Raw genomic sequence first — 57,671 nt, 5'->3', positions numbered from 1 at the left:
ATTTACACAAATATCTGATTATCATAATGTTTCCTTTTTGAGAAATGCAAAAAACGAAACTATTGACGATCAAATGGTGTTTGTCACGGTAGAGTTGGATAAGTTTTCCAAAGAAAAAAATCAAGTACAAACCGATTTAGATAAACTGGTTTATACAATGAAAAATTTACACACAGTGACCGAAACTTCTCAATTCCCTGAATTTTGGAGTGAAGAATGGCTTAAAAAAGCTATTGCAGAAGTTGACTTGCGTAATATGACGGCGGAGCAAAAACTGGCTTACGAAATGGTACTGTCAGCTAATGCTTTAGCAGTAAAAAACGAAAATAAGAAAATTAAAGAAGCGCGTTTAGAAGAGAAGAAAAATGCAGTTATAAAAGCCTTGAAGGCAGGAAAACTGAGCAACGAAGAAATTGCGGATTACAATGACACAACAATTGAATTTGTATTTGCTGTCCAACAAGATTTGGTAAATGTAAAGTAGATATTTTGCTAGAGAACGCATAAAAAAGGGGGCTTTCAAGCCCCTTTTTTATGAATTAGTATGTTTATCTGGATTAGAAACGTGTCCTTCCGCGAGTGGAGTTTCTGAAGTAGGCTGAACTTCTTCAGCTGGCTCAGAAGGAGTCTCTTGAGTGGGATTTTCGTTTTCGGTTAAATTGCTACTTTCAGGCTCTGAGCCTTCGCTGACCTCTGTAAGTTGTTCAGTGGCAATGGCATCGGTAGTCGCTACGACTGCTTCGTTCGTGGGATTTTCCATTGCGATAGCTTCCGTGGTTTCGTCGCTTTCTACTTCATCTTGCGGTTCGTCCAAACGTGGAAAGAAGGTGCCTTGGAAAATAAGGATGATACACACGCCAACGAAAATACAAGCATCGGCGAAGTTAAAAATAGGCGTTGTATAATATTGACCACCCCACACAGGTACCCACTCTGGTACAAAACCTTCCCAGAAATCGACAAAAACCATGTCAATTACTTGTCCGTGAAACCAAGGAGTAGGAGAACCGTAAGGCGCATTGCCGATAAGCACGCCGTAAAAAATACTATCAATCAGGTTGCCGATGGCTCCTGCTAAAATCATGGCCATAGCCCACAATAAACCACTCGCAGCACCGCGTACTGAGAGCCGAACAATGTACCAAGCAATAAACACCATTGCCCCCAAACGGAAAGTGGTTAAAAATAACTTGCCGTATTCGTGGTCGATTTGCATTCCAAAAGCCATGCCTGGATTGGTGACGTAATAAAGCTTAAACCAATCGCCAATGAGACGGACTTGACCTGCAAAACCAGGTGCCATGTAATGATGGACGAGCAACTTAGACGCTTGATCTACCGCAATCAGTAGAAGGGCAAACAAAAAAAACTTTAGTGGGTTTCTGGCGGTATGACTCGTCATTCAGCTATCAATTATCTAGTGTAACCTGTGTTGGGCAAATGGGTTGCGCTTGCAATTTACTGAGAAATTCGTTGTTGATGACGTCTTTCTACTTCGCGCTTTACTAATAAATACTCACGACTACTTTGGCCAGCTATTGATTTATTTTCTTCGGCACGGCGGAACAAGTAAGGCATGACGGTTTCTACAGGGCCATAAGGTACGTATTTGGCGACATTATACCCTGCATTGGCCAAATTGTAAGAAATATTGTCGCTCATGCCTAGGAGTTGCGCAAACCAAACGTGTGGGTCATTGTGCGGAATATGGAGTTTTTCCATTGATTCGATGCAAAGTTGGCAGCTATGTTCGTTGTGCGTTCCCAAACAAATTGAAATAACGTCACGGTTTTCAAGACAAAATTCGAGCGCTTTGTTGTAGTCGCGGTCGGTGTCTTCTTTGGTGGCGTGGATAGGATCTTGGTACTCATTTTCGTATGCACGCAGACGTTCTTTCTCAAAGTACGCACCTCTTACGAGTTTTACCCCCAACAAATAGCCCGCTGCTTTGGCTTCACGCGTGGCTTTTTTGAGGTTTTCAAGCATATCGTGGCGGTACATCTGAAACGTATTGTAAACGATGGGGGTCTGGGTGTTGTATTTTTTCATGCCATCGTAAGCTAGTTGGTCAATGACATTTTGAATCCAACTTTCTTCCGCATCCACAAAAATCTTAACGTTCAAGTCGGCTGCTTTCTTGCACAAGACATCAACGCGTTGCTTAATGCGTTCAAAAGCCTGTTGTTCTGAGGAATGAAGCTCTTCGCCCGCCTGAATTTTTTCCATAAGTGGGGTTGAACCAACGCCAGTTACCTTGAAAACCGAGAACGGAATGGCTTTGTTATTTGACGCTTTTTCGATAGTTAGCGAAATTTCGTTAGCAGTTTTGTCAAAACTCTTTTCATCGTCTTCTCCCTCGATAGAGTAGTCTAAAATTGTGCCTACGTTCGATTTTGCCAAATATTGTATTGTTTTTTCGCATTCTTTAATATCTTCTCCACCACAAAATTGGTTGAATAAAGTAGTTTTTATGAGACCCTTCACGGGCAATCTCAACAAAAGAGAGAGTTTTATAAAAAAAGTTCCTAATTTTACAAGCCAAACCTGATTCATCATCGAGAATAACCAATAGGTTTTCTTGAGTTGGCCGTTGGACTTGGACGAAAATGCGACCGAAGTGTCATCAAATGAAACACCCGTTTTGGGTGATACAACACTTAAAGGCATAGTTGTAGTGTTTTGTTGATAAATGAAATTGTACGTTCCGAATCGTCGGATTTTCAGGGGATTATCCCCATGACGCGGCGGACTGTCAAAACGGTTGCAAAATTACGAAGATTTAATCGCTTTCAAATTGTTACTATAGATTGTTGTACTAATTAATTTTTTTCTCAGTTATGGGTGCCACCTTAGACATTTTACCAATGAGCTCGTGGGTTGATACGGGAGGAAAGCCGCTCGTTATCGCAGGACCATGTAGTGCCGAAACAGAAGACCAAGTACGTGATACCGTTCGTCAAATCAAAGCAGAAGGATATGCCAACGTAATCAGAGCGGGGGTTTGGAAACCTCGTACTCGTCCGGGCAGCTTTGAAGGAATGGGCGAAGCCGCGTTGCCTTGGTTGGTAGATGCTAAACAAGAAACTGGATTGCCTATTGCCGTTGAAGTAGCAACGCCTCAGCACATTGAGCTTGCACTTAAATACGGCGTCGATATTTTGTGGGTAGGTGCTCGTACCACCGTTAACCCATTCAACGTTCAAGACTTGGCCGATGCGCTTCAAGGAGTGGATGTACCTGTGCTTATCAAAAACCCAGTAAACCCTGACCTAGCGTTGTGGATTGGTGCGTTTGAGCGTATCAACCGTGCTGGTATCAAAAAATTGGGTGCTATTCACCGTGGTTTCTCAAATGCGCAAGAAACGAAATACCGTAACTCGCCTATGTGGAACATCGCCATCGAACTCAAAACTATGTTCCCTGAGCTTCCGATGATTGGTGACCCAAGCCACATGGCAGGTAAGCGTGCGTATTTGTTTGAGTTGGCACAACGTGCCTTAGACTTGAACTACGATGGTTTGATTATCGAGTCTCACCGTGATCCAGACAAAGCGTGGTCGGATGCTTCTCAGCAATTGACGCCACATGCGTTGGGCGAAATGTTGCACGAATTGCACGTTCGTAAAGCGGAGTACGGCACAGATTATCAAAACCAATTGGATACGTTGCGTAGCAAATTGGATAACCTTGACCGCGAATTGCTCGAAGCGTTGGGCACGCGTATGTCATTGGTAGAGCAACTTGGCGAATACAAGCGTGATAACAACGTAGCCGTTCTTCAAATGGATCGTTGGAGACAGCTTCGCAAAAACCGCGCTGATTTGGGTAAACAACTTAACTTGTACCCAGATTTCGTAGAAGAGTTGTTTGAGTTGATTCACATGGCTTCTATCCGTAAGCAAACTGAAGTAATGAACAACGAACCAGCTGCTTAATACAGCTAGGTAAATCGTATATTTAGAAGCCTCTTCCCAAACAGGAAGGGGCTTTTTTATGCCAAAATAAAATGATTCATCGGCAAATCTGTGTGTTAAGTAGCATTATCTTCGTCAAATTAGCCCCTTTTTTGTATTTTTGAATGAAAACCAATTTTACTTTCTCATGAGAAAAATTTCCTTCATCATCTCACTATTTTATGCGGGACTGACGTGGGCACAAGCACCCACCATGCCCAACTACCACGCCAACGACCGTTTTGAACAATTGGGCACGGCGCTGCCTACGCCCAATACCTACCGAACTGCTTCGGGAGCGCCTGGAAAAGATTATTGGCAACAACGCGCCGATTATGACATTAAGGTGGAATTGGACGAGGCCAATAACAAAATCATTGGTACCGAAACCATTACGTATTTTAATCAGTCGCCCGATGCGCTTCCTTACGTGTGGATTCAGCTCGACCAAAATTTGTTTGCCAAAAATTCTCCTGGGCCAATAACTAGAACTGGAGACTTAGGAAATCAAACAACAATGACGAGTCTTTCGACTATTACCGATATGAATTACTCAAATGCGGATTATGGGTATAATATTCAGTCGGTGAAAGATGCAAAAACGGGGAAACCGCTTCGCTATACCATCAATCAAACGATGATGCGGATTGATTTGCCGCAGCCGCTTTTGCCTAAACAAAGCTATTCATTTTCCATTGATTGGAATTACCGCATCGTTGAGGTTGCCAAAGGTGGACGACGAACAGGTTTTGAGGTTTTCAAAGATGGTAATAACGTCTATGAAATTGCGCAGTTTTATCCTCGCCTTTGTGTGTATGACGATGTAACGGGCTGGCAACACAAGCAATATTACAGTCAGGGAGAGTTTGCATTGTCGTTCGGAAATTTCAAATTGGCCATTACTGTACCCGACGACCACGTTTTGGGAGCAACGGGCGAGTTGCAAAACGCCCCACAAGTATTGACGCCAACGCAACTGAAAAACTACGAAAAAGCGAAGACTTCCGACAAAGTAGTGGTGATTGCGTCGCAAGAAGAGCGCGAGAAAGCCGAAAAAGGAAAACCTTCGGGTAAAAAAACCTGGATTTTCAAAGCCGATAACGTGCGTGACGTAGCCTTTGCGACGTCCAGAAAGTACATTTGGGATGGTAAAATGCAGGAAGTAGCGGGCAAAAAAGTGTTGTGCATGTCGTTTTATCCAAAAGAAGGAAATCCGCTTTGGGGTAAATATTCGACCGAAGTCGTGGCTCATACTGTTAAAACGTATTCAAAGTTCTCGGTAGATTACCCGTACCCCGTAGCGATTTCTTGTCATGGCCCCATCGGAGGGATGGAATACCCTATGCTTTCTTTCAATGGCGGTCGCCCTGAAGCAGATGGTACGTATTCGGAAGCGACCAAATACGGCATGATTGGGGTGATTATCCACGAAGTAGGTCACAATTTCTTCCCGATGATTGTCAACAACGACGAACGTCAATGGATGTGGATGGATGAAGGTTTGAATACCTTTGTGCAATATTTGACCGAAAAAGAGTGGGACAAAGACTACCCAACGCGCCGTGGCGAGCCTCAAATGATTGTGGATTACATGAAGCAAGATCCCAAAAATTTGGTACCTATCATGACCATGTCTGACAACCTCATCAATGCAGGGGCAAGTGCGTACGCAAAGCCAGCTACAGCCCTCAATATTTTGCGCGAAACGGTCATGGGGCGCGAGTTGTTTGATTATGCCTTCAAAGAATATAGCCGTCGTTGGGCGTTTAAGTCGCCTACACCTGCCGACTTGTTCCGTACCTTGGAGGATGCTTCGGGCGTGGATTTGGATTGGTTCTGGAAAGGTTGGTTCTACGGCGTAGAGCCCGTTGACCAAGATTTGGTAGAAGTTGAATGGTTTGCCCTTGATACCCAAAATCCTGAAATTACGAAGGCCGAACAGCGGGCAGCAGCTAGCAGTAAGCGAGAAACAGTTGCTCGTCAGCGCGATAAAGACTTCATCAAAGAGTCGGTGGTAGAGAAAAATCCTGACATGAAGGATTTCTACAACTCGTATGATCCCTACAAAGTAACCGATGCCGACAAGAAAAAATACGAAACGTATTTGGCAAGTTTGACCCCCGATGAGCGTAAATTGGTCGAATCGGGGTTGAATTTCTACACCTTGAAAGTGAAAAATAAAGGAGGTTTGCCAATGCCCGTGATTGTAAAGATGCAATTTGAAGATGGTACTGATTCAGTGGCGCGCTTCCCCGCAGAAATCTGGCGTTTGAACGACCAACAAGTGTCAAAAGTTATCACAACCAAGAAAAAAGTGGTGCAGTGGACACTGGATCCATTCCGTGAGATTGCCGACATCGACGAAGAGAGCAACAGCTTCCCACGTCAGCCGACGAAACCAACGCGCTTCCAATTGTTCAAAGGCGGAGGTTTCCAACGTGGCAGCAACCCAATGCGCGAAGCCCAGCAAAGCCAACAGCCAAAAGCAGGGCAACAGGGCGGGGCTAAGAATTAGTGTTTTTTACCACTAAGGTACTAAGGGTATTCTTTTCTTAGTGCCCCTTAGTGCCTTAGTGGTTCAATAATAAACGTACATGACTTCCAAAGTAGCTTACCGTTTTTATCCTTCGTTGCTCAACACCTACTCACGGTTTTTGCAGGGGAAAATCAGTGAGCAGGAAGTGCTAGACCGCATTAATCGAGTGCCTATCCCACAAACCGAAGCCCAGTTTAGGGGAGTATCGTTTGAAGATGCGGTATTGAAAAAAATCGGCGAAGAGCAATTTGACCCTCAAATTATTGCAACCGTTCGCCAAAAACTCCCTTCTCCCATTGTAAAAACCCAAGCCTACTGCCAATACCAAGTAGGCGATGTGATTATTTATGGCTTTGTGGATGTATTGGGACGTAAAGAAGCCGTTGACATCAAAACTACATCACACTACGAAACCCAACGGTTTCTACAAGACCACCAAAACTTCTATTTACCAGCTCTTTACGGCCGTGGAGTTCGTCAAATGCGCTATTTGATAACCGATTTTGTCGGCGTTTATGAAGAAATCTATCCCGCTTCTGCCGATTTTGAAGGGCAGTTGGAGGAATTGTATTCGTTTAAAATGTTTCTGGAAGAACACCGCGAGCAAATAACGGATGCAAAGATTTTTGCCAAAAAGAAGTAATTTTGACCCTTCTGAAAAATAAAACCACTAAGGCACTAAGAAGCACTAAGTGATGATGACTAAAAAAGAGGTCAATCAATTAGCATACGAAATTGTGGGATGCGCAATTGAGGTTCATAGACAGATTGGGCCAGGGCTGTTGGAGTCTGTTTATGAGACTTGCCTAGTTTATGAATTACAACTCAAAGGTTTTAAGGTAATTAGACAACTTACCGTGCCTGTTGTCTATAAAGAGGTGCGCTTAGAGGCAGATTTACGGTTGGATTTACTGGTGAATGATTGTGTTGTAGTAGAACTAAAAGCGGTAGAAAACCTCATTCCCCTTTTTGAAGCACAGTTATTGACGTACATGAAATTGTTGCAAAAACCTAAGGGGTTACTTATAAATTTTCATACAGAAAACATCACAAAAAGCATTAAGCCAATGGTAAATGAGCATTTTGCGGCATTGCCTTAGTGAAACTTAGTGCCTTAGTGGTTAAATATAATTCTCTCACAGAAAACATCACAAAAAGCATTAAGCCGACGGGAAACGAGTAGTTTGAGTCATTACCTTAGTGAAACTTAGTGTCTTAGTGGTAAAAAAAATGAAACTCTGGCAAAAAGAAACGACTTCCATCTCCGAAAAAATTGAGAAATTCACCGTCGGGCGTGACCGTGAAATGGACTTGTATTTGGCTCCTTACGATGTGCAAGGAAACATCGCACACGCTACCATGCTCGAAAGCGTAGGACTTCTGACGAATGATGAATTACGAATGTTGAATGACGAACTACGAATTATTTACCAAGAGATTCAACAGGGTAAATTTGAGATTGAGGAGGGGGTAGAGGATGTACACTCGCAAGTAGAGCTAATGCTTACGCGTAAATTGGGCGATGTCGGCAAAAAAATCCACAGCGGCCGTTCACGCAACGACCAAGTATTGGTGGACATGAAGCTCTTCACGCGCAGTCGGTTAGAAGAAGTAGCGCTAGCTTCTAAAAAACTGTTTGATTTGCTCATCAAACGCTCAAATCAGCACAAAAACGACCTTTTGCCAGGTTATACGCACCTCCAAATCGCGATGCCATCGTCGTTTGGCCTTTGGTTTGGTGCTTACGGCGAAGCATTGGTGGACGACATGAGCATGATTCAAACGGCTTATAAGTTAGCCAATAAAAATCCGCTTGGTTCGGGAGCTGGTTATGGTTCTTCATTTCCACTGAACCGCACGATGACCACCGAATTATTAGGTTTTGAAACCTTGCATTACAACGTGGTTTACGCCCAAATGTCACGCGGGAAAACCGAACAAACGGCTCTGACGGCCATTGCGGCGTTGTCGGCGACGTTGTCGCGATTGGCGATGGACGTGTGCCTGTACAATAGCCAAAACTTTGCCTTTGTCACCCTGCCTGACGATTTAACAACGGGAAGCAGTATCATGCCGCACAAAAAGAACCCCGACGTAGCAGAGTTATTACGGGCAAAAACGAACCGTTTGAAGGCGCTGCCAACCGAACTCACGATGGTCATGAGCAACTTACCATCGGGTTATCACCGCGATATGCAGTTGTTAAAAGAATTGCTGATGCCTGCTTTTGAAGAAATTTTGGATTGTTTGGACATCACGCATTTTATGTTGGAACACTTGCAAGTAAAACCCAATTTGTTGGTCGATGCCAAATACGATTTGTTGTTTAGTGTAGAACGGGTCAACGAATTAGTGGTACAAGGAGTGCCTTTCCGCGATGCGTACCGTCAAGTGGGCAAAGAAATCAATGAAAATACCTACCACGCTTCCCGCGACCTCAAACACACCCACGAAGGAAGTATCGGAAATTTGTGTAATGATCAAATTGTAGGATTGATGGAAAATGAAATGCACCGATTTGGATTTGAAAAAGTGCACGGAGCCGTGGAGAAGTTGTTGAAATAAAAACCTGCCGAAGTAACTTCAAAACTCTTCAGGTTTTTGACGGGTATTGCGAATTGTGATGATTTCGATGCTTGTATCAAGCACACGATAGTAAAATACGACGTGCTTGTTCATCACACATTCGCGTATGTTAGCTTGTTTTTGAGAAACTTTATAGAGGTAGGGCATTTTGCTGATAAGTTTCATCTGATCGGTTAACGTCAACAAAAATTCTATTTTGCTGCGTTCTGACCAGGTTTTGGCTAAATAACCAGCAATTTGTTCTATGTCTCGGCGGGCGCGTTCTGAAAGTTCAACGGTTAATTCCATACTGCGACTTCATAAAATCAAAGAAATCGGTTTTACGCCCAGCGTTCAAGTCTTGAAGCCCTTCTTGGATTGCCGCTTGAGTAGGAGTATCCAGATTATCCCAAAAATCAGGCACTCCTTCAGCTTCGCGTGATAACAAAACAACATACGCCTGTAAGATGGCGTCATCATTAATCCGTTCGATGAGCGTATGAAGGGTAGATTTTAACTCTGTTGTATTCATTTTAAGTGAAGGCTTAATCTTTATGCACTTACATAAAAGTTATTCTACAAGTTTACTGTGTAAATTTTGTAAAATCAAGAATCGGTATTTATCATTTTCAATAATTCCCACACAATATCACTTTCAAAACCTCTACTGAGGGCAAAACGCACCAATTTTTGTTTGGTCGCCGTTGGCTCGCCTTTGAGGGTACGCGCCTTTTTGATAAGTAAATCTTGTAAAACAGCTTCGTACTCGTCGCCATCTATTTCGGTAAGCCCCTTTTGAATCAAGTCATTCGACAAGCCACGAAGTTTCATTTCTTGACGAATTTTCAAGCGTCCCCATTTTTTTACCCTAAATTTTCCCCTGGCAAATGCCCGCGCAAACCGTTCTTCGTTGAGGTAATTTTGGGCAATCAATTCGTGAAGAATGGGTTCCATCTCATCGTCAGTGATTTCGAGTTCGTGCAGCCGTTGTTTTACTTCTTTGGTACCACGTTCTTGGTAAGCACAAAAGGCCGCGGCTTTGACGAGGGCTTGTTTTTGGCGTTCAGTCATTTATGAATTGTTTTGGCAAAAATAACAATAGAACTTTTAGAACATAGTCCGTAAATTGCAGCGTTTTTCCAAACCCCTCTAACACCTTTTAAAATGCCTCCCCATAACTTCCGTTGGCGGATAGTGTTTCTTCTTTTCTTGATTACGACAATCAACTACGTTGACCGAAACGTTTTGTCGTTTTCGATGCTCGACGATGCGTTTCGGAAAGAGATGTTGGGGGTGCCGCTTTCATATACCCTCACCCAAGCTGATTTAGATGCGTTTAAGATTCAATATGGTTGGGTTGACACGGCCTTCAAATTGGCTTATGCGTTGGGTTTTATTATGATTGGTTGGCTCATCGACCGTCTCGGAACCCGCAAAGGTTTGTCGTTTGCCATTGGTTTGTGGAGCTTGGCGGGCGTAGCCACTGCTTACGTAGGCAGTTTTCGGGGTTTGTTGGGAGCGCGTTTTGCGCTTGGGATTGGAGAAGCGGGAAATTTTCCTTCGAGCATCAAGTCGATTGCCGAGTGGTTTCCCAAAAAAGAACGGGCGTTTGCCACTGGCTTGTTTAATGCAGGAACCAACGTTGGGATTATTCTAACAGCCGCCCTAATTCCATGGATGACCCTCAAGTACGGGTGGAGAATGTCGTTCATGACAACAGGGGTTTTGGGTTTTGTGGTGTTGGTATTTTGGTGGCTCAACTATCAAAAACCCGAAGACCATCCCAAGGTATCGACGCGAGAATTGCGGTACATCAAACAAGATAACCAGCCCGAAGAAATAGAAGGCCGAGTCACTTGGTGGCGATTGTTGCGCTTTCGTCAAACGTGGGCGTTGATTGTCGGGAAGTTGATGGCAGACCCCATTTGGTGGTTTTATCTGACGTGGTTACCCGACTTTTTCAATTCTAGCGAAGCACTCACCCAGCGCCTTGACTTACAAAACATTGGTTTCCCTTTCATGGTTATTTATATTATTTCGGACGGCGGGAGCATATTTTTTGGGTGGCTTTCGTCACGATTAATGAAAATGGGCTGGTCGCTGAACCGCGCGCGTAAAACGACGATGCTTTTGTGCGCGCTTTGTGTTGTTCCGATTTTCTTTGCTGCCCAAACCCAAAATGTCTATATCGCAACGGTCTTGATAGCGATTGCCGCAGCGGGGCATTTAGGGTGGTCGGCCAATGTCTATACAATTGCCTCAGACCTCTACCCTAAAAGTGCGGTGGCGATGGTAACGGGGATTGGGGGATTTTCGGGGGCGGTAGGCGGCGCACTTTTAGCGGCTGTAATCGGGCCAATACGCGTTCAATGGGGCTATTTGCCATTATTTTTATTGGCGAGTTCCACTTATTTGATAGCGTTGCTCTTTATCCATTTGTTGATTCCTAAAATGAAACCCGTTGAGATGTAAAAAATAATCTTTTGTCTTTTTAACACAATTTCTTTATCAAAACGTTATAGCTTTGCATTTGCGTAAGATTCCTTTATTTTTCATTTTAAAAGTCCAACCTAGGCATGAAACGATTCACAAAAATGTTAGTAGCAGCGGGAGCTTTCTTGGCAGTATCGACTGCGGCAAACGCGCAAGTTAAAATTCCTGCAGACATTGAAGCTTTATTGACTAAAAATACGTGTTTGGCTTGCCACAAAGCCGATCAGAGATTGGTAGGCCCAGGCTACAAAGAAGTAATGGCGAAGAAAAAATATAAGCCAGAGCAAATCGTAGAGTTGATTGCTAACCCAAAACCAGCTAACTGGCCAGGGTATCCTCCAATGGCGCCACTTAATGTACCAAAGGACGAAGCTATGAAAATTGCTAAGTGGATTGTGTCTTTGGGTAAGAAATAATCCTGAGTAAAATACCACTCCCTAAAAGCCGATGTACTTGCATCGGCTTTTTTTGTAATTCTGTTGGCTTTTTTGCAACTTGGCCAAGCGTTATTCGTTTGTTTTCTATGTTTCTAAAAAGACTTTGTTTTGTTCTGTTGTTTTTGGGGCTTGGTTTGTTGGCAAATGCCCAAGAAGAGGGCAAATCCACGCCAAAAGACACGGTTAGCTTACCTGCGGCGCTGGACAATGCCACGATGACGCCTCGTTTGCCTTCTGACAAGCGCCTCGACGATTACCGTGCTAGTCGCGATTATAATTACGAACGCGACGCCCCTCCGCCCGATAATCCGCTCGCCCGTATTTGGAATTGGTTGAGCCAAAAAATCAATGATTTTTTGAGTAGTAGTGCTTACGAAAACTTTTGGCAGTACGTATTTTTGGTGGGTATTGCAGGGGTAGTGATATGGCTCTTGTACAAAGCTGAATTTATTGGTGGAATGTTTGCTAAAAAATCGGAGGAAGAGCTGGTCTATAATCGTATCACTGAAAATATTCATGAATTAGATTTTGCCAATTTGATTGAAGAAGCAATCGCTGCCCGAAACTATCGTCTCGCAACTCGGCTCTATTACCTCAATACACTCAAGCAATTGACCGATAAAAAGTTCATACATTGGCAGCCAACCAAAACCAACCGTAGTTACGTAGAAGAATTGCAAGAAACGAAATTTAAAAAGGATTTTGAGCAACTTACGTACCAGTTTGAGTACGTTTGGTACGGCGAATTTGGCGTGACCGAATCTCAATTTTTACGCTTGAAAGAAGAATTTCAAGCATTTTCAACCCGACTTTAATACAACACAATAACGAAGGTGAATTGGCGTAGTTACTACTTTTGGTTTTTATTGTTGACAGTCGTAGCCTACGGCCTGTTTGAATACTACCGTCCTAAACCCATTGATTGGACGCCGACCTATTCCAACAAAGACAAAATCCCTTTTGGCACAAAAGCTACCTATGAACTCTTGCCTGATGTCTTCAAAAATGAAAAAGTGACGCAGCTACGGGTGCCGATTTATAATTATCTTTCAGAAAACCCAACCCTGCCCAAAAGCAATTACATTTTTGTTTGTCGAGAGTTTACTATTGACAGAAACGACCAAAAACAGCTACTCAATTACGCAAAGCGAGGAAATAATGTCTTTATTTCGGCCTATTATTTTCCAGATACGTTGGTAAAAACGTTGGGAATAATAGCGACGCTCAAAGACCCAATGTTACGAGATACGGCCTTGGTGATGAATTTTGTGAACCCCGCTTTGTCCAAAAAAGGAGGGTATGTGTTCGCACAAGACGATGGTCGCAATTATTTTTTGATAAAAAAGCCTGAAAACGTGACAATTTTGGCTAAAAACGCCCGAAATGAGCCTATTTTCCTAAAGATAAAGTACGGGAAAGGGGCTTTTTATCTGCATAACCTGCCGCTGGCTTTGACCAATTATTACGCTTTACCTTCCAAAACGTCTGATTTTGCGTTTAAATCGCTGTCTTATTTACCCGTCTTGCCTGTTTACTGGGATGAATACCTAAAACAAGGCCGTTTTGGGGATGATGAGCAGTCGATTTTTAGGTATATTATGACGCAGCCGCCACTGACATGGGCATACTACTTGATTTTGTTTGGCCTATTGCTGTATGCTATTTTTGCGGGAAAGCGCACTCAACGTGTCATTCCTGTGTTGCCTGTACCGAAGAATACGTCGCTAGAGTTTGTGCAAACGATTGGTAAAATGTACTTTCAGCAGGGTGACCACGATAACATTGCTGAAAAGAAAATTCAACATTTGCTGCTCTACATCCGCGAGCGATTTGGGCTGCGTACCCACGAAATTGACAAAGAATTTATAGATGACCTTATCCAAAAAACGGGGCTTCCTCGGATGGATATTGAGTTGCTGTTCAGCGAAATAGCCCATGCCAAGCGCACTACGTCCTTGTCTGAATTTGCGCTCCTGAGTTTACATCACCGTATCGAAGATTTTTACGAACGCGTTAAATAACTGCCATTTTCTCTTATGGATTTTGAATCACGAATCGACTTACAAGACCTCAACGACGCGATAACAGCCATCAAAGCCGAAATCGGGAAAATTATAGTGGGGCAACAGCAAACGATTGAGTTGTTGTTGACGGCAATTTTAGCCGATGGGCACGTACTTATCGAAGGAGTGCCTGGGGTGGCAAAAACGCTGACGGCTAAACTATTAGCGCGTACTGTTGCTACTGAATTTAGCCGTATTCAATTCACGCCCGACTTGATGCCTTCGGATGTGTTGGGAACGTCGGTTTTTAACCCAAAACACACGGATTTTGAGTTTAGGAAAGGACCGATTTTTTCAAATATTGTTTTGGTCGATGAAATCAACCGCGCTCCTGCCAAAACCCAAGCGGCTTTGTTTGAAGTGATGGAAGAACGGCAAGCAACCGTTGACGGAACTACCTATCCCATGGGCAGCCCGTTTATTGTGATTGCGACCCAAAACCCAGTAGAACACGAAGGCACCTATCGCCTTCCCGAAGCGCAGTTAGACCGCTTTTTGTTTAAAATTGTGGTAAAATATCCTTCCCAAGAGCAAGAAGTAGAAGTGCTGCGTGGGCATCACTTACGGTTAAATATGGCCGAAGCGATTGCAAACGTACAGGCCATATTAACGCCTGAACAACTAGCAGAGCTGCGCCGTAAAACGCACCAAGTTCACGTGGAAGACAAACTGTTAGAATACATTGCGCAAGTGGTTGTGCAAACACGGAATAACAAATCGTTGTTTTTGGGGGCTTCGCCTAGGGCGTCGGTGGCATTGCTCAATAGCTCCAAAGCTTTGGCTGCCATTCGTGGAAGGGATTTTGTGACGCCAGAGGAAATTCAGCAATTGGCGCCGTCTGTGTTGCGTCACCGTATTGTTCTAACGCCCGAACGAGAAATGGAAGGAGCAACACCTGACGACATTGTCGCTCAAATTTTACAAAAAATAGAAGTACCTCGATAGTCGATAGTCCATGGTCGATAGTCCATAGTCCACGGTAATTAAAACCATCGACTGTGGACTATCGACCATGGACTATAAAACTATAAAACCTTCTTCACTCTTTCTTGAACACTTTCCAAATCGGCCTTGATTTTTTCGATGTTCGTTTTTATTTCTTTCTGAATTTCAATCATTTGTTCGCCCGAAACCTCAGGGGCTGGTTTGTGGTCGTGGTGGTGATGCTCTTCGCCTTCGTGGTGGTGGTGTTCGTGAGGAAGTCCTGGCACTTCAACCAGATTTTCTTCCCATTCCTCAAACGATTTGGCCACGGCATCTAACTGTGCCACTGTCGAATCAATGCTCGCAATGGCTGCGGCATCAGTTAGGGATTTCTTTTTATCGTTCAAAACTACTTTCAACGAATCAATCCCCTCAATTTGTTCGTGCAGTGCTTCTTCAATTTCCATCGAAGCCAAGTGAATTTTACCTGCTTCTTCCATTTTTGGGTCTTTGTCTGGCCCACACGCCACAAACACGAAGCTACACGAGGCAAGTACACAGCCGTAAACAAACGTACGGTGGATGAATGTTTTCATTTTGAGGTTGGGAGTTATTGGTTAGTCAATTGTTGTCACTTCGTATCCTTGTTGACGAAGTGCAGCCAAGATAGTTTGTTCTGAGGTTTTTCCCAAATAATACCTGACCGACACCACTTCATCGTTAAGTTTTATTTGTGAAGGTACTACACCTTCTACCGACTGCAAGGTTGTGCTTAATTTTTCAACCGATTTTGGTGGTTTTTGTAACTCAAATTGCGCTACCCGTGTGCTACGAATACGCTCAAACTGTGCTTGCGCCAAGCGGCTATCTTCGGCTTGAAAATAACGGTGAGGAATGATGTTAAGCACCACAGTAAGAGCCACCGCAGTCCAAAAAACACGTTTTTCAAAAAGAGAAGCCACGTGAGAAGATCTTAAATAAAGATCGTAGAAAGACCAAGCCAACACGCTTAATTGGAGAACCATCAATGGGGCACGGTACTCGGCCAGCCATGCAATTGAAGCTCCGTTAAAAAGGACGACCACCAAAGGCAACCAGCAACACAGCAAGTGCACCAGCCCCGTTAAACCTACATTTAATGTAACAGAAATAATTCTCGACATATCTATTTGCAACTGTATTGCAAAAGTACTAACAAAAACTCATCATTAAAAAGTTTACTACAAATGCTTTTTTCTAAAACTTGTTTCTAATTATCAACAAATCAGATTGTATGCAAAAGATAGCCATGCTCGGTTCGGGGTTTATTGGGCGTTTTTATGCCGATTCTATTCATGGTCAGCGCAGCCGCGACCGTGTGGTAGCGATTTATGCGCGGAGTGAAGCCAACGCTAAAAAATTTGCGGAAGACTACCGCTGTTCTTTTTGGGCGACTGACATGGAAGAGGTTATTGCCCATCCTGAGGTGACAATGGTGTGCGTAGCATTGCCCAACAATCTCCATGAAGCTGCTGTCATGTTGTGTGTAAAACACAAAAAAGCAGTAGTATGTACTAAACCACTCGGGCGGACGGCCGAAGAAGCGCTACGGATGATGCAAGCAGTAGAAGAGGCGGGTGTATTTGGCGGGTATCTGGAAGACCTTTGCTATACCCCCAAATTTCTAAAAGCGTTGGCCAGCGTAAAAGAAGGAGCATTGGGGCGAATTCTATGGGCAAAATCCCGCGAGACGCACCCTGGCCCCCACAGCAATTGGTTTTGGGACAAAGAACAAGCGGGGGGAGGTTGTATCTTAGATTTGGGATGCCACTGCATCGAAATCGCGCGAAACTTTATTGGTAAAGACGTCAAGCCCGTCGAAGTGATGTGCTGGGCAGCTACGCAAGTGAAGCCGATTGATGCCGAAGACCATGCAATCGCCCTTGTCAAATACGAAAACGGAGCCATAGGGCAGTTGGAAGTGAGTTGGACGTTTCGGGGAGGGATGGACTTACGGGACGAAGTGATGGGTACAGAAGGTACCATTTGGATTAATAATTTTTTGAGGACAGGATTTGAAATGTACACAAGCGGCTCAGGAGGAGAGTACGTAGCTGAAAAGGCAGAAAGTAATACTGGTTGGTTGTTTCCAGTAGGAGATGAAGTGAACGATTTAGGATATAACCACATGTTTACGGACATGTTTAATGCGTATGAAGAAGGGGCTGTACCTGCCGAGACATTTTATGATGGCTATGTCGTCAATGCGGTCATAGACGCCGCCTACCGGTCGGCACAAACAAAGCAGTGGGAACCCGTCGTTTTGCCAGTTTGGCGTGGGCAAGAAGGGGTGTCCCAAAAAACTACGTTAGTAGAGTACGACGAGCACTATTACCTCATCAAAGAGGAAGTAACCCACGACGGGCGCCACAAAATCATTTTGAAGGACAAGCAGAGCCAACAAATTATTGAACGCGACCTCTGATACTTTGATTTATTTTTCCAAAAATTGAAGAGAGCCATAGAGTAAAATAACCCTCCGCTTTTCTTTGGTTTTAGCTTTTGTCTATTTATTGGCAGAGGTATAGTTATAGAAGTGATAAAATAGGGTAATGCTCTTTTTTTGAGCCTCTTAGGGGGTAAAAATAGCCCTTTTAAGCTACTCAAAAGAGAAGGAGGGGAGATTAAAATATCCACTCAAAAATCCCAAAAGGTGATATTTTTATGTATTTTTGGGAATCGTTCACCGCATTTTTTGTAACTATTTCAGAGAATCGCCAATAAAAATTTTCTTGGCGAACGCATTACCCATTTAATATTTTCGTTTTCTTTACAGCGCAAACACTTAAACTATTTTTTCAATTAAACCCTAAAAGTAAGTCTGATGGAAAAGAAGGCTACATCTCCAGCACCGGCCAAGGCGGCCGCTCCAAAAAAATCAGCAGGTGGTCTAAACCCAATTTTGGTTATCCCTGTGTTGCTAGTCATTGGTATTTTATCGTATCAGTACATTTGTGGTGATCCTAGCCACTTTGTTGACGGCGACCACGAGAAAGGTCCAAAGTCGGGAGACTACTTCGGTATCGTTTATGAAGGAGGCCCAATCGTACCGTTGTTGTTTACCTGTTTCCTAACCGTATTGGTTTTCTCAATTGAGCGTTTCTTCATCCTTGGCCGTGCAAATGGTTCAGGTTCAATCGATGAGTTCGTTCGCAAAGTAAAATCCCTACTTGACAAAAACGAAGTTGAAAGCGCTATCAAAGAGTGCGACAAACAAAAAGGTTCAGTAGGTAATGTTGTTAAAACAGCTCTTCACAAGTTCGTATCACTTCGTACAGAGACTGAATTGACAAAAGACCAAAAATTAGCTGCTCTTCAAAAAGAAGTTGAAGAAGCAACAAGCCTTGAGCTTCCTATGCTTGAGAAAAACCTTACTATCATCGCTACCTTGGCATCAGTTTCTACCTTGACGGCTCTTTTGGGTACGGTATTGGGTATGATTCGTGCGTTCGCGGCGATGGGTAACGCTGGTGCTCCTGATACAGGTGCTCTTGCAACTGGTATCTCGGAAGCCCTTGTAAACACGGCCCTTGGTATCGGTACAGCTGCGATTGCAACCATCATGTATAGCTATTTCACTAGCCGTATTGATACGTTGACGTACAAGATTGACGAAATCGGGTTGAGCATTCAACAAAACTTCTCTGCTCATAACTAATTATGGGCGAAACAAGGTAAATACTATATATAAAAAAATTATATATAAATATTTGCTTTGTATTTGTTAATGTTCTACATTTGTATAGTCAATCAAACCATAACGTATTATGCCTGCTTTAAAACCCAAGCGGAATTATCCGATGATGGACATGACGGCGATGTGCGACGTGGCATTCCTTCTACTGACCTTCTTTATCTTGACGGCTCAGTTCAAATCTCAGGATGCTGCAACCATCGAAACTCCTTCGTCTATCTCGGCGATTAAAGTTCCCGATAAGGATCTTATGATTATTAGCATCGGTAAAGACGGTAAAGTTTACTTTGGTGTTGACAATCCAACGACTCGTATTGCCATGCTTGAGAATATTTCTCAAACAGAAGGTGTACAGTTTTCGGATAAGCAGAAAAAAATCTTCTCACTTCAAGCAAACTTTGGTGTACCCATCCGTGGATTATCTCAATGGTTGCAAGTTGGAGCTACTACTCCAGATAAGTTGAAGGAGATTAATCAACCAGGTATCCCTGTCGATTCAACCGCGCAAAACGAGTTAGCAAAATGGATTTATCAAGCCCGTCGCGCTAACAGTGGGCTTCGTATCGCCATCAAAGGTGATAACGTAGCTAAGTTCCCAGTATTTAAAGATGTAATGGGCTCATTGCAAGCACAAAACATCAACAAGTTTAACTTGATTACGGGAACGGAGGCACCTCCTCAAGGCTGGAAGGCTGACTAATTTGTACCACTTTTAAAATTCGTATAAGAAAATGGCAGAAATAGCACAAGGTGGTGGCGGACATGGTGATAAGAAAGTCCGCAGTAAAAAAGCCTCAACCCGTGTAGATATGACCCCGATGGTGGACTTAGGCTTCTTGCTTATTACGTTCTTCATCTTGGCCACTACCCTTAGCAAGCCTTCATCAATGTCGGTGGCAGTGCCTGACAAACAAACGGATGTTAAAAACCAAGAAACTGAGCCATTAAAAGCTTCTAAGGTATTGACCTTGTTTCTAGGTAAGGATAACACTGTGTGGGCATTAGATCGCCTAGCAGCGGATGATGATAAGGCAAAAGCAGAGCTTAAAAAAGTGTCTTATGGTCAAGATTTGCGTGGATTGATTTTTCAATCGCAGGCTCAAGTTGATCGTGAACACGGTAAAGATGACAAAGGGCTGAGTCAATTCGTCTGCGTTATCAAACCGTTGAAGAGTAGCACTTACAAAAATATGGTGGATGCCCTTGATGAAATGGCCGTCACTAAAAGTAAGCGTTATGCCCTTGTAGATGCTCTTACTGATAGTGAGAAGACACTCCTGGGCGACAAAGCGGATTAATTGTAACTTAAAAACTAACCAAACGCAATGGCTGAAAATAAATCAACCGCGATGACTCTCGATGATATAGTATTCGAGAATCGGAATAAAGCGTATGGTGCGTATGACCTCAGAAAAGTCTATCGTCCAACCCTCACTAAATCAGTATTGATTGGTGGTGCCATCTTTGTGTTGGCGATGCTTTCTCCTGCGTTGATTAGCTTGATTCCCAAGGAAGAAGAGGAACAATTCATGCAGGAAATTGACTTGATGAAAATACCACCTCCGCCAATTGACCCGAACGAACCGCCGCCGCCGCCACCTCCACCAATCGAGGTGCCAAAAGTGGCTACGATTAAGTTCCTTCCTCCTGAAGTAAAAAAGGATGAGGAGGTTCCCGAGGAAACACCACCACCAGTAGTGGAAGAATTGGAAAAAGCAGTTGTTGCTGATAAAACCCAAGAAGGAGATGAAAACGCTCAAGAAGCGATTGTAGCTCCCGAAGAAACAGCTCCTGTAAAGGAAGAGGTTAAGGTTGTTGAAGCAGCCCCTGTGGAAGAACAAATTTTCCAAGTGGTAGAGCAAAACCCAGAATTCCCAGGTGGGATGGCAGCATTAGGCCAGTATTTAGGTAAAAACCTTAAATACCCAGCCGCTGCTTCTCGCGCTAACGTGTCGGGAAGGGTATTCTTGACATTCGTTGTTAACACCGACGGTAGTATCCAAGATATCCAAGTGCTTAAAGGTCTAGGCTTTGGCTGCGACGAAGAAGCACAGCGCGTAGTAAAGGGTATGCCTAAGTGGAAACCAGGTAAACAATCGGGTCGTAACGTACGGGTAAAATATAACTTACCAATTAGCTTCGTCTTGGAATAATAGCACGTATGAAGCGTAAACCACTTCACCAGCAGCTGTCGTCATCACTCTCGATGGTTATAGGGCTGGCATATTTAGGAGGAGGCCTCTATTTAGTGGCCTCCTCCGCTACTTTTGGCGTACTCCCTTCTGGAGCACTGAGGTATCTTTTTGGCGCAATGTTGATTGTGTATGGAGGGTATCGGTTCTATCGTGGATATAGTCTTTATAAAAGTGAAAATGAATAGAGTTCTTATTGCTTTTTTGAGTGTGGTAGTGTGTATCATCACCACCTACTCGTGCAAACAAGCCAACGACTCCGCCTTTCATGGCACTGTAACGATTACATCGGATGAATCACTTCAACCAATGGTAGAACAACTGTGTCAAGGATATGTGGGAACCCACGCGGACACTAAGTTTAACGTGAACTACCTTCCCGAACATTTGGCAATTGCGAAAGTACTGGAAGACAGTAGCCGCTTGGCCTTTGTAACGCGTGAACTGACCACTTCCGAACAGAATGTCTTCAAAACCCGTGGGATTCGGTATAGCCCCCAATTTATTGCCATAGATGGCCTAGCATTGCTCACCAGTAGGGCCAATGAAGACAGCCTCATTACCTTGAAAGAAGTAGAAGGTATCTTCAAAGGACAGATTAAAAACTGGTCGCAGCTCGAAGGAAGTCAACAAACAAAAGACATTGTATTGGTATTTGATAATGCCAACTCCAGCAACCTTAACTTTGTGATGAACAAGTTTGGGTTGACTGATTTGAAAGGCTTGCAGATTTTTTCGGCAGGCTCGAATAAAAAAGTCATTGATTACGTGCGCCAAAATCCCAATGCTTTAGGGTTTATTGGAGTTAACTGGATTAGCGACGGTGAAGTCCCCCTGACCGCCGAGCTGTCAAAAGGGTTGAGGGTATTGGCGGTGTCGGATAAAGAAAAGCCCACAAGGCAGGACTATTATCAACCATTCCAGCAAAATCTACGCTTTGGAAATTACCCATTGGCTCGCAAGGTATATATTATTAGTCGTGAGATGCACGCAGGATTAGGGAGCGGATTGCTGAACTACATCATGCGAGATGTCGGAAGTTTAATTATCGAAAAATGTGGTCTTTGGCCTGCAAAACCGTTTAATCGGGAAGTAATATTAAAGAAAGAGATATAATATTTTTCCGTTAAAGGACAATTTCATAGTTTTGTTTCCCGTTTAAAAGTCAAATTTTTCTAATCACCCCACATTACAACCTACTGAAAGATGAACATTAGATCCAAATCGTGGTTGGTAGCGTTTGCCGCAAGTGCGTTCGTTTACAGTCAGGCACTTGCCCAAGACATTGCCACTGGTTTAAAACAATTAGATGGAAACCAAGCGTGCTTGGCAAAAGAAACTTTTGAAAAGTTAGCAACATCTACACCATCAGCAGAAAATCAGTTCTACCTTGGTTACTATCATTTACGTACCAAACAACCTGATCTTGCCAAAGAAGCTTTTGACAAAGGATTAACGGCTGATCCTAAAAACCCACTTAACAAAGTAGGAATTGGCGCTGTTGCGCTTGCAAAAGGTGACCGTACCGCTGCTCAAACTACTTTTGCCGAAGTATTGAAATCGACAAAGAACAAAAATGTAGAAGTATTGCAGCGCATCAGCGAGGCTTATACTGGTTACATCGTTATTGATTCTTTGAAGCCTATTTACAAAACGACGGATCCTGCTGAATCTATCAGATTGGCTGATTTGGCGGTTGCCCTTATGTTGAAGAGCGGCGCTAAAAACCAAGAGGTTTATATGTCGAAAGGGGATGCTTTTTACCTCAAAGGGGAAGCAGGTCCTGCGGTATCGGCTTATGAAGATGCCATCAATGCCAACCCTAGCTTAGGAAAAGCATTTGCAAAAATTGCCAAAATCTATTGGGGAGGACGTAACTTGGAATTGGCTCAAACGAACTTTAAAAAGGCGATTGAAGTGGATCCTGAATACGGCCCAGCAAACAAAGAGTATGCTGAATTGTATTTCTACGTTCGTCAGTACAAACCAGCATCACGCTACATGGATGCGTACGTAGAGAAACTTGGCGTTTGTGCTACCGATGATGAATTGCTCCGCAGTGCGCAGTTTAACTTCGTGGCAGAAGAATTTGCCAAAGTAAATACAAAAATTGCCAAGGTAATGAGCAGTGGTCGTACAAGCGATGTGCTTTACCGTATGCAAGGATGGGCAGCGTACAAAGAAAATCAGTACGACAAAGCGATTCAAAACTTGAAGAAGTTTATCCAACAAGCTCCGCAAAAAGCGATTGACAATGACTATCGCTATTTGGGTAATGCCATGCTACGTATTTCACCAGCAGATACAGCAGCTGCGGTTGCTTACTTGGAAAAAGCGGCTGAAATAGATACTGTTGACAATGGCTACAAAGAAATTGCAGCAATGTACAACGGTGCCAAAAACTACGAGAAAGCAATTGAGTACTACGAAAAAGTAATTAAGAGAGAAAAAAATCCATCTCTTCAGGATATTGTTAACCTTTCGTTGCCACTTTACAACGTTGCTAACCGTATCTTCCCAACGGGGGCTGATTCATCAGCATTGCGTCAGAAGAAGCGTGACTATTTCATGAAAGCAGACGAGCTTTACAAGCAAATGCTTGAGCGTAAGCCTGACTACTTGTATGCCCACGCACAGCGTGCCAAAGCAAATTACTACGCTTACACGCGTGAAGAAGCAATGGCCAATGGTTTGGCGATTCCTTTGATGGAAAATTACGTGAAACTTGCTGAAGAAGATAAAGCACCAATGGACGAAGCTAAGAAGGCTAACTTGAAGTCGTTCTACCAAATCTTGGGTGCTTATAGCGTTATTACGTTGAAAGACGACGCAAAAGCAAAAGAGTGGTTCACAAAATTGATTACAATTGATCCAGGTAATAAAGTAGCTGATGATTTCTTGAACCCAAAACCTGAAACACCAGCAGCACCTGCAACACCAGCTAAAACGCCTGCCAAAGCTCCTGTTAAGAAAGCATAGTAGTTTTAGTAGTTAGCACAACAAAAAACCTCTCGTCATCCGAGAGGTTTTTTTGTTGTATCAAAGGTTACTTTTTAGGTTCCGAAATAACACCCAAATACCGTCCGAGCCAGTAGGGAAGTAGCCAAATATCTCCAGCACTGTGTTCTGAGGTGCCATTGCTGCCTTTTCGGTCGAGGTCAAACATATTGGCATTGTGGCGCTGTACGGGGCGCTCGTCGGGCGGAAGCACCTCTTTCGTGGTTTGACCACGGAAGTTGGGCGAAAGTTTTTCGATGTCTTTGCGGTGGCTGTTTGAAATGCTCCAGTCGATGAGGTCAAGTGGATGTTCTTGCAAATACCAAACCGACTCGTTTAAATCAAAGTCTTTAGCTCCTGTGAGCGCCGTAAAAATGTTCCAAGCACCTTCTTTCTCGGGGCGTTCGATTTGCCAGTGGTCAATGATTGCCTCTTTGAAATGGGTTTTGAGGGTATCGTTAAAGGCGTATCGGTACAAACCCCAATAACACACAAAGTACATCTCATCGTCGGAGTGGTTCCAGCCGTCCGATAGTACTTTGCTGAGGGCGTCGGCATCGTCGGCAGCGGAGCCAATTTCTTTCATTGGACGCATCAAATTTTCAAAGTAGCCGTGTTTGTTCATCAGTTCAAAAGCCTTCTCCTTGTAGATTTCTTTCTTCGTAAAATGGTAGGCAGTTTGTAACATCGCTACGATGTTGGACGACGTAATTTTACGGTCGCCCACGTTTTTGGGCATGGCGTTTACGTACTCAGGACTCCAGCGCCCCCAAGTCGTGGGCTTCCCGTCAAAATCAATCAAATAATAATTGTTCTGAACAATGTGGTTCATCAAGCTGTCTATCAGTGTGATAGCGCGTTTTTTTAGAGATGGGTCATCAATCAACTCAGCCATTGTACCAAAGGCAAAGATGTGTCCTACGGCCTCGTCGCTGCTTGTGGTGGCTTTCCAGTCCCATTCAGGGTCAGCGGAATGCTGCCAACGTTCGGGGTCGGATAACTGAGGAATGAAGCCACTACGCTCATACGAGCGTGAAGGAAAGCCTTTCACAGGGTTGATGCTGTAAAGCCGCTCCATGGCCTCGAAAGCCTCACGGCAGTTTTGAAGGGCTTCTGGGTCTTTGGTGACTGCATAACGGTAAACTTCCCCTCCCAAATACATGGAAGTCCAAAGGCCATCATTGTCAGAATCGGCCAAATAACCCGTGCCAATGTTGCCTTTTTCCATGTTGTCAAGCGAGGCGTTGAAGCCATTCCGAATGTGACGGCTGCGAACTTGCTGTTCGTAGTACATGGCTTTTTCGTGAAGGGTCATTTGTTTGAAACAAATTTGGCCGAGCCCGCCTTTGGTCAATACCAGTGCCGAGTTACTTGGGCCTTCCGAAATATGCACGACTTGGTTGCTTGGAAGCCAGCGCTCACCGTTGTAGTAGTCAAACTTCCCGTCAGCACGTAGCGCAAAAGCACCGTCGGTGGTTCCAAACCAAATTTTGTCGCCAATGCTTTTGACGGCTGTGATGTCCGTCCAAGGCAATTTTTTGCGGATGTCGCCTACTTGTTTTTGCGTTGCCATATCCCATTCGATGTAACCGTCTGAAGTACCGATAAATATTTTTTTATTATCAGTCGAAACATCAAAGGCGGTCAGGTTAGCTCCGCTGAAAACGTTGTTTAGTTGGTTGTTTTTGAACGAATAAAGCCCTTGGCGGCCAAGAATCCAGTACGTACCGCTGCTGGCTTGGTAGCTCATTTGTAGTGCTTCATCCGACGACAAACTACCTTTCCAAAGAAGTTTGGAATCATTGACGAGGTAAAGGGCTTTACCATCCGAAACCAAGAACTCAAAATTAGCACCACCTGCAAACAAACGAGCAGTTGGAAGTTGGTGTTTTGAAAAAAGCTTTCCTGCCCACGAGTTGCTCAGTACAGTCTTATCGTCGAGACAAACAAACTGGCTTTCATAGACGCCAAGCGCGCTTATTTTTTTGTTTTTAAGCGGTCGATACGTCCCGTCGGGTTGCAACTTACCGTGATACAAAAAATGTCCATCATAAGGTTGGGCAAGACCCTTATCGGTCAAAACCTTAATGACGCCATTGCGGTCACTGTAGGCCGATAGCAGCGTGCCGTCGGTTGGTTGAGCGTAAAATTTGACACTATAATCTTGCCAAAATGGGGTGTCTTGGTGGACGGGTTGTTGCGTAGCTGTCGAGTTTTTGGGGCTGCACTTGGAAAAAAGCACAGCACAAAAACAGACAAAAAGTACGGTTTTGATGGTTGACATAAATGAAATATAAATAGTGAAACAGTTGTTGGTCTATCGAATCATCCCCAAATAGCGCCCCATCCAGTAGGGCAATTGCCAAAAGACAGGTTCGCGTTCGCGGTGCGGGTCGCCTCCAGCGGCAGTCCAGGGGTTTTTATCCCAGCGTACCGTCATTCGGATGCTGGGTGGTTGTAAAACATTGACTTGTTCGTCTTCCAAGACGGGCACCCTAACAATTGCGACGTCCTCGCGTTGGCGGTGGTCGATGGGCCAATCAATAAGATCGAGTGGTGTATCAACCAGAAAATCAACCGACGGCTTTAGCTCTACTTGCTTGTTACGGGCATAGCAGTAGATGAAGTTGATGAGCGGATTTTGGTCGCCTTTACGTTTTTCAAACCAGTCGTCCATGTGTTTTTGGTAAAAAGCGAGGCGAGTGGGGTCTTTTTCGCATTTGAGCAAAATGGGGTAAATGTAGGCTTGTAAAACCACGTCAAAATAGATAAACCAAGCAGGATTTTGTTGAAGGACTTGGGCCATATTGTCGAGATAATGCTCTTTTTCGATAAGGAGAAGGTAATGTTGCTGGTAAAGGGGATTTTGGGTAATGTGGTAGGTAAACAAAAGAAATCCGAGCATTTCCATGGAGTTTTGCGCGCGGTCGGGTGCCCACTCGGGGTCGCGGTTGAGCTGGTCGGGCGACCATACCGACCAGCGAGTCGCTTTTCCGTCGATGTCAACAAAGTTGAAATTATGCTTAATAAGGTAGTCCATAATGCGCGTCACGTGGGTGCGAATGGCCTTTTTTTCTGCTTCGTCGGCTACCAGTTCATAATAAAAAAAATACCCAAAGAAGTGCCCACACATCTCGTCGCTACTGGTATCTCCCTTCCAAAGCCATTGCTCATCTTTTGATTTATGCCAGCGCGTTTCGACGGGCTTGAAACGGGGTTCTTTGACCAACTCATCGGCCAATTCCTGAGGGGTATATTGGCGGTTGCCGTCGTGTACCCTCGTCCAATCGGCAGGTACAATGGTACGCGCAAAAAAGCCATCGGTATCGGTGATTTGTTGTAGTTTTTGCAAGAAGAGAAACGCTTTTTTCGCGTTTTCTTTGGCGTCGGGTGCATGGGTGGTTGCGTAGCGAAAACTCTCCATTGCTAGGTAATTGCCAGTATATTCGCCGTCGTTGTCGTCATCTTCGGGTTTCCAGCTCGAAATATCTCCTGCTTTTTCGAGCCAACATTGCCCCGCAATCCAAGGGGCGCGAATATGGCGTTTGAGCAGTACGTCTTGAAAAAAATCGTTTTTGGAGGCCAAGGTCATTTGCTGTTTTTTGATGACACTAACCCCTTTTGGAGTGGCGAGATAAGCATTGCCCGCAGCATCAAACGAAATGGCGTTGATGTGGTCGTGGAGCAGCCAACGCTGACTAAATAACAAAGAACCTTTGCTAGGATTGGTATATCGGACTATGCCTTTTTCGGTACCTACCCATATGGTACCATCGGGGGCTTTATTGAGGCAAGTAACATACACGGTCGGGAGGCTGTGTTGCGTGGTGATTTCTTGGGTTTTCTTGTAGTTGTTCAGAATACTAACCCCGCCAAGCCCCGCAGCCCAAAGCTGTTGTTGGGTGTCCATCGCTACCCCTTTGATATACCCGCTTATGACTTCATCTTTTGCCTTCAAAATACGGGTAGATCCTACCTTATTAATATTATATAAGCCGACGTCGGTAGCGAGCCATACATCTCCTTTCGCATCGCAGCTTGCAGCCCGAACCGAACGGGGGATTTGCACCTCTTTTTTGACAAAACTACGGCCGTCAAAACGCCACATACCCGCTGGGCCAATGGCATAGGTGCCTTCGGGAGAAGCACAAAAAACGGAGATGGGGCCTTCGGTACCCGAGAGTCGCTCCAGTTTGTGGTTGGAGTAGCGATAGGCACCGTTCCAAGTGCCCAACCAGAGCGTAGAAGGGGTGTCGGCAAAAACGGTGTAGGCGGGGCCATCGCCGATGACCGCTTCCCAAGCAGACTGGGAGGCACTTTTACGAAACACCCCACGTGGAGTAGCAATCCAAAGTTTGCCATCGGGAGTTGCCACTACGCTTCTCACTTCGTCGGTGGTAGGGTGGGCTTCGTGGGTTTCTTGCCAAAAGGGACTGTCTGAATAAGGGCTATTTTGTGCGCGGGAAGTAACCCAGCTCCCCAAGAGACACCCAACGATTGACAAACAAGCGATGCAAAACTTCATGTTGTTGTGATTATGCTAAAAATAATACGCAACGCCAGAGAGCAAAGGCTATTACCTAACTGTTAAAATTTGAGCTTCATAAAAGAAGAAATGACATGTAAGTATAATCCTGTATTATGTTTTTATTATTATATTTTCACTTTGCGTGATTTGAGGATATATTTACGCAATTTGAGACGAAGTCTTCTAACCGATGACGTATCTTTACTTCACAAATCCACAAATAGTTCTGTATCTCATTTCCTCCCAAAACCCTGAAAAACCATGGCTTGTATTAATGAATACGTCTTACGGAAAGTAATCCAAGGAGACGAACTCGCTTTTACTCAATTGTATAATCACTACAAGACGCCAGCCACAAAATTTTGTGTTTCTCTGATCAAAGAAGAGGAAGAGGCGGAAAACATGGTACACGATGTTTTTATCAAAATTTGGGAAAAAAGAGGGCAAATCAACCCTGACCTGAATTTTAATTCTTATCTGTTTACGTGTCTTCGCAATTTGGCTTTCGACTATTTCAAGAAAGTAGAAAAGAACCAGACATTGAGACAAGAGTATTTTGATAGAATGGAAGAGGCGTACGAGATAGCCCCTGACACTGAAGAAGCTAAAATTGTACTGCTAAGGGCTGGGATTGAGGCACTGTCGGAGAAAAGAAAGCAAATCCTAAAGTTGAATGTGGAAGAAGGGAAGTCATACCAAGAGATTGCAGAATTGATGCGTATCTCAAAAAATACCGTTAAAAATCAGCTAGTTAAGGCAAAACAGTTTTTACGTGACCGCGTTGATTTAGCCGCGGCACTCTAATTTTATTCATTTATCGCACACTATTTCAGTGAAAAGCGAGGTCAGTGGATGCTACATCCATTGGCCTCGCTTTTTTATGCTTTAACCCTAAAAATATTACAAAAAGACATATTTATTAATTGTAATTTAATTCTGTTTTAATTTCGATTTAATGCAAATTAATAGAAGAAGCGTGCTTTTATACTTTATCTGCTATTTAATAAAATTCTGATAATCAAATAGATAGTAGTGAACTTATTGCCAAAAGTCTTAACTAGCCGCCGAAAATGGTACCATTTTCGGCGGCTGCCTTTATAGGAAGTAAGTCAAATTGATTGACCAGAAACGAGGTATATTTTTAATCGTATTTTAATCTCGTTTTTTAGCCTACCCAATGAGGTAGGGGGTATTTATGGGTACAATCAATTAAACAACTTACTAAAATGAAGGACAACTCTACTATGGGGCGAATGCTGAAGCGAATCCTACTGACGACGATGGTTGTGAGCGGATGCTTCGCGATGGTTTGGGCACAAACCAGAACCATTACGGGGAAAATTACCTCGAAAGAAGACGGGAACGCTATGCCGGGCGTGAATATCGTCTTGAAAGGCACCCAACGCGGTTCGAGCAGTAATGCTGCGGGAAACTTTTCAATCGAAGTTCCAAACAATAACGCAGTCCTGGTATTCTCTTTTGTGGGCTACAAAACCCAAGAAATCCCAGTGGCTTCGCGTAGCATCATTGAAATAGCATTGGAGCCAGGCGCAGAAAGCCTACAAGAAGTGGTGGTAACTGCCTTGGGGATTAACCGCGAAAAACGTTCATTGGCCTATTCGGTGGGAGAATTAAAATCAGAAGACATCGTAAAGGCATCTAACCCTAACTTGTTGAAAGCCCTAGACGGAAAAGTAAGTGGGGTAAACCTCACAAGCTTGAGTAGCGACCCTACGTCGTCGGTGTTGGTGAACATTCGTGGGTCGTCGGCGATGCCTACCTTGAGCGATGCCAACGTTTCGTTGAAAAGTCAGCCTTTGTACGTCATCAACGGTGTGCCAGTGGGTACGCAGTCGTTTACCAACAAAGACGGGGTTGATTTTGGAAACATTCTTTCGCAACTGAACCCTGAAGACATCGCCTCGGTAACCATCCTGAAAGGTGGAAGTGCTGGTGCGCTTTACGGCGCTGAAGGAGGTAACGGGGTGATTATGATTACGACCAAATCGGGCGTGGGGTTGAAAAAAGGAATTGGGGTGAGCTTCACATCGGCGGCAACGACGGAAAAAGCCTACCAGTTTTTCCCCGAACAAACGGTATTTGGACAAGGAGAACGCGCCTATGAGTGGCAATATGACAATACCGATACTTGGGGGCCGATTCTTGATGGAACATACAAAGGGGATTATTGGGACGTAGCGGCCAAGCAATGGAAAAACGGCCCAATGGTATCGTCGGGCGAAGACCGCGTGAAAGAATACCTCCGAACAGGTAGTACACTGACCAATACCGTGGGTGTGACAGGCAACTACGATAAAGGGTCGTTCCGTTTTTCGATTTCGGACATGAACAACAGAGGCGTAATGCCTAACACCAAGACCGATCAGAAGTCGTTTACGTTGAATACCACGTACAATTTGACCAAAGACATTCGCGTATCGGTGAGCGGTAATTACATCAAAACTTTTACCCCAAACAAAGCCAACGTTACTGGTTCTAACAGTGTATTGAATGATTTGTTGTTCAATTTGCCTACTAACCTACAGCCACTTTCACAAATGCGGGATTATTGGTTGACAGGTTTTGCGGGAGTTCGCCAAAACGGAGCCATTATGAAAGACAATGGCATTGATGTAGCTCAAAACAACCCTTGGTGGATTACCTATGAGAAAATCCACAAGTTTGCGCGGGACAATTACTTTGGTAAGGCGCAATTGGACTGGCAATTGTCGAAGCCATTTTCGTTGATGCTCCGTACGGGTATGCAAAACGTGAGAGAAAACTACGAATTGCGCCAATCTTGGGGAGCAAAAGGTGATGCCTACGGACAATACGTCGTGGGTAATAACAACAGCATGGAAGCCAATACGGATGCGATTTTGACCTACAACAACACATTTGGCAAAATGAACTTGTCGGTGTCGGGTGGGGGGAACTACCGCTTCACCAATGCCAGTACGCTCGAAATCACGGGAGGAGATTTGAGCTCGCCTAACTTGTTTACACTCGCCAACATCAAAGCAGGGACTTTGACGGTGAGCGGAACGGGTACTAACTTAGGTACAAACGTAGGCGCGCCGTATTTCAACGGAAAATCAGTAAGTGCGTACGGAACAGCGAACCTTAGCTACGACAACAAGTTGTTTTTGGAAGTAACTGGCCGCAATGACTGGAAAGGGGCGTACGCTCAAGAAAAAATCAGCTATTTCTACCCATCAGCTTCGTTGAGCTGGGTGGCTTCAGAATCATTTAAGTTGCCACAAGTGATTAACTATTTGAAAGCCCGCTTAAACTACGCCGACGTAGGAAACGGTTTGGTGCGTCGTCGTTCGATTGACACGTACAGTTACGACGCCAGCCCTTGGGGTTCTATCAATACGGTTAGCTTGAATGCAACCATCGTTGACCCTGACTTGAAAGCGCAACACTCGATTTCTAAAGAAGCAGGTTTTGACCTTTGGATGTTTAGCAACCGTTTGAAACTTGATTTCACTTACTTCGTGAAAGACCAAAAAGACCAAATCGACAACATTCCGTTGGTACAAGGAACAGGTTACACGGGCTTGTTGACCAACATCGGCGACGTCCGCAACAAAGGCTTTGAGTGGGGATTGAACTTTACACCTATCAAAACCAAAGATTTCACTTGGGATGTTTCGGCAAGTTTTACGCACTATAAAGCAACAATCACCCGCTTGTCTGACAAATTTGCGCCAGCAGGGTATGTATTTGCCAGCTACGATGGTAAAACAAAAGTGAAGTTGGCCGAAGGTGAAGTAATCGGAAGTATCTATGAAGAAAACCCTATTTTGCGCGTAAAAACGGGTAAATACGCAGGAATGCCTTTGTTAGACAGCAAAGAAGGCAAAATCCAGAAATCAAGCGATGAGCGTGACCGTGGTAAACTCGGTAACTTCAACCCTGATTTTATCTTAGGCTTGAATACGACATTGAAATACAAGCAATTTACGCTTGGGTTGGTAGGAAGCTTACGTAAAGGAGGTAAGTACGTATCGGTAAACCAGCAGTATGCGGAATCGAACGGGCGCGCCATGACGACCTTGGGCTCGGGCGACAACAACCCTTGGTGGGTAGGTGGACGTGACGCGGCGCACGGTGGCATGGTTTGGCCTGCTGAAAATGCCAGCGACTATGCGGCTATCAACTCAAATAACAACGACAAACGCTCGGATTTCCAAGATGCGAGTTACGTAAAAGGCGTTTTCTTGAATCCTAACTACAAAGGAGACCCTGCCGCTGCTACTGACGCCGACTACATCGTAAATGGGGCAAATCCTAAAAATACGTTCTACGATTTCCCTTATAACGGCTACGGTGACATCATCTGGAACTTCTCAGCCACCCGAACGTACGATGCGACCAACTTCAAAATGAGAGAAATCACGTTGGCATACACATTGCCCAAAAACCTGACCTCTAAGTATAACCTCAACAATGTATCGTTGGCGTTTATTGGCCGTAACTTGTTCCAATGGAATGCTTCTGGACGCAACGAAGACCCTGAGTCAGCTTTTACGGGGGTAGGTACCAACCAAGGTATTTTGAGAGCAACTTTGCCAGCGATTCGTTCGTACGGATTGAAGCTTTCTCTTGATTTTTAAGCATTTACTATCACTGTACAATCAAGAACATGAAATCATACATAAAAATTTTCGCATTCTCAGCCTTACTGACAGGAATCACAACGTCTTGCAGTGAAGATGAATTACGGGTAGTGGACACCGTACAGCAGCTCGACGCGGTAGAATCGGTCAACGACCCGTTCTTGTTGGCGTCGGTCATTAAGCAAACGTCGCTTTTCTACCAAAACATGGGCTTTGACAACCGCCGCCTTCCTAGTGCGGTGCAACACATGCAAAGCAACTACCAGAGTGGCGACAACTTCTATTCAGGATTTAAGTCGCCGATTGACGACATGTACTCGGCCATGAACATCCTTAAACTGATTGACGGTTCGATTGGCTTAGCCGATAAACGGGCGTCGAAAGTACACAAGGGTATTTTTATCACGTTTCGGGTGATGTTGTTTTCGTACATGACCGATTTTTACGGCGATGTGTATTATACCCAAGCCTTGAAAGCACGCGAGGGGATTTTGTATCCCAAATACGACAAACAGTCGGATACTTACACGGGCTTGTTGAAAGAGTTGGACGATGCCACGGCGCTGATGAACTCAGGGACAGAACCCATCGACAAAAGTTATGACTTGATGTTTGGCGGGGATAAAACCAAGTGGCTCAAATTCGCTAACTCGCTCAAATTGCGCTTAATTATGCGTGCGTCGGGCAAATTGACGGATGCTGGTGCACGAATGACCGCCGTGCTTGCTTCTCCAGTTTTTACGGATGCTACCGAAAATGCCTCCATTGCCTACGTAGGAACAACGGCGGATAACTCGTGGAAAGGTGGTACAATCAACTGGGGTTCGGTCGATGAATTTAACAAACGTCGTCCTTGTAAAACATTGGTTGACAAGCTAGTAGAGTTAAAAGACCCGCGTTTGAATGTATGGGTAGCTCCCGTAGAAACTCCTTGGACTACCGATAAGTCGAAAGATGGACAAACGGTAGCAACAACCGATGCCAACGGCTTTACTTATACGTCAAAGTGGGAGTATTTGGACGTGAACAACAAAGACATGGCCGCGCAAGTATCCAATATCACCGATACTGACAAGCTATATGTAGGATTTATTGCGGGGATGTTGAGCGACTGGAAAAACGGAAACGGGCACTACAACACCGCCGCAGGTGGGGTCGTGGGTAACTTTAAAGTTTCACAGTATTCGCAGTTGTTTCGCCAAAACAAGCATAATTTGCTCAAAGCCCAACTGATGAACAGCGACGAGGTGCAGTTCATTTTGGCCGAAGCTGCGGCTAAAGGTTTGATTTCGGGAAGTGCAGATACGTATTACCGCAAGGGCATCACCAACTCATTATTGCGTTGGGGAGTAAAACAAGCCGATGTGGATAAATACTTGGCACAAACCAGCATTGCTTTACCAGTTGATAAAGCAGGGCAGTTGGCCAAAATTGCAGAACAAAAATGGTTGGCTTTATTTACCGTTTCGACCGAAGCGTACTTGGATTTGCGTCGCACGGGCTTGCCAAACATCTTCAGTAATGGTCGCTTGACGGGTTATACATTCCCCGTTCGGTACCGCTATCCAGGCAATGAATTGGGGCAAAACCGCACGGCTTACGACTTGGGAGTAAGCACGTTATCTCCTGCAACAGATAACGAGTTTTCAAAAATGTGGTTATTGCAATAAACTAATTTATGTAGGTGAGGTAGATTTTTTTATTCCTCACCTACCTATTTTTTATGTGTAGATAAATTGCTGATAATTAGAGAGTTAAAATATTTTTTGTCTATAAACGTTAATCGAACCTTTCCTTTTCTTTACCAAAAAATAATAAATCTGCAATAGTCTGAATATTTGGTTAGTACGTACCATTGGTACTAACTAATTAAACTTAGCAGACTATATGAAACACTTTTTTCCTTTAGAGCGGGTAACGAGGATGTTACTTGTAATAGGATTGGTATGGGGAGGCCTCTGTACTTCAGTGTACGCCCAACTTAGAACCATCACAGGTAAAGTAACGACTGGCGAAGACGGATCTGCCATGCCTGGCGTGAACGTCGTACTAAAGGGTACCCAAAAAGGGACCAGCACAAACGCATCAGGTAACTACTCAATTGAGGTAAACGGGGCTAATCCAGTCCTCGTTTTTTCGTTTGTTGGGTATGATCCAACGGAAGTTGTGGTAGGAAACCGTAACATGATTGACGTAAAATTGAACCCCGGTGCCGAAACACTCGGGGAAGTGGTAGTAACGGCCTTGGGTATCAAACGCGAAAAACGTGCCCTCGGTTACTCGGTAGGGGAGGTGTCTGGTAAAGACATCGTGAACGTACCGCAAGAAAACGTGTTGAACGCCCTTTCGGGGCGCGTGGCTGGGGTACAAATCAACCAGACCAGCGGCGTTGGTTCATCGGTAAGCATCATCATTCGTGGTGCAAAATCATTGAGCAATGATAACCAACCGCTTTTTGTGGTGGACGGTGTACCCATTGCCAACAGCTTGAACAACCTTCGTGCGATGGGAGACCGTAACAACGTTGACTACGGTAACGCCATCTCTGACCTTAACCCCGACGATGTAGAAAGTGTATCGGTCTTGAAAGGCCCAAGTGCAGCGGCATTGTACGGTTCACGCGCTGGAAATGGGGTGATTTTGATTACGACCAAGTCGGGCAAAAAAGGCAAAGGCTTGGGCGTTTCTTTCTCAACCAGCAACGTCTTCGAAACTCCTTACCGCTTCTTGGATTTTCACTACAAGTACGCCAACGGAAACCGCAATGCGCGCTTAGACGAAACGTCGGCGTATTGGGCGGGTCCAGAGTTGGATAAAGGTATCTTGGCAGCGCAGTGGAATAGCCCGTTGGATGCCAATGGTCAGAAAATTCCAACCGAGTTGAAGTCGTACAAAGACAACATGAAAAACTTCTTGGAAACAGGGATTACGACAACCAACAACTTGTCGATTTCGGGTTCGAGCGATAAGAGTACCTACCGCGTTTCGTACAACTACATGCAAAACAATGGTCCGATTCCTAACTCGGATTTGAAACGCCATACCTTATCAGCCGCAGGGACGTACGATATTAGCAACAAAGTTAAACTTAGCACTAACTTGAACTTCGTTCGCTCTTTCTCTAAAAACCGTCCATCGACCGCCAACCGTGGTGCTAACCCATTGGAAGCAGTGTACTTATGGCCACACGTGGACGTGAGAGATTTGAAAAATTACTGGGTACCTGGTAACGAGCAAATTCGCCAACTTTCTCCTTCAGCAAACGGTGACAACCCTTATTTCTTGGCGTACGGAATCAATAACGGTTTCAACCGTGACCGTGTGTATGGAAACATGAAGTTGGATTATAACATCACGCCAGAACTCTCGGCTTTTGCACGGGTATCGTACGATATGTTTACGGAAGACCGTGAAACCAAAATTCCTTGGAGCTACTCTCGTGTAAGAAACGGAGGTTACTACTTGCAAGGAATTGGTCGTAATGAAACAAACACAGATTTCTTGTTGACCTACAAAAAAGCCATCAAATCGTTTGATGTGAGCGTGTCGGGTGGAGCAAACTACATGGTGCAGAACTACAAAGAAGACTACATGGGTGGTAGCATTCTGACTGTGCCAGGCTTGTACCGTATCTCAAACATTCCATTGGCGTCGTTGCAGGTGAGCAACGGAAGCAATAAGAAAGAGATTTATAGTGTCTATGGAATGGCATCGATGGGTTATAAAAACATGCTTTACTTAGACCTAACAGCTCGTAACGACTGGTCGAGTACACTTCCTGCCGAAAACCGTTCGTATTTCTACCCATCGGCTTCGTTGAGCTGGTTGGCCAATTATACCTTTAGCTTACCAAAATCAATTTCATTGTTGAAATTCAGAGCAGGTTGGGCACAAGTGGGTAATGACGCCGCTCCTTATCAGTTGGTACCAACGTTGGGTACAGGGACGTGGGGAAGCTTGATTACGACCAACGTACCGGGTACGTTGTTGAATGCCCAGTTGAAACCAGAAATCGCTACTTCAACGGAGTTTGGATTGGATTTTGGTTTGTTTGAAAACCGCATCCGTTTTGAAGGAACGTACTACTACGTAGAAAACAAAAACCAGATTTTGAGCATTACCACACCTTCTTCTTCAGGTTTTGGTAGCAAGCTTATCAACGCAGGTTTGTTGGCAAGTAAAGGCTGGGAAATCAACCTTGGTGGTAGCCCAATCCGCGACAAAAATGGCTGGAACTTAGACGTAAATGTAAACTTTACTCGTAACCGTACGCGTATCAAAGAGTTGACCGAAGGCATGGATTTCTACCAGCTTTGGGATGACAACAACGGTGGTGCCTTTACGTACGTAGGACAAGAAATTGGTGACATCTATAGCCGTGGCTACGCAACAGTGCAAGATGCGTCTTCGCCTTATTACCGTTGGCCTATTTTGGACAGAAATGGTAGCTGGATTCCTGTCAATGATCGGAATGCTCGGATGAAAGTAGGAAACTTCAACCCTAATTTTATCATGGGTATGCAAACCACGCTTTCGTATAAGCGCTTCTCATTGGCGGCTAGCTTTGACGCACGCATCGGCGGAAACTTCCAATCTTATACTTACCGCTACGGCGAGTCTGACTGGAAATCGCAACGCCAAATTAATAACCTAATTCCTGGTGGATTGTATTCGGAAGCTGAGCTAGTTGCTCTTCTTAAATCTAATCCAGAACAATACATCATTCCTGAAAACGGAAACTTCCCTCGCGTAGGTGGCTACACCAAAGCAACAGGTGGTATGGGTGCCGATGGCGATGGTGCTTTCGTACCAGGGGTAATTTTACAAGCTGATGGTACGTACAAGGAGCATTTGGGTGGTGCAGGTACTAACATTTTCCCTATTTCAAACACCTATCCTTGGAGCTACAACCAACAAATTACGTTTGACGCGTCTTTCTTGAAAATGAGAGAGCTTTCGTTGAGTTACAATATCCCTAACATTGGTGGGTTCCGTAATGCTAGCATCTCAATTTTCACCCGTAACCTCATGCTTTGGAACGCTGCAAAAATCGGAATCGACCCTGAAAGAGCATTCCAAGCAGACGGCGGACGTTTCAGACAAGGTATTGAGTTGCAAAACGTAATGCCTTGGACCATGCCAATCGGGTTTAAGTTAAACTTCAATTTGTAATCAACTAACATTCATAGCGTACGATGAAAATGTTAAAAATCTTATCAAAATCGGCGTTGGCCTTGGCAATTGTGGTTGCCTCGTCGTGTAGCGATCGTTTGACGGAAACAAACGTAAACCCAAACGGGATTGACCCAGCTACTGCCAACCCCAACCTAATGATGCCTGAGGTAATGAACTCGGCGGCAAGAGCGTATTTGGAACTTGGCTACGGCGACGTAGCAGGGGTAGCCCAGCACATCCAACACGACGGCTGGTTTAGTGGCGTCAACCACTATGACTGGGGCCCGCAAGATTGGAGCGGCTGGTACAACATGCTTCGTAACAACGAGTTTATGTATAAGCGTTCGGTTGCGCTCAACTACAAGTTCCACCAAGGCGTGGCGCTGACAATGCGCTCGTTTATCTTTGGGGTTATCACGGATTTGTGGGGAGATGCTCCTTATACATCGGCAGTAAAAGGCGATCAATCTAACGAATTGTTGAAACCTGCTTTTGATAGCCAAGAAGTAATTTACAAAGGAATTATCGCTGATTTGAAGGCGGCTTCTGAGCTTTTTGGAACAAAAGATGCGACGGGTTATACGACAGGTTACGATTTGTTTTACGCAGGAAACCCTACCTCGTGGCAGAAATTTGCCAATACGTTGTTGTTGCGTTATTACATGCGTGTTTCTGAAAAAATGCCTGCTGAAGCAAAAGCTGGAATCGAAGCAATTTATAGCTCAGGTATTTACATCAAAACCCAAGCAGAAGACGCCACCATGGCTTACATCGGTGCAACTTCTGGAAACGCGTGGCCTGGCGCAGTAGCTTTTGACCAAGAGCAGTCAAACTTTAGAAGAAAAAAACCTGCGCAAGCGTTTGTAAATGCACTTGTGTCAACGGGCGACCCTCGTTTGAAAGTATGGCTTGCCCCTGTTCACGTTCGCTGGGTAGCTGACGAAACCCTCACAACCGACGTTGATAAGTTTATCCGTAAAGATGGGGTGATTCAACAAGGCGTAAGTTATTTGACAGACGTAGTGTTGCTGGCTGAGGTGAAAAAAGGGACAAAATATACGCGTCATTATAATCCTAAGTTGTATAAAGGTACGTTGGACACGGGCGAGTATGTGGGTGTACCTGCGGGGCTTATCCAGCCTGATACCTACAACAACAACCCAACGCCTGGCCAAACGGTACAAAACCAGCACGTATCTCAGTTGGCTGAAATTTACCGTGGAAGCAGCGGTGGATTGTTGAAAGCGCGTTTGGCATCATCGGCCGAAGCGTCGTTTATTTTGGCCGAAGCAGCTTTGAAAGGCTGGTCGGTAGGAACCGCTCAGGCGAATTACAATGCAGGTGTCAAAAATTCTCTTGAAACTTGGGGAGTAGGTTCGCAGTATGATGCGTTTATAGCTAAACCAGGGGTTGCATTTAACAATACCTTGGCGCAAGTGATGGAGCAAAAGTGGCTTGCCAACTGGACAATGGCAACGGAAGCGTGGTTTGATTACCGCCGTACAGGTTTGCCAGCGTTGAAAGCAGGGCCTGCTTCGGCCGAGCCTGTTGTGGCGGTTCGTTTCAACTACGGAGACAATGAAGTAAACTTCAACCGTACCAATGCTGACGCAGCTATCAATAAATTAGAGGTAACAAAACATTCTGGTTTAAGAGGAAAAAATAGCCAATGGTCGAAACCTTGGGTTCTTCAAGGGACGAATAAGCCTTGGTAATTTTTTGGGTTAGTTGAACAAAAAAAGGGCAGAATATTTCTGCCCTTTTTTTTATCTAAATGTTTCCAAAATGGCTTTTATGTTACTTTATTTCAATTGGTTGTAAAAAAAGGTAAATGTGGATAGCCCTTTTTACTTTGGCATACGTAAAAGGGAATAATACAACTACTTAACCAATTAATAACATGATTAAAAACTCTACACCTTCTCAGATGCTGAGGTATTTGGGAATGATGATGTTGGTAGTTGGGCTATGTATTTCCCAAGCCATAGCTCAAACACGAACCGTCACTGGAAAAATTACTTCCAAAGAAGACGGTGCTCCTATGCCAGGAGTCAATGTAATCTTGAAAGGAACCCAAAAGGGTTCGACCAGTAACGCCACTGGAGCGTACAGCATCGAAGTCAGCGGCGCTAATCCAACGTTGGTATTTTCGTTTGTCGGTTATGATGCCTCAGAAGTAGTCGTCGGCAACCGAAATGTGGTGGACATTGTGCTCACGCCAGGGATTGAAAACCTGAAAGAAGTGGTCGTAACCGCCTTGGGTATCAAGCGCGAAGAAAAATCATTGGGGTATTCTGTGGGTAAAATCGACAGCAAAGACCTGAACCGCGTGGCCCAAGAAAACGTCTTGAACGCCATGGCGGGAAAAGTGGCTGGGGTGACTATCAGCTCAACGGGCGGAACGGGGTCATCGGTGAGTATGGTGATTCGCGGTGCTACTTCGTTGAGCAGCGACAACCAGCCTTTGTTTGTGGTCGATGGGGTGCCGTTGGCCAACACCCTCAACAACATTAGCCAAGTCGGGAACGATAACCGTGCTGACTTTGGGAACTCTATTTCGAGCCTTAACCCCGACGATATCGAAAGTGTGTCGATTTTGAAAGGGCCAAGTGCAGCGGCGTTGTATGGTTCGCGGGCGGGGAACGGCGTGGTGCTTATAACCACAAAAAGCGGCTCTAAAGCCAAAAAAATGACCGTTTCGATTACGTCTAATACAGTTTTTGACAAACCATTTAAGTATTTGAAATGGCAAACTCAGTTTGGAACAGGACAGTTTTCGGCCATTCCACCTGCCATCAGTGGCACACCTTTGAGTAATCCATTTGGAGGTTTGGTTCAAGAAAACGTTGCGGCTACTTACGGCGCAGCTTTGGACAAAGGCTACGAAGAAGTACAATGGAACAGCCCCATTGGCGCCGATGGAAAGCCCATGAAAATGCCGCTTGTGTCGCACCCAAATAACGTCAAAAACTTTGTGCAAACAGGGGTGACAACCACCAACGGCGTTTCGATTGCCAACAGCACCGATATGTTCAACTACCGCTTGTCGTATTCAAACATGCAGCACAAGGGCATTATCCCCAATTCTGATTTGTTTAGAAATACCATCAACTTAAATACATCGGTCAAAGTAAGCGACAAACTGCGGGTGAGTACCAACTTAGACTTGAGCCGCTCTAACTCAAACAACCGCCCCGCAGGAAACCGAGGTGCCAACCCGCTCCAATGGGCCTATGCTGTGTCGCCGCATACAGATATCCGTGACTTAGAAAACTACTGGTTGCCAGGGCAGGAAGGGTTGCAGCAGCGCTCGCAGTTCAAAGGCATTTGGAATAACCCGTACTTCTTAGCCTACGAAGTAAACAATAGTTTTGTGCGCGACCGTGCGTTTGGAAACATCAGAGCAGAATGGCAGATTACGCCCGAAATTAGTTTGATGGGCCGCTATGCCATAGATACTTACAACGAAAAACGCGAAATGAAGGTAGCCAATAGCTACACCAACGACCCGCGTGGCGCGTACGGAATCATCGACATCGCCAATTTTGAAAGCAATGCCGATTTCTTAGCCACTTACAAGAAAGACATTAAAGACATAAGCTTGTCGTTTTCGGTGGGTGGAAATGCCCGTTACCAAAAAGGCTCAAACGTTACCAATGCTACCAAAAGTGGTACAGGTTTGATTGTACCAGGGGTTTACACCATCCAAAACATTGCCCCTGCTAACCTTGACTACAACAGCTCGTGGTTCCAAAGAGCTATTTATAGTGGCTACGGATTGGCAAACATTGGGTACAAAGACATGGTGTTTTTGGACGTAACTGCCCGCAACGACTGGTCAAGTACGCTCCCTGCGGCCAATCGCTCGTATTTCTACCCATCGGCTTCGTTGAGCTTGTTGGTGAACGAAATGCTTCCGTTGACCAACCAAATCAGTATGTTGAAACTTCGTACAGGATTTGCTCAGGTAGGTAACGACGCCAACCCGTACCAATTGCTCGGAACGCTGGGCAACGCAGGTACTTGGGATGGTGTACCGCGCCTCAGTACGCCAGGTACGCTCCTTATTTCTGACCTCAAACCAGAAATCGTAACGTCGTACGAAAGTGGTATTGACCTTAATTTGTTTAAAAATCGTTTGCGCTTCTCTGGTACGTACTACATGGTAGAAAACCGCAACCAGATTCTAAGTACCAAACTTCCGCCGTCGTCGGGTTATACCCTTAAAAACATCAATGCAGGACTTTTGGTGAGCAAAGGCTTTGAATTTGTGTTGGGTGGAACGCCCATCGACCGCAACAACTGGCGCTGGGACATCAATGCTAACTGGACCCGCAACCGTACCACCATCAAGCAACTTTCGGATGACTTGCCTTACTATACACTCTGGACAGATGCCAAAGGAGGTGCTTGGACGTACGTAGGTGAGCAGATTGGAGATATTTATGACGCCAAAGTAGTGACGGTTGAAAGCAAAGAATCGCCGTATTATGGCTACCCTATTTTGGACCAAACAGGCAAGTGGCAGTCGATTGATGCCATCAATACGAGAAACAAAATCGGAAACTTCAACCCTAAATTTATCATGGGCTTGCAGACCTCGATTTCGTACAAAGGCTTTAGCTTGAGTATGTCTTTCGACTGGCGTAATGGTGGCGACTTTGTGTCACAAACCTATCGCTTCGGGGAAGAAAACGGACAGTCGCAGTTGTTCTTGGATAAACTATTCAATCCTAACGGGTTGACGGGCAAAGCCCTCCGCGATTATTTGGTGGCAAACCAAGACAAAATGGTGCTCATCAACGGCAACAACTTCCCGTTGGTAGGTGGGCCAACGCCTGATTATGGTGGGTATCCGTTTAAGTATGGTCCTTACACGCTTCCTTACGGAGGAGTATTTATTCCTGGAGTAATAGCAACGGGCTACGATGCCAACGGAAATCCAACAGGTTTCAAAGAAAACTTGGGAGAAACAGGGACGTTGGTTTTACCATTTGCAGGAAGTACCGCTTGGTCGTTTACGAGAGCGTTTTTGTACGATGCCTCTTTCCTCAAGCTGCGTGAAATTACGCTTGGGTACGATTTGCCACAGAGCTGGTTGAAAAAAGTCGGTGTACAAAGTGCCAACTTCTCGGTCTATAGCCGTAACATCATTCTTTGGACAGCCGCCAAAATCAACATTGATCCAGAAATGGCATTCCAGCAAGAATCAGGTGTACAAGGCGGCGGAAGCCAGTTTAAACAAGGTATCGAACGCTACAACGTCAATCCTTGGGTTATTCCAGTCGGTTTTAAATTGGGTCTCACATTCTAAGAAAACATAAACAATAGTAAGGCAATGAAAATCAAGAACTTTAAATCAACTTGCTTGGTGCTTTTGTTTTCTTGTACAGTATTTTCTTGTAAAGATTTAACTGTACTCAACGAAAACCCCAACGGCGTCAACCCCGCTAATGCCAATCCAAACTTGGTGTTATCAACCGTTTTGACCGAAAGCGGAAAAGCGTTTGTCAACTTGGGCTACCAAGACATTGCAGGCGTGATGCAGCATACCCAAAAAGACGGCTGGAGTAGCGGCCACAACGAGTACGATTGGGGCGGAAGCCAAAGCTGGGCGGGCTACTACGATATTTTGCGTAACAACCAATACGTCTATGACCGTGCCATTGCTACCAACTCAGAGTTGCATCAAGGCATCGCGCTGGTGATGAAATCTATGATGTTTGGGTTGATTACCGACCTTTGGGGGGATGCGCCTTACACTTCGGCTTTGAAAGGAGCCGATGGCGGCGCTGCCAATACGTTCCCTTCGTACGATTCGCAAGAGGCGATTTACACGGGAATTTTGGCCGACCTTGAGAAAGCAAACACCTTGCTCTCCAAAAATGCGACAGACTATCCCGTAACTGTTGGTACAGCCGATGTTTATTATGCGGGAGCGCCTGCCAAATGGCGTAAGTTAGCCAACTCCTTGGCGTTGCGTTATTACATGCGCATTTCGAGCAAAAAACCTGATGTAGCCAAAGCAGGTATTGAAAAAATTGTAGGAAATGCGACGCAGTATCCCATTATCACGGCCATTGCTGACGACTGCGCCATGCCTTTTGCGGGAAATAGCAACGACGATTCTTGGCCTGCCAACGCCATTTATGATGCCAGTGAAAGTAACTACCGTCGTATCAAAATGGCGGCTACGTTTGTAGATAGATTATTGGCAATCAAAGACCCGCGCCTGGGAGTTTGGGCCAATAAGGTAAAAATTCAGTTGGTAGTGGATCCATCTTTGCCCAAAGGAACGGACAAAATCGACGGTAGCAAACGCTATTTGTCGCCCGATAAAGTGGCTGGAAAAGACTATAATACCAACGAGTACGTGGGTCTTCCAACGGCGATTGTGGGGGGAGCTTCTTACAACCTTAGCCCAACCGCCGAACAAGCGGCCAATAACCCGCACGTATCGTGGTTGAACGACATTTACAAACAAGCCAAAGGAACACTTTTGAAGTCGCGTTTGATGTCGGCTGCCGAAATACGGTTTATTTTGGCCGAAGCTGCGCTGAAAGGCTGGGCGGTAGGCGATGCCAAAACGCATTATGAAGCAGGAGTAAAAGCCTCTTTAGATACTTGGGGCGTAGGAAGCAGCTATGCTACTTACATTGCAGGAGATGGGGTAAAATACGACGGAACGTTGAAACAAATCATCGAGCAAAAATGGATTTCGAGTTGGACGGCGGCGCAAGAAGCATGGTTTGACTACCGCAGAACAGGGTTTCCTGCGTTGGTAGCAGGGCCACAAGCCAAGCGCAAAGTATTGCCAGTTCGGTTTTTCTACATGCTCGACGAACGTAATTTGAATAAGGTGAATACCGAAAGTGCGATGAGTAAACTAGAACAAACCGAGTTTTCGGCGGCAGATGGCAAAAATAGCCCATGGTCGAAGCCTTGGGTAGCCCAAGGAACAAGCAAACCTTGGTAAGAATAAGAGTTGAAGAGAATAAAAAAAGGTGGAAAACTTTCCACCTTTTTTTGCACATACCTCTATTCAATAGTCCACAAATGTAAGTTTACCGTATGCTCTTTAGGAGAGTTTCAGTAAGAAAGTTGCTTACTCAGTGCGGCGGGCTGCTGTCTTCATTCAGTGCAGAGGGTTGCTCACAACCCGATGAGTTTGCGAATGTCGAATGACAGTGAGGAGGGTTGCTCTCAACCCGACCAGCGAAGAAGAAGCAACTTTTAACCCCAAACAGAAAACAACATGAAAAAACGAATAATACTTGGCGTAATCGCTTGGAGTTGGTTAGCAGTGGCGAGCATAGCGCAGGAGCTGCGCGTGGGAGCGGCGTTGCGGGTCATCACGCCCAATCCACTGCTTCCTGCCTCGGGAGGGATAGGTACGCCTAAGCCTACCACGGAGAAAAAAGGTGACTTATTTGCCCGCGTGATGGTACTCGAAAAAGGGGGAACGCGCGTGGCAATCGTAGGCGTCGATAACCTTGGCTGGTCGTCGGTGTTGGGCAATAAATCGCGGGCGCTCATCAAAGGCATTCCTCCCGAAAATGTGTTGATTGGCTGCACTCACACCCACAGTGGCCCCGATGCGTACGCGTTTCCTGACCAGACGGGCAAGTCGTCGGCCGATTTGAAGTACTTGGACGATTGTGTCAAAAAAATCGCCGATGCCGTCAATGAGGCAGTTTCAAAATTGGAACCTGCCACGCTGAAAATCGCGGTGGGGGAAGCCAAAGGTCAAATTGCGTACAACTACTACGCTCCGCAGCTGTACGACCCGCGTTGTGGCGTGATTCAGGCGACCAACAAACAAGGAAAAACGATTGCAACGTTGGTCAACTACGCCATTCACCCCGAAATCATTGGCTCGGGAAGAGGAATTATGAGTCCCGATATGTGCGGGCCGTTGTACGATCGTATCGAATCAAAAGTGGGCGGAATAGCCTTGTTTATGAACAGTGCCCAAGGAGGAATGGTCACGGCTGATAACCGTCGTGAGTCGAACAACGAAGCCAATACGTGGGAAGAGTGTGTCCGAATCGGCGAACTGCTGGCCGACGAAGCCCTGCGCATTGTTACTCCCGCCCCGACCCTCGATAATGCTTCGTTGTACTGCACGGCGCGCACGGTAGAGTTTCCCGTAGAGTCAGAATTGATGCGTTATATTTTAAAAAACTCACCCCTCAAACACCCCAACGCCAAAGACGCCAGCGTGAGTACGCAGGTGAATCTATTGAACATTGGCCCTGCCCAAATCCTGACCATTCCAGGAGAAGCTTTGCCCAACATTGGCTATTACTTAAAGCGAAACATGAACACCAAATTACCGTTTTTGTTTGGCCTTACCAACGACGCCTTTGGGTACATGCTCACCAAAGTGGATTTTAATAGTTTCAAACGCTATGAGTACGTGAGCCGAACCAGTTTGGGAGAAATGACTGCCGAAATTTACATGGAACAAGCCTTAAAACTCGTTAAAGAGAGTCCGAAGGCGCAATAATTGAACGATAAAATGATGAAAAAACAGTGGCTCTGGTGGAGCATGATGGGGTTGTCGATGGGGACGGTTTGGGGACAACGAAACGTCAAAGACATCAAAAAAGATTTCTTGAATCCAAAATCGACTACCGTACTGGTGGCCTCGCACCGAGCAGCGCACAACCAATTTCCCGAAAACTCCATTCCCGCCATCAAAGAAGCGATACGGCTAGGGGTAGATATTTTGGAGATTGACGTAAAAGTAACTTCCGACGGTGTACCCGTCATTATGCACGACGGGACGGTCAATCGCACCACAACGGGCAAGGGAAAGTTAGAAGAAATGACTTTTGCGCAGCTTAATCAGCTTTTTTTGGTTGAAAATGGCAAAGCAACCACTGAAAAAATTCCGACGCTGGAAGAAGCGCTTTTGTTGGCAAAAGGCCATATTTTGGTCGATTTAGACCTAAAAACCGACAAAATGGACGCGGTTTTGGAGGTAATACAAAAAACCAAGACCGAAGATATTGTCATTTTCTTTGATAGTGATTACGAAATCCTGAAGTACGTTGACAAGAAAAACAAACACTACATGATGATGCCACGGGCACATTCGCTGTCCGAAGCCGATTCGGCCATTGCGTTGTTTGAGCCCGAAATTGTCCACATCGACTTCTCGTTTTATACCCCCGAAGTGGTGGGAACCATCAAAAAACATTCGTCGCGGGTTTGGATAAATGCACTGGGTCCCGTGGATGCGGCGCTTCGGGCAGGCAAAACTGACGAGGCACTGGGGCAGCTTCTCAAACACGGAGCAAACGTGGTGCAAACCGATGAGCCCGAGTTGTTGTTGAAATTGCTCAAAGAACGAAAAATTCATTTATAACCCTAAAACTCTCTAACTCCAATCATAATGCGTAAGCCATTTTTTAAACACTTTTTGATAGCGACCATCGTTTGGGTCGCTACGCCGCTACTTCGGGCCCAACAAGCAAACGTTACCCCCGAAACTGCTCTAAAAAGTTACATCAACAACGGTGACGATACCTTTACGTGGGAATTGAAAGACTCGTTTCCGATGGGTGACGTGACGGGCTATAACCTTCTCTTGACTTCCCAAAAATGGCGAGGAATTACGTGGCGTCACCAGCTTACGGTGTTTGTTCCCAAAGAAAATACCCACGATGGCGCGCTGTTGTTTATTACGGGTGGTTCCAATAAAGACGAGCAACCCAACTGGAGTACCAAAGACAAGCTTTGGTTGCCGCTGGCGGGGATTTCTTCCAAAAATAAAGCCATTGTAGTATTGTTGAAACAAGCGCCTAACCAACCACTTTATGGCAAATTGACCGAAGATGCGCTCATTTCTTACACCTTGCACAACTTCAAAAAGGACGGCGATTATACCTGGCCGTTGTTGTTTCCGATGGTGAAAAGTGCAGTGAAAACCATGGACGCCGTGCAGGCATTTTCAAAACAAAAACTCAACCACGAGGTTAATAGCTTTGTAGTAACAGGCGCTTCAAAACGTGGATGGACAACGTGGCTGTCGGCAGCGATTGACGATGCGCGTGTAAAGGCCATCGGGCCGATGGTGATTGACATGCTCAACATGCCAGCAACGCTTGATTATCAGCTCAAAAGCTACGGTGAGTACAGCGTTCAAATCGAAGATTACGTAAAGTTGGAGATTCCCCAAACGGCCAATACGCCCAAAGGAGCCGCCATTACGACCATGATTGACCCGTATTCGTACCGTGCAAAGTTGACAGTGCCCAAAATTATTTTCATTGGCACCAACGACGAATACTGGACGGTGGATGCCATCAAACATTACTATGACCAGATTCCTGGACAAAACATGATTCACTACGTACCCAACGCAGGGCACGATTTGGGTGGCGGAGCGCAAGCATTGGAAGCATTGAGTGCCTTTTTTGGAACGACCATCAACAACCGTGCGTATCCAACCCCAAAATGGAAGGCGTCGTCGAGCCGTAAAGGCGTGAAATTGAGTATAAATACGGCAAGTGATGGTTTAGTCGATGCGATTGTATGGTCGGCTACTTCGGCAGACAAAGATTTTAGAAACGAGAAGTGGACAAGTCAGTCGTTGGGAGTCTCGAATACGTCAAAAATCAAGCTAAAAGAAAACTACCCAAGCAGCGGCTACAAAGCGTTTTACGTTGACTTAAAATATAAAAACCCAGAGGGAGGAACCTACACGGTAAGTACCCGTGTATTTCTGACAGACCAGAAAAAGGTGCTTTAAAGTAGTCTTTTGGGTAGTCTTTGGCGTACTTTAGATATACTGTATAAACAAATGACCATGGAACACTCCCGTCCAGAGTACCTAGTCGATAAGCTATTAAGCAACAAGCTATCGAAAGAGGAATTTGACGAATTGTTGGTAGGACTGGGAGCAACTGAAATGGCTCCAGAGTACTCTGTCATTCTGGAAGAGTATTTCAATAAGCTCATGTCAGAACATGATGCAAAGACGCCCTTTCAACTGAGATAGTTAATTCGTTTTTCTATGAAATATGCCCAAAGGTATGCGATAACACTGCTTATCGCGCTACTTAGCATTTTTACGGGAGTTGCTCAAACAGCTCCCGTTCTTCCTACCTCCAAGAATAAATTGGTGGTCATTGCTCACCGAGGCAACCACGTCAATGTTCCCGAAAATAGCTTGGCGTCTTACGAAGAAGCCATCAAAAGCGGCGCTGATTACGTTGAAATTGACCTACGGACGAGCAAAGATGGTATTTTGATGATTCACCACGATGCCACCGTTGACCGCATGACCAATGGAAAAGGCAACGTATCGGACAAAACGTGGGCCGAACTTCAATCGCTTCAACTCAAAAATCCCAAAGCCGACGACCCAACGGCCTACCGAATCCCTGAGTTTCGGGAGGTGTTGCGTTTGTGCAAAAACCGCATTCATATCTACCTCGATTTTAAAAATGCGGACGTAGCCGAAACCTGGAAACAGATTCAGGCGGAGGGAATGGAAAATCAAATAGTTGTCTATTTGAACAAAGTCCCCGACTACAAAAAATGGCGAAGCGTGGCTCCCCAAATGCCGTTGATGACGAGCTTGTTTGACGAGGTGAAAAACAAAGACCAACTGCGGTATTTTCTGGGACAAGTCAAAATCGAGGCGCTCGATAACATCTATGACAAAGAAATGGTGCAAGCCGCCCAAAGTGAGGGCGTAAGCGTTTGGTTAGATGTTCAAAGCCCTTCGGAAGGCCCCGAAGCATGGAACAATGCGCTTCAGAAAGGCGTCAATGGCATTCAAACCGACCAGCCCGAAGCATTGGTAAAGTACTTAAATGCCAACGGCTGGCGAAATGGACTGAGCCAAAATGCAGCCTCGTTGCCCAAGAAACCAAGCTATCAGTCGCTGTTGGATGTGTCGTATGGCGATGCTGAAGGGAAACAGAATTTGCTTGATGCGTTTTATCCTGACAATCACAACAGTAACACCAAGCTGATTGTCTATATTCACGGAGGGTCGTGGAACCGAGGAGATAAAAGCGAATTTCCCAAACAGTTGATTGAAGAGTTGGTCGGGAATCGGGGTTACATGGTGGTTTCTATCAATTATCGTTTGGTAAAAGAGGGTCAAAACCTTTTCCCTGCTCAAATTGAAGACGTAAAAAAAGCACTTGAATTTTTGTCGAGCAAGGCAAAACGGTACGGTTTTAACGGCAACGAATTTGCCCTCATGGGCGGCAGCGCAGGGGCGCATTTGGCGATGCTGTACGCTTACAAACACGACGCAAAAAAACAGGTAAAAACCGTCGTCAACTTGTGGGGGCCTACCGACTTGACGGACAAAACCATCCGTCCCGACGGCAGCGATGCTGACAATACCGTCATTCGCTTTCTGGGAACACCCGACCACAAAGCCCAAATCTGCGTTGATGCAAGTCCGTTATTACATTTGACCAAAGAAACATCGGTGCCTACCATTTCCTTCCACGGGGTTGAAGACCCGTTGGTAAATGTCAGTCAGGCCGAAAATCTCCATAAAAAGCTACAATCGCTGGGAACACTTTCTCAGTTAGAGCTTTACCCAAAAGAAAAACACGGGATGAGTGCATCGGCGGCGGTAGATGTGTTTTCAAAAATCGTTGCTTGGCTCGAAAAGCAGTATCCTGCGAAGTAGGAAATTGCACCTTCCCGAAAGTTACCATCTTCCCGAAAGTTTAAAACTTTCGGGAAGGTACAAATAAGTTTTAATTAATTGATTTTTATGCAATTACGTTTTCTCACACCATTCGTTTTTCTTGCTTTTTTTACGTTCAAACTCCAAGCCCAAACCACGGTCAAAGAAGTACTCGACGGCGCGGTGACGCGCTTGTACCAACAATTGACTCCCGCTCAGTTAGACACAATTTCGGACGAATACATTCTTGATTTTTTGTCGGCACAAGAACGCCAAATTTTAGCGACGCGCTATTGGACGTTTGAGGTAAACGCGCCCGTGGTGGTTTCGCTCATGCGCGACCAAGCCCAGAAAGTTCCTCCATTTTGGCTGGCTAAAAGTGGTTTCCAAAAAACTACTATGCAAGTCAAAAACGAAGAATATACCTACGAAGTTTGGCAAAAGAAGTTTAACAAAGGAACCGTTCAGTTGGGAATAAACGGATTTGACAAACACCGTCCTGTCTATTTTATCAGCGTCGGTCCTCAAAAAAAGGGTGACAAAGTAAAGATTGCGCGGGTGTTGCCTGCCAATCAACAGTTTCGCGAAATGAAAGTGGGCGCGTTTACTTACCACGATTGGGACGATTTGGTACTTGAAGAAGTGCCTGAGTCGTTACGAGGTCAAATTCTCTTTACGACGATTCGGGGACGGGCGCGGGAAGCTCATTTAAAAAACGCGTTTCGACAGACACTTTACCCGTCGCAGCCGCGTCCTGACCAAGTAGTGCTCAACCTCAGCGGCGATCCCAAAACAACGATGGACGTGCAGTGGCGCACGCGACCCAACGTAACAAAAGGGCAAGTGCTCTATTGGAAAGCCCAAACAAAGGATACTGTACGGACAGAAGCTTCGATGATAACGATAGAAGACCGACTTCTTCGCAACGACCGTTACATCAATCATTTTTCGGCGCATTTGAAAGGATTACAACCCGCCACTACGTACTACTATCGGGTAGGTTCGGCGAGCGGTGGCTGGTCGGAAGTAGCGTCGTTTAAAACCCAAGCGGCTACGCCCGAAGGCTTTTCGTTCATTTGGTTTGGCGATACCCACAAGTCGCCCGACTGGGGAGCAATGGCGCAAAAAACGTTAGCCCGCCACCCCGAAATTTCGTTTTATTCTATCATCGGAGATTTGGTCAGTACGGGCCTGAACCGCGACGAATGGGACGAGTTTTTTCATCATTCAGGCAATGTTTTGAGTTATAAACCGCTGATGCCCATTCCAGGCAACCACGATAGCCAAGACGGCCTTGGGGCAGCGATGTACCAACAACTTTTTAGCTTGCCTACCAACGGGCCTGCGCAGTTGCCCAAAGAGCGTACGTATTCGTTTGAGTACCAAAATGCCCTTTTTGTGATGATTGACGGGACGTTTTTGAACCACGAACAAACGGCTTGGATAGAACAGCAATTGGCCAATTCAAAAGCCAAATGGAAGTTTGTGATGCTGCATTTTCCACCCTATAATTTTGAAGAAGACTATTCGCAAATCCGCAAAGAGTGGGGCGTTCTTTTTGACCGTTACCACGTGGACATGGTCATGAGCGGGCACGTGCATTATTACATGCGCAGCAAGCCCATGAAGGCAGAAAAAATAGTAGAAACCCCAAAAAACGGGACGATTTATACCATTTCCATTAGCATCCCGAGTCACCACAAAGAATGGCCCGAGGAGCCCTATGCAGCAGCGCGTTTTCAAAGCGGCCCTGTGTATCAGCACATCCGCATCGACGGCAACCGCCTCGTGTATCGTTGCCTCGACCCTGACGGGAAGGTAAAAGATGAATTGACGATTGAAAAGTAGTGTACTCTTTGGGTCAGCCTTTGTACCTTTGCGGCAAAGATTACGAGTTGTATGTCAAAGCCCATCTTAGTTTTAAAATTCGGAAGTGCAGCCATCACCAAAGCGAACGGAGAACTCAATCAGCTTGTGATGGTGGAAATTGCCCGCCAAGTAGCGCAGTTATACACCGACTACCACGTCGTTATTGTGTCGTCGGGAGCCGTGGCGGCGGGGAAACAATACATCCGCAGCTACGCGGGAGAAATCACCCAACGCAAAGCGGCAGCGGCCATCGGTAACTTATTGTTGTTGAACAAATACGCGCAGTTTTTCTCGCCTTATGATATTCCCGTAGCGCAAAGCCTGTGCGAACGCGGACACTTTGCCAACCGCGACCAGTTTTTACAAATGAAAGATACCTTTCAAGAACTGTGGGAAAACGGCATCATTCCAATCGTCAACGAAAACGACGTGGTCAGTAGCCACGAGTTGAAATTTTCGGACAATGACGAACTCGCGACGCTTATCGCCGTAGGGTTTGGGGCAGATACCCTGATGCTTTGTACGTCGGTAGGAGGTTTGCTGGATGATAAAGGCCAAGTGATTCCGCGCGTGTTGCAGGTCAATGACGTGTTTCAGTTTGTGCGAAGCGATAAATCAAGTGTAGGCTTAGGAGGGATGACGTCGAAACTGACGTTTGCGAAATTGGCGACGCGTATGGGTATTCGTACCATTATTTTTGGAATGAACGAACCCGATGGCATTTTGCACGCGATTCGTGAAGAAACAGGAACCGTTTTTGCTCCTCAAGACAATAGCCTCTCGGCGCGTAATCGCTGGTTGGGCAGTGGGAGTTTGGTGGCAGGCCGTATTACCATCGACGATGGCGCTGCGCAAGCCCTTCAAAATCGGAAAAGCCTTTTGGCCGTTGGTATTAAAAACGTAGCGGGCGATTTTGAAGCGGGCGAAGTGGTGGAGTTGCTTAATGCGGAAGGGAATTTGGTAGCAGTGGCCAAAGCCCGTGAATCTTCTGTGGTGATTGTCCAAAATCTACGTACTCAAAACTTTGAAGTCGCCAACGCCAACGATATAGTGTTGTTATAAAAAAAACGTCGGGGTATGAGTACCCCGACGCACATTCTAATTTGTGTATCGCGGTACTCATACCGCGATATACATTCGACCCCAACCTACAAACGTACTTACGCAATTTCAATCAAGCGAGGAGTTTTCTTCGCTTCTTCTTTTTTAGGAAGCTCTACGTTCAACACCCCGTCGGTATAAGTAGCTACGATTTTCTCGCCGTCGATGGTATTCGGCAACGTGAAAGAGCGGCGGAAGCTGTTAAAGCTAAACTCTTTGCGCGTATATTTTTCGGTAGTTTCTTCGGTTTTTTGCTCTTTTTGAGCCGAAATGCTCAGCACATTATTTTCCAAGTTGATTTTAAAATCTTCCTTCTTCAAACCTGGAGCAGCTACCTCAAGACGGAATCCGCTTTCGCCTTCAACGATGTTTACGGCAGGGACACCGTAGTTTGTCAAGTTAGCGGGAGCAAAAAGCTCGTTAAAATCTTTTCCGAATACGTTGCCGAACAAAGTGGGGAAGTTGCCGTTGGTTTTTACTAAAGTTGCCATGGTTGCTAGTAGTTTTAAGTTTTTATGTTGTTTGTAATTGAGTTGTGCTAGTTATTGGCTTTTTTTACTGCATCAACGCCTTACTAAGGTCAAATCCTGTACCACGCGATTTTTTTGATAATTTTAATGACAAAATGTCGCAATTGGCGAAATTTTCATTTTTTATTAATGACAAAATGTCTTAAATTGCTGCAAATACCCCTATGCTTCCCCTTCAACCCAACTCCTTTATTGACGCTTCTAAGCAAGGCGACAACCGCCTTGGCCTTTACGTAGCGGTTTTTTTGCTGGTAGTTATTGCCAACGTCGTTGGGTCTATCCCAGGCGCTTGGGCAATGGTCGAACTGCGCTCAAACGAGCAACCTTTGCCTATTTACTTGGTGATGGCGTTGGTTTTTCTCTCCTTCGTCGTAGCCTTGGGTACACTTTGGTTTTGTGTACAGTACATTCACAAGCGCTCACCGTTTACGATGATTGTCCCGTCGGGGCAAGTCAACTGGAAACGCGTGGCGGCGTCGGGCGGACTCTGGCTTGGCTGTTCAGTAGCCGTGGAGCTAGTTACTTATTTGCTTTTTCCTGATAAATACCGTTTAAGCCTCAACTGGTCGGAGTTTTTGCCATCGTTGATTGTGGGGCTGCTTTTTATTCCTTTTCAAACCTCTTTTGAGGAATTGTTTTTTCGGGGGTATTTGATGCAGGGCATTGGTTCTTGGAATTTTTGGGTAGGAGTGACCATTCCCGCTATCTTGTTTGGACTGGCGCATAGTTTCAACGATGAAGTAGAAGCGGCAGGTTCATTGGGCATTGCCATGATTTATTACATTGGCGTAGGGGTGTTTTTTGGCCTTCTTACGGTGTATGACCGAAGCCTGGAATTGCCTTTGGGGGTTCATGCGGCTAATAATTTGTACGCGTTTTTGGTCGTGGGCTATCCGAGTAGCTCTATTCCTACGGCGACCATTTGGATGATGAACGAGCTCAATTTCCCCTTGATGATTGGGCAATGGTTGCTGACGTTAGGCTTGTACCTTTTGTTGCGCAAACGATTGGTGAAGTGAGAGGTGTTTTTAGCTTAGGGTTTACGGTTTCCAGTTTAGGTTTTTTCTTTCGTTTCATTACTCATTGGATTATGATTTACGCTCAATATATTCGACATTCTGCACGTTCTCAGCAGTCGTCGGGTTGTGAGCAACCCTCCCCACGGAAATGATTTACGCTCAATATATTCGACATTCTGCATCGCTCGGGCGACCCCGTCTTCACTCGACATTCCCAGCAGTCGTTGGTTGTGAGCAACCCTCTGTACGGCTGGCTTTGCTCCTTGTTCTTTGCCTTTTTTCCCTTTGCTCCTTGGCGCAGCAGGTAGGGAAACCATTGCCGAAGTGGAAAGAAGGTGGGTTAGATATTCACCACATCAACACAGGACAAGGTAGTGCTACGCTGCTGGTATTTCCCGACGGAACAACCTTGCTGGTGGATGCGGGCGCTATTAATTCGCGAGATTGGCGGACGAATAAGCCCCGAAATATCCCAACAAAACCCTCCAACGAACGACAGGCAGGGGAGTGGATAGCGCGCTATGTTCAGAAAGCATTGGCGCACCAGACCTCGCCCGCTATTGACTACGCCCTAATTTCTCATTTCCACGACGACCACATGGGTACACCTCTCAATGTTATGAAGCAATCGAGTGCTGGATATACCTTGGCTGGAATTACAGAAGTGGGAGAACTAATTCCAATTCGAAAAATAATTGACCGAGGTTGGCCTGATTACTCGTATCCTACTCCCATGACGGCCGATTCGATGGTGAGTAATTATCGGCGGTTTTTGCAATGGCAACAGCAGCACAAAGGGATGGACATTGAGCGTTTTCGGGCAGGAAGTAACGACCAACTTGTGCTTTTGAAGAGCAAAAAATACCCTTTTGAGGTGCGAAACATTGCCGTTAATGGGGAAATGTGGACGGGGTCAGGCAACCAAACTGCATCACTTTTTCCACCGCTGTCTTCGCTAAAATCGGCTGATTTTCCCAACGAAAATATGTGCAGTGCCGTATTTCAGATTCGCTATGGGAAATTCGATTATTTCTCGGGGGGAGATTTACAAGGGGTTATTCGATTTGGCGCACCCGCGTGGCACGATGTAGAAACGCCAATTGCGCAGGTGGTAGGGCCAGTAGAGGTACAACTCGTTGACCACCACGGTTATCCTGATTCCCAAAATGGTGCGTTACTGACTCGCTTGCAGCCACGCGTGATGGTGGTGCCGAGCTGGGCATCGTCGCATCCAGGGAAGGATGTGCTTGAGCGGATGTTTTCGGAAGAGTTTTACAAAGGCCCGCGCGATGTATTTATGACCAACCTGCTTCCAGAAGCCAAAACGGCCATTGCTGACCTATTGCCTCGCCTCCAAAGCGAAGGTGGACACGTGGTAATACGGGTCGAAAAAGGCGGCAAAAAGTACCAAATAATGGTGCTGGACGATACCACCGAATCGTTTCGTGTCAAGGCGGTGTATGGCCCCTACCAGTCGAAGTAAACCTACCTAAAGACGAAAACTAATAAGGCTAAAACCCCTCTATAAGATCATCTAGGTTACCTTTATTCATTTGATGAAACTTCTGAAATTCGTTTGTCCCTCTAAACCACTCTACTACTTCATCGCGCTTTAGTTTTGTGCTCTTTTGCGAGAGAAAAGCATGGTACGAAGAATGCTCCCAGTCATAAGGATGTGATACAAATCCATGATTGACGGGGTTTTGATGAATATAATTCACTGCCGCGGTAAAGTACTCCTCATTATCTACTTCAAATCGTTTGGTGTAATCAATAAAAAGAGCGCCCTTCCTTTCGTATTTAATATTGTATGCTCTCGCATACCCATTGAGCCAATTACTTATTTTTTGCATTACAAATTTGTGCACGACTCCTTCAAATTTCGGGGCTTTTTCAAGTTCGTCCCAAGAGCATACACGAACTAATAAATGGAAATGATTGGGCATTAGGCAGTACGCATACGTCTTTAATACCTCCTGCGTGTGATAGGCATACCGATTTAGAAAATAATAGTAGTTATCGCTACATCGAAAAAGATTCTCGCTGCCAACAGCGTGATTTACCAAATGATAAAATTTATCTGGCTCAAATAACCCTAATCCTTTCATATAAGTTTTAGGGTTTAGACTTGTTGCTCTGCATGAAGTTACAAACCAGACCAGACCTGTGAGGTTTTAGAAACCTACCCGATATACATAATTTATAAACTCGTTTTTTGACATATTGACTTAGTGATAATAAACCCTCGAAAGAGTTGTTTAAAT

General features: G+C 45.2%; 45 protein-coding genes (1 of these 45 running past the window's edge). 34 read left to right on the top strand and 11 right to left on the bottom strand.

Features of this window, described 5'->3' with window-relative positions; all coding sequences use genetic code 11:
• Positions 1-484, top strand: partial view of an Rpn family recombination-promoting nuclease/putative transposase gene (locus FHS57_RS22060; RefSeq protein WP_183977462.1) — the 3' portion only. Its footprint begins 392 nt before the window's first position; only the last 484 of its 876 coding nucleotides appear in the window; the start codon falls outside the window, past its left edge; the stop codon is at positions 482-484.
• A gap of 48 nt (positions 485-532) precedes the next feature.
• Here FHS57_RS22060 and FHS57_RS22055 read toward each other — a convergent pair whose 3' ends face one another.
• Entirely contained in the window at positions 533-1,402 is an 870-nt protein-coding gene (locus tag FHS57_RS22055) for a lipoprotein signal peptidase (protein ID WP_183977461.1), read from the bottom strand.
• 56 nt (positions 1,403-1,458) lie between these two features.
• Positions 1,459-2,667: a proline dehydrogenase family protein gene (locus FHS57_RS22050; RefSeq protein WP_183977460.1), complete on the bottom strand. Its 1,209-nt coding sequence runs from the start codon at positions 2,665-2,667 to the stop codon at positions 1,459-1,461.
• A 170-nt stretch (positions 2,668-2,837) separates the two neighbouring features.
• Here FHS57_RS22050 and FHS57_RS22045 point away from each other — a divergent pair, with 170 nt between their 5' ends.
• The 5 genes from FHS57_RS22045 (at position 2,838) to argH (ending at position 9,054) form a co-directional block, all read left to right on the top strand.
• Positions 2,838-3,935, top strand: a complete 1,098-nt coding sequence (locus tag FHS57_RS22045; protein ID WP_183977459.1) for a chorismate mutase — start codon at positions 2,838-2,840, stop codon at positions 3,933-3,935.
• Positions 3,936-4,101: 166 nt separating this feature from the next.
• Complete coding sequence (locus FHS57_RS22040) at positions 4,102-6,468, top strand: M1 family metallopeptidase (RefSeq protein ID WP_183977458.1); 2,367 nt, start codon at positions 4,102-4,104, stop codon at positions 6,466-6,468.
• Positions 6,469-6,547: 79 nt separating this feature from the next.
• Entirely contained in the window at positions 6,548-7,132 is a 585-nt protein-coding gene (locus tag FHS57_RS22035) for a hypothetical protein (protein WP_183977457.1), read from the top strand.
• Between the two features lie 52 nt (positions 7,133-7,184).
• Positions 7,185-7,589 (top strand): GxxExxY protein, encoded by a 405-nt coding sequence (locus tag FHS57_RS22030; protein WP_310587013.1) that lies wholly within the window; start codon positions 7,185-7,187, stop codon positions 7,587-7,589.
• Positions 7,590-7,719: 130 nt separating this feature from the next.
• Positions 7,720-9,054 carry an argininosuccinate lyase gene (gene argH, locus FHS57_RS22025; RefSeq protein WP_183977456.1) on the top strand — a complete coding sequence of 445 codons (1,335 nt, stop codon included), beginning with the start codon at positions 7,720-7,722 and terminating at the stop codon, positions 9,052-9,054.
• An 18-nt stretch (positions 9,055-9,072) separates the two neighbouring features.
• On the opposite strand, the gene FHS57_RS22020 is transcribed toward argH, so the two are convergent.
• From FHS57_RS22020 to FHS57_RS22010, 3 genes are all read right to left on the bottom strand, one after another.
• Positions 9,073-9,363 carry a type II toxin-antitoxin system RelE/ParE family toxin gene (locus FHS57_RS22020; RefSeq protein ID WP_183977454.1) on the bottom strand — a complete coding sequence of 97 codons (291 nt, stop codon included), beginning with the start codon at positions 9,361-9,363 and terminating at the stop codon, positions 9,073-9,075.
• Positions 9,347-9,586, bottom strand: coding sequence for a hypothetical protein (locus tag FHS57_RS22015; RefSeq protein WP_183977452.1), 240 nt, complete (start codon positions 9,584-9,586; stop codon positions 9,347-9,349). The genes FHS57_RS22020 and FHS57_RS22015 overlap by 17 nt, the downstream gene beginning before the upstream one ends.
• 74 nt (positions 9,587-9,660) lie before the next feature.
• Positions 9,661-10,125 carry a regulatory protein RecX gene (locus tag FHS57_RS22010; RefSeq protein ID WP_183977450.1) on the bottom strand — a complete coding sequence of 155 codons (465 nt, stop codon included), beginning with the start codon at positions 10,123-10,125 and terminating at the stop codon, positions 9,661-9,663.
• Positions 10,126-10,218: 93 nt separating this feature from the next.
• On the opposite strand from FHS57_RS22010, the gene FHS57_RS22005 reads away from it, so the two are divergent.
• From FHS57_RS22005 to FHS57_RS21985, 5 genes are all read left to right on the top strand, one after another.
• The gene (locus FHS57_RS22005; protein ID WP_183977448.1) at positions 10,219-11,526 is read left to right on the top strand and encodes an MFS transporter; all 1,308 of its coding nucleotides are present in this window, start codon (positions 10,219-10,221) and stop codon (positions 11,524-11,526) included.
• Between the two features lie 104 nt (positions 11,527-11,630).
• The gene (locus FHS57_RS22000; protein WP_183977447.1) at positions 11,631-11,963 is read left to right on the top strand and encodes a c-type cytochrome; all 333 of its coding nucleotides are present in this window, start codon (positions 11,631-11,633) and stop codon (positions 11,961-11,963) included.
• Positions 11,964-12,070: 107 nt separating this feature from the next.
• Complete coding sequence (locus FHS57_RS21995) at positions 12,071-12,799, top strand: DUF4129 domain-containing protein (protein WP_183977446.1); 729 nt, start codon at positions 12,071-12,073, stop codon at positions 12,797-12,799.
• An 18-nt stretch (positions 12,800-12,817) separates the two neighbouring features.
• Complete coding sequence (locus FHS57_RS21990) at positions 12,818-14,005, top strand: DUF4350 domain-containing protein (RefSeq protein WP_183977445.1); 1,188 nt, start codon at positions 12,818-12,820, stop codon at positions 14,003-14,005.
• A 15-nt stretch (positions 14,006-14,020) separates the two neighbouring features.
• Positions 14,021-14,992 carry an AAA family ATPase gene (locus FHS57_RS21985; RefSeq protein ID WP_183977444.1) on the top strand — a complete coding sequence of 324 codons (972 nt, stop codon included), beginning with the start codon at positions 14,021-14,023 and terminating at the stop codon, positions 14,990-14,992.
• 80 nt (positions 14,993-15,072) lie between these two features.
• Here FHS57_RS21985 and FHS57_RS21980 read toward each other — a convergent pair whose 3' ends face one another.
• Together FHS57_RS21980 and FHS57_RS21975 are read right to left on the bottom strand one after the other, a co-directional pair.
• Entirely contained in the window at positions 15,073-15,567 is a 495-nt protein-coding gene (locus FHS57_RS21980; protein ID WP_183977443.1) for a hypothetical protein, read from the bottom strand.
• 21 nt (positions 15,568-15,588) lie between these two features.
• Entirely contained in the window at positions 15,589-16,134 is a 546-nt protein-coding gene (locus tag FHS57_RS21975) for a heavy-metal-associated domain-containing protein (RefSeq protein ID WP_183977442.1), read from the bottom strand.
• 110 nt (positions 16,135-16,244) lie between these two features.
• On the opposite strand from FHS57_RS21975, the gene FHS57_RS21970 reads away from it, so the two are divergent.
• From FHS57_RS21970 to FHS57_RS21940, 7 genes are all read left to right on the top strand, one after another.
• Positions 16,245-17,435, top strand: coding sequence for a Gfo/Idh/MocA family protein (locus FHS57_RS21970; protein WP_183977441.1), 1,191 nt, complete (start codon positions 16,245-16,247; stop codon positions 17,433-17,435).
• 399 nt (positions 17,436-17,834) lie between these two features.
• Entirely contained in the window at positions 17,835-18,668 is an 834-nt protein-coding gene (locus FHS57_RS21965) for a MotA/TolQ/ExbB proton channel family protein (protein ID WP_183977439.1), read from the top strand.
• A gap of 109 nt (positions 18,669-18,777) precedes the next feature.
• On the top strand, positions 18,778-19,404 hold the full coding sequence (locus FHS57_RS21960) for an ExbD/TolR family protein (RefSeq protein WP_183977437.1): 627 nt from the start codon (positions 18,778-18,780) through the stop codon (positions 19,402-19,404).
• Positions 19,405-19,435: 31 nt separating this feature from the next.
• Complete coding sequence (locus FHS57_RS21955) at positions 19,436-20,002, top strand: ExbD/TolR family protein (RefSeq protein ID WP_028523793.1); 567 nt, start codon at positions 19,436-19,438, stop codon at positions 20,000-20,002.
• Between the two features lie 27 nt (positions 20,003-20,029).
• Positions 20,030-20,857: an energy transducer TonB gene (locus tag FHS57_RS21950; protein WP_183977435.1), complete on the top strand. Its 828-nt coding sequence runs from the start codon at positions 20,030-20,032 to the stop codon at positions 20,855-20,857.
• A gap of 219 nt (positions 20,858-21,076) precedes the next feature.
• Positions 21,077-22,012 (top strand): PstS family phosphate ABC transporter substrate-binding protein, encoded by a 936-nt coding sequence (locus FHS57_RS21945; RefSeq protein ID WP_229601417.1) that lies wholly within the window; start codon positions 21,077-21,079, stop codon positions 22,010-22,012.
• 90 nt (positions 22,013-22,102) lie between these two features.
• The gene (locus tag FHS57_RS21940; RefSeq protein WP_183977431.1) at positions 22,103-23,875 is read left to right on the top strand and encodes a tetratricopeptide repeat protein; all 1,773 of its coding nucleotides are present in this window, start codon (positions 22,103-22,105) and stop codon (positions 23,873-23,875) included.
• Positions 23,876-23,942: 67 nt separating this feature from the next.
• Here the strand turns inward: FHS57_RS21940 and FHS57_RS21935 are convergent, their stop codons facing one another.
• Positions 23,943-26,177 carry a ligand-binding sensor domain-containing protein gene (locus FHS57_RS21935; protein ID WP_183977429.1) on the bottom strand — a complete coding sequence of 745 codons (2,235 nt, stop codon included), beginning with the start codon at positions 26,175-26,177 and terminating at the stop codon, positions 23,943-23,945.
• Positions 26,178-26,210: 33 nt separating this feature from the next.
• Complete coding sequence (locus tag FHS57_RS21930; protein ID WP_183977427.1) at positions 26,211-28,418, bottom strand: ligand-binding sensor domain-containing protein; 2,208 nt, start codon at positions 28,416-28,418, stop codon at positions 26,211-26,213.
• A 264-nt stretch (positions 28,419-28,682) separates the two neighbouring features.
• On the opposite strand from FHS57_RS21930, the gene FHS57_RS21925 reads away from it, so the two are divergent.
• From FHS57_RS21925 to proB, 14 genes are all read left to right on the top strand, one after another.
• Positions 28,683-29,225 carry an RNA polymerase sigma factor gene (locus tag FHS57_RS21925; RefSeq protein ID WP_028523799.1) on the top strand — a complete coding sequence of 181 codons (543 nt, stop codon included), beginning with the start codon at positions 28,683-28,685 and terminating at the stop codon, positions 29,223-29,225.
• 422 nt (positions 29,226-29,647) lie between these two features.
• A complete protein-coding gene (locus FHS57_RS21920; protein ID WP_183977425.1) occupies positions 29,648-33,043 on the top strand; it encodes a SusC/RagA family TonB-linked outer membrane protein in 3,396 nt (1,131 codons plus the stop codon).
• Between the two features lie 29 nt (positions 33,044-33,072).
• On the top strand, positions 33,073-34,716 hold the full coding sequence (locus FHS57_RS21915) for a SusD/RagB family nutrient-binding outer membrane lipoprotein (protein ID WP_183977423.1): 1,644 nt from the start codon (positions 33,073-33,075) through the stop codon (positions 34,714-34,716).
• Between the two features lie 217 nt (positions 34,717-34,933).
• On the top strand, positions 34,934-38,218 hold the full coding sequence (locus FHS57_RS21910) for a SusC/RagA family TonB-linked outer membrane protein (protein ID WP_183977421.1): 3,285 nt from the start codon (positions 34,934-34,936) through the stop codon (positions 38,216-38,218).
• Positions 38,219-38,247: 29 nt separating this feature from the next.
• On the top strand, positions 38,248-39,936 hold the full coding sequence (locus FHS57_RS21905) for a SusD/RagB family nutrient-binding outer membrane lipoprotein (RefSeq protein ID WP_310587012.1): 1,689 nt from the start codon (positions 38,248-38,250) through the stop codon (positions 39,934-39,936).
• Between the two features lie 185 nt (positions 39,937-40,121).
• Positions 40,122-43,535 carry a SusC/RagA family TonB-linked outer membrane protein gene (locus tag FHS57_RS21900; RefSeq protein ID WP_229601416.1) on the top strand — a complete coding sequence of 1,138 codons (3,414 nt, stop codon included), beginning with the start codon at positions 40,122-40,124 and terminating at the stop codon, positions 43,533-43,535.
• Positions 43,536-43,559: 24 nt separating this feature from the next.
• On the top strand, positions 43,560-45,197 hold the full coding sequence (locus FHS57_RS21895; protein ID WP_183977417.1) for a SusD/RagB family nutrient-binding outer membrane lipoprotein: 1,638 nt from the start codon (positions 43,560-43,562) through the stop codon (positions 45,195-45,197).
• Positions 45,198-45,476: 279 nt separating this feature from the next.
• Positions 45,477-46,730 (top strand): hypothetical protein, encoded by a 1,254-nt coding sequence (locus tag FHS57_RS21890; RefSeq protein ID WP_183977415.1) that lies wholly within the window; start codon positions 45,477-45,479, stop codon positions 46,728-46,730.
• 12 nt (positions 46,731-46,742) lie between these two features.
• The gene (locus FHS57_RS21885) at positions 46,743-47,594 is read left to right on the top strand and encodes a glycerophosphodiester phosphodiesterase family protein (RefSeq protein WP_183977413.1); all 852 of its coding nucleotides are present in this window, start codon (positions 46,743-46,745) and stop codon (positions 47,592-47,594) included.
• 27 nt (positions 47,595-47,621) lie between these two features.
• Entirely contained in the window at positions 47,622-48,980 is a 1,359-nt protein-coding gene (locus FHS57_RS21880) for a PhoPQ-activated pathogenicity-related family protein (RefSeq protein WP_183977412.1), read from the top strand.
• A 57-nt stretch (positions 48,981-49,037) separates the two neighbouring features.
• A complete protein-coding gene (locus FHS57_RS21875; RefSeq protein WP_183977410.1) occupies positions 49,038-49,229 on the top strand; it encodes a hypothetical protein in 192 nt (63 codons plus the stop codon).
• Positions 49,230-49,244: 15 nt separating this feature from the next.
• Complete coding sequence (locus FHS57_RS21870) at positions 49,245-50,888, top strand: glycerophosphodiester phosphodiesterase family protein (RefSeq protein WP_183977408.1); 1,644 nt, start codon at positions 49,245-49,247, stop codon at positions 50,886-50,888.
• A gap of 87 nt (positions 50,889-50,975) precedes the next feature.
• Positions 50,976-52,736 (top strand): purple acid phosphatase family protein, encoded by a 1,761-nt coding sequence (locus tag FHS57_RS21865; RefSeq protein WP_183977406.1) that lies wholly within the window; start codon positions 50,976-50,978, stop codon positions 52,734-52,736.
• A 51-nt stretch (positions 52,737-52,787) separates the two neighbouring features.
• On the top strand, positions 52,788-53,819 hold the full coding sequence (proB, locus tag FHS57_RS21860; protein ID WP_183977404.1) for a glutamate 5-kinase: 1,032 nt from the start codon (positions 52,788-52,790) through the stop codon (positions 53,817-53,819).
• Positions 53,820-53,917: 98 nt separating this feature from the next.
• Here the strand turns inward: proB and FHS57_RS21855 are convergent, their stop codons facing one another.
• Positions 53,918-54,349 carry an Hsp20/alpha crystallin family protein gene (locus FHS57_RS21855; protein WP_183977403.1) on the bottom strand — a complete coding sequence of 144 codons (432 nt, stop codon included), beginning with the start codon at positions 54,347-54,349 and terminating at the stop codon, positions 53,918-53,920.
• A gap of 203 nt (positions 54,350-54,552) precedes the next feature.
• On the opposite strand from FHS57_RS21855, the gene FHS57_RS21850 reads away from it, so the two are divergent.
• Together FHS57_RS21850 and FHS57_RS21840 are read left to right on the top strand one after the other, a co-directional pair.
• A complete protein-coding gene (locus tag FHS57_RS21850; RefSeq protein ID WP_183977402.1) occupies positions 54,553-55,407 on the top strand; it encodes a CPBP family intramembrane glutamic endopeptidase in 855 nt (284 codons plus the stop codon).
• Between the two features lie 148 nt (positions 55,408-55,555).
• Positions 55,556-56,890, top strand: a complete 1,335-nt coding sequence (locus FHS57_RS21840) for a ComEC/Rec2 family competence protein (RefSeq protein ID WP_229601415.1) — start codon at positions 55,556-55,558, stop codon at positions 56,888-56,890.
• Between the two features lie 28 nt (positions 56,891-56,918).
• Here the strand turns inward: FHS57_RS21840 and FHS57_RS21835 are convergent, their stop codons facing one another.
• Positions 56,919-57,515 carry a hypothetical protein gene (locus tag FHS57_RS21835; protein ID WP_183977401.1) on the bottom strand — a complete coding sequence of 199 codons (597 nt, stop codon included), beginning with the start codon at positions 57,513-57,515 and terminating at the stop codon, positions 56,919-56,921.
• Between the last annotated feature and the right edge of the window lie 156 nt (positions 57,516-57,671).

This window comes from Runella defluvii (assembly GCF_014195535.1).
Lineage (GTDB): Bacteria > Bacteroidota > Bacteroidia > Cytophagales > Spirosomataceae > Runella > Runella defluvii.
This window is presented reverse-complemented; position numbering and strand designations above follow the sequence as displayed.

Coding starts and splice junctions, on each gene's coding strand:
- FHS57_RS22055 (WP_183977461.1), bottom strand. CDS start 1,402: ATGACGAGTCATACCGCCAGAAACCCACTAAAGTTTTTTTTGTTTGCC.
- FHS57_RS22050 (WP_183977460.1), bottom strand. CDS start 2,667: ATGCCTTTAAGTGTTGTATCACCCAAAACGGGTGTTTCATTTGATGAC.
- FHS57_RS22045 (WP_183977459.1), top strand. CDS start 2,838: ATGGGTGCCACCTTAGACATTTTACCAATGAGCTCGTGGGTTGATACG.
- FHS57_RS22040 (WP_183977458.1), top strand. CDS start 4,102: ATGAGAAAAATTTCCTTCATCATCTCACTATTTTATGCGGGACTGACG.
- FHS57_RS22035 (WP_183977457.1), top strand. CDS start 6,548: ATGACTTCCAAAGTAGCTTACCGTTTTTATCCTTCGTTGCTCAACACC.
- FHS57_RS22030 (WP_310587013.1), top strand. CDS start 7,185: ATGATGACTAAAAAAGAGGTCAATCAATTAGCATACGAAATTGTGGGA.
- argH (WP_183977456.1), top strand. CDS start 7,720: ATGAAACTCTGGCAAAAAGAAACGACTTCCATCTCCGAAAAAATTGAG.
- FHS57_RS22020 (WP_183977454.1), bottom strand. CDS start 9,363: ATGGAATTAACCGTTGAACTTTCAGAACGCGCCCGCCGAGACATAGAA.
- FHS57_RS22015 (WP_183977452.1), bottom strand. CDS start 9,586: ATGAATACAACAGAGTTAAAATCTACCCTTCATACGCTCATCGAACGG.
- FHS57_RS22010 (WP_183977450.1), bottom strand. CDS start 10,125: ATGACTGAACGCCAAAAACAAGCCCTCGTCAAAGCCGCGGCCTTTTGT.
- FHS57_RS22005 (WP_183977448.1), top strand. CDS start 10,219: ATGCCTCCCCATAACTTCCGTTGGCGGATAGTGTTTCTTCTTTTCTTG.
- FHS57_RS22000 (WP_183977447.1), top strand. CDS start 11,631: ATGAAACGATTCACAAAAATGTTAGTAGCAGCGGGAGCTTTCTTGGCA.
- FHS57_RS21995 (WP_183977446.1), top strand. CDS start 12,071: ATGTTTCTAAAAAGACTTTGTTTTGTTCTGTTGTTTTTGGGGCTTGGT.
- FHS57_RS21985 (WP_183977444.1), top strand. CDS start 14,021: ATGGATTTTGAATCACGAATCGACTTACAAGACCTCAACGACGCGATA.
- FHS57_RS21980 (WP_183977443.1), bottom strand. CDS start 15,567: ATGAAAACATTCATCCACCGTACGTTTGTTTACGGCTGTGTACTTGCC.
- FHS57_RS21975 (WP_183977442.1), bottom strand. CDS start 16,134: ATGTCGAGAATTATTTCTGTTACATTAAATGTAGGTTTAACGGGGCTG.
- FHS57_RS21970 (WP_183977441.1), top strand. CDS start 16,245: ATGCAAAAGATAGCCATGCTCGGTTCGGGGTTTATTGGGCGTTTTTAT.
- FHS57_RS21965 (WP_183977439.1), top strand. CDS start 17,835: ATGGAAAAGAAGGCTACATCTCCAGCACCGGCCAAGGCGGCCGCTCCA.
- FHS57_RS21960 (WP_183977437.1), top strand. CDS start 18,778: ATGCCTGCTTTAAAACCCAAGCGGAATTATCCGATGATGGACATGACG.
- FHS57_RS21955 (WP_028523793.1), top strand. CDS start 19,436: ATGGCAGAAATAGCACAAGGTGGTGGCGGACATGGTGATAAGAAAGTC.
- FHS57_RS21950 (WP_183977435.1), top strand. CDS start 20,030: ATGGCTGAAAATAAATCAACCGCGATGACTCTCGATGATATAGTATTC.
- FHS57_RS21945 (WP_229601417.1), top strand. CDS start 21,077: ATGAATAGAGTTCTTATTGCTTTTTTGAGTGTGGTAGTGTGTATCATC.
- FHS57_RS21940 (WP_183977431.1), top strand. CDS start 22,103: ATGAACATTAGATCCAAATCGTGGTTGGTAGCGTTTGCCGCAAGTGCG.
- FHS57_RS21935 (WP_183977429.1), bottom strand. CDS start 26,177: ATGTCAACCATCAAAACCGTACTTTTTGTCTGTTTTTGTGCTGTGCTT.
- FHS57_RS21930 (WP_183977427.1), bottom strand. CDS start 28,418: ATGAAGTTTTGCATCGCTTGTTTGTCAATCGTTGGGTGTCTCTTGGGG.
- FHS57_RS21925 (WP_028523799.1), top strand. CDS start 28,683: ATGGCTTGTATTAATGAATACGTCTTACGGAAAGTAATCCAAGGAGAC.
- FHS57_RS21920 (WP_183977425.1), top strand. CDS start 29,648: ATGAAGGACAACTCTACTATGGGGCGAATGCTGAAGCGAATCCTACTG.
- FHS57_RS21915 (WP_183977423.1), top strand. CDS start 33,073: ATGAAATCATACATAAAAATTTTCGCATTCTCAGCCTTACTGACAGGA.
- FHS57_RS21910 (WP_183977421.1), top strand. CDS start 34,934: ATGAAACACTTTTTTCCTTTAGAGCGGGTAACGAGGATGTTACTTGTA.
- FHS57_RS21905 (WP_310587012.1), top strand. CDS start 38,248: ATGTTAAAAATCTTATCAAAATCGGCGTTGGCCTTGGCAATTGTGGTT.
- FHS57_RS21900 (WP_229601416.1), top strand. CDS start 40,122: ATGATTAAAAACTCTACACCTTCTCAGATGCTGAGGTATTTGGGAATG.
- FHS57_RS21895 (WP_183977417.1), top strand. CDS start 43,560: ATGAAAATCAAGAACTTTAAATCAACTTGCTTGGTGCTTTTGTTTTCT.
- FHS57_RS21890 (WP_183977415.1), top strand. CDS start 45,477: ATGAAAAAACGAATAATACTTGGCGTAATCGCTTGGAGTTGGTTAGCA.
- FHS57_RS21885 (WP_183977413.1), top strand. CDS start 46,743: ATGATGAAAAAACAGTGGCTCTGGTGGAGCATGATGGGGTTGTCGATG.
- FHS57_RS21880 (WP_183977412.1), top strand. CDS start 47,622: ATGCGTAAGCCATTTTTTAAACACTTTTTGATAGCGACCATCGTTTGG.
- FHS57_RS21875 (WP_183977410.1), top strand. CDS start 49,038: ATGGAACACTCCCGTCCAGAGTACCTAGTCGATAAGCTATTAAGCAAC.
- FHS57_RS21870 (WP_183977408.1), top strand. CDS start 49,245: ATGAAATATGCCCAAAGGTATGCGATAACACTGCTTATCGCGCTACTT.
- FHS57_RS21865 (WP_183977406.1), top strand. CDS start 50,976: ATGCAATTACGTTTTCTCACACCATTCGTTTTTCTTGCTTTTTTTACG.
- proB (WP_183977404.1), top strand. CDS start 52,788: ATGTCAAAGCCCATCTTAGTTTTAAAATTCGGAAGTGCAGCCATCACC.
- FHS57_RS21855 (WP_183977403.1), bottom strand. CDS start 54,349: ATGGCAACTTTAGTAAAAACCAACGGCAACTTCCCCACTTTGTTCGGC.
- FHS57_RS21850 (WP_183977402.1), top strand. CDS start 54,553: ATGCTTCCCCTTCAACCCAACTCCTTTATTGACGCTTCTAAGCAAGGC.
- FHS57_RS21840 (WP_229601415.1), top strand. CDS start 55,556: ATGATTTACGCTCAATATATTCGACATTCTGCATCGCTCGGGCGACCC.
- FHS57_RS21835 (WP_183977401.1), bottom strand. CDS start 57,515: ATGAAAGGATTAGGGTTATTTGAGCCAGATAAATTTTATCATTTGGTA.